Origin of the sequence: Stenotrophomonas sp., assembly GCF_032056425.1 — a bacterium.
GTDB lineage: Bacteria > Pseudomonadota > Gammaproteobacteria > Xanthomonadales > Xanthomonadaceae > Stenotrophomonas.
Genome location: NZ_DAMBCN010000029.1, coordinates 1 through 57671 on the forward strand (window position 1 = coordinate 1; position 57671 = coordinate 57671).

The following is a 57671-nucleotide window of genomic DNA, read 5'->3' on the forward strand; positions in this document are numbered from 1 at the left end:
GCCAAAATCCCATCCCACAACACAGTTGCTACACGGACGTACTTGCGGCGTCCCCTGCCCAGCCCACCCGCCCGGCCAAGCGCGGCTTCTGCTCTACGCGACCAACCAACCACCCACGAGGGGCTGCGCCGTTGGCAGGACACTACGCCGAAGGCGCGGGCTTCTGCTTCAGCAGGCTGATGGCCAGACCACCGACCACCAGCACGCCCAGCCCCAGCAGCGCCCACAGCAACCATGCCTTCCAGTCGCGCTGTGGCTGCAGCGCCGCCTCTCCGGCCAGCACTTCCGGGCTGCCTTCGAAACGCGCCAACGTGGGCTGCCAGGCCGGGTCGTTGCGCTGGCGCAGCTCTTCGATCAGCACCGTGATCGGTGCTTCGGCGCGACGTGCCGTGGCGCTGCCCACGGCCAATGCATACGGCGCAGCGCCCTGGCTCAGGAACACCATCACTTCCGGCTGGTAGCCCAGGCGCAGCGTCGGCGTGCCGCCGGTCTGCGCGGGATCGGCCACCAGCTTCCAGTAGCGATCGCGCCAGGTGCCCGCCAGCGGCTGCGAGGCCGACTGCTGGCGCTGGCCTGCCGCGCCCTGCTGCAACTGGTAGGCGATCCACGGCGCGCTGCGACGTTGCCATTCGGCATCAGCATCGTTGCGGCTGTATAGCGTCCACTGCACCAGGCTGTTGCCGGTGCTGGCCACATCGGCGCGCGATACCGGGAAACGGCCATCCAGCTCAAAGGTGAATTCGCCCTTGCCCTGCGTGCGCGGCTGCAGCGGCACCCATTCCCAGGGCACCGTGGCCGGCGCCGGCGGCAGTTCGGCCAGCACGCTGCGCAACGCCGGCAGTGCCGCACTGCCCTGCGGCAGGATGCGCAGGTAGCGGGTGGTGCCATCAATCTGCAGGCGACGTTGCAACAGGCGCTTGCCGGCACGCTGCAGGTCCACCAGCGGTACGTCGCGCGCGACCGCACGCCAGTGCTGCAGATCGTCGCTGGCGTCCACCTGCACCTGTGCCTGCAGTGGCTGGTCACTGTCGGCCCAGTCCAGCACCAGCGCCGCCAGCGGCTGCTGGCCCAGCACGCTGGCGTCCACCAGCCAGCCGCCCTGCCCGCTCGCGGCCGCGCCAGCGCCCACGCGCGCTTCCACCCGACGCACGCGGCCGTCGGTATCGCGCTCGGTCAGCAGCTGCAGATCGTTGCGTTGTGCGTCTGCCAGCGGCGGCAGGGCGAACCACGGAAGTTCGCGCTGCACCGGTGCCTGCGCCAGTGGCTGGTCCGGAGCCAGCAGCGCCGACGGCAGTGCCTGCCCGGCCGCGTTGAACACCTGCAGGTCGGCCAGATCGGCCGTTCCCGCACGGCGATAGATGGCCGGCTCCAACACCACCCGGTAAGCACCGGACTGCGCGCTGGACAGGCTCAACGGCCATTGCTCGGCGTAATGCAGGCGGTAATCGCTCGCCTGTGCGGCAACGCTGCCGGTGACGGCCAGCAGCAGCGGCAACAGCACTGCGCTCCACGTTTTCATGCGTTTTTCTCCACGGATGGCGCCGCTGGCGGGGCCGGCGCCAGATAGCCCACGACCGTGCACAGCAGGCCGTAGGCAATGAACGATGCGATACCCAGCAGGTTGCCCAGGTGCTGGCGATCAACAAGCACCAGCTTGGCCAGCACCACGCCCATCAGCACCGCGCCCACCATCCACAGCACGCGCTGGCCGCGCTTGGAGCCCCACACCCAGGCAATCACGCCCAGCACGCTCCACAGCACCGTCAGACTGGTCTGGGCCAGGCTGGAATGGGCCATGCGGCTGTTCCACGACAGTCCGCCCCAGTGATGCACGCCGTGCAGCACGGTGCTGGTGAGGGTGACAAAGCCGACCACGGCCAGCAGCGGAACCCGCAGCTTCCGCAGTTCGATCGGCGCCTCGTCGGTGTAGAGCCAGTAAGCCCCCAGCAGCAGCCCCAGCCACTGCGTCAGCTCGGCCGGGTTCAGCACCGGCAGCCAGGCCAACGGTGCCGCATCGCCCGGCTGCAGCAGCGCCGCTACCCAGGCCACGCCCAGCAGCGCAAACACCAGGGTCTGCAACGGCGATCGTGCGCCTGCAAAGGCCTCGCCCAGCGGCCAGCTCAAGGCCCGCCAGCGCCACAGCGACAGCGCCGCCAGCAGCAACCACGGCAGCGCCACCAGCAGGGTGGTCCAGCCCTGCGCCAGCGCCGCAGCATCACCGCCCCACAGGGCCAGCAATGACACCAGGGTCGGCCACAGCAGCAGCCACAGGAACTGGGCGATGGACGCCACCCAGCCTTCGCCGCGGCGCAGGCACAGCAGCGAACGCACGCCGAGCACCGCGAACACGGCCCAGGCCAGCGCACCGTAACCGGCAAACGGCTGGTGATGGGCATCGCTTTGCCACAGCGCCACCGGGAAGGCCAGCGCCAGCATGCCCAGCGCGGTCAGCCCCAGCGCGCGCGCGGGACGACGGTACTGCACTTCGGCGGCCAGCCAGCCGGTCACCGCCACCAGCACCAGCAGCGCGTCAGCCTGCGACAGCAACGGCAGGAACCGGGCGATGTCATGGGCAGACCCCCCAAACCACCACAGCAGGCCCCACAGGTAATAGACCAGCGCCACGTCATGGCGGCTGCGCTGCTGGTAGCTCGATGCCGAGGCAAACCCGGCCAGCGCCAGCAGCAGCGCGCCGATTGCCGTGGGGTTGAGCAGGAAGCGGCCATCGTCGTGCCAGTAATCGGCGCCCACCACGAAGGCGAAGGCCGCGCCCAGCTGCAGCAGCGCGCCAGCCACCTGCGGCAGCCAACGCTGCTGGCGCAGCCCCAGCCACGCCAGGCCCGCCCCTTCCAGCGCGAACACCGCGCCGGTGGCACGCGCCGACAGCGCCAGCGGCACCGCCAGCGTGGCAAAGCCCACCGCCAGCACCGCATGCGACTGCGCCAGCACGGTGTAGGACGCGCGCGCCAGCAGCGCACGGGCCAGCACCGCATAGATCGCGGCCAGGCCCAACGCACACAGGGCCAGCGTCATCGGCTGGGTGTGCAGCATGCCGGCCTGCAGCGAGAACGCCACCAACGGCGTGCCGAACACCAGGCTGCCATCGACCAGATCACGCCGCGCCGCCGGCTGGCGCCGTGCGTACAGCAGCGGAATCAGCAGATAGAACGCGAAGAACAGCAGCAGGAACGGCTCGGTGCTGGCGAACTGCTCGGGCCGGTACTGCAGTACGCCCCAGAACGTGCCGATGCCGAAGGTGAAGGCGAAGCCGAGCAGGTTCAGCGCGCGCCACGGGCGGAACCAGGCAATGGCGAAGATGCCGGCATTGAGCACCGCGTAGTAGCTGAACAAGCCCACATGGTTGCCGCTGCCGGTGGACAGCCACAGCGGCGCCATGAACCCAGCCAGGATGCCCAGCACCGCCAGCGTGCGCGAGTTCTGCAGCACCGCCAGTACGCACAGCCCCGCCACCAGGGCGATGGAGCTGCCGAAGGCGAACCCGGCATTGAGCAGTTCGTAGCGCTTGAATGCCGCAAACACGGTCAGCAGCAGCACGCCGATCGCCCCGCCCTGCAGCGCCAGGGCGAACATGCGGCGGCGCTCGCGCTGCTGCCAGCCGAAGCCGAGCAGACCCAGCGCGGCCACCGTGATGCCGGCCAGGCGCAGCTCGATGGGCACCACCAGCCAGCCCTGGTCGCTGACGTACTTCAATAGCGCCGCAACGCCCGCCAGCAGCACCAGCATGCCGATCTTCACCGGCACGTTGCCTTCGGTGAACCAGCGTTTGACGGCGGCGGCCGCGCGTTCGATGACGTTGGGCAGTACCGGCTCGGCCGGCAGTGGCGGCAGCGCGGGCTCAGGCGGTAGCGGCGGCGGCGGTGCGGGTCTGCGCGGCGGCACCGCAGGCTGTGCGGGCGCGGCGGGCGCGACGGCGACAGGCGCTGGCGCTTCGGCCATGGCGGACGCAGCCGGACGCGGCACGGGCTTGGCCACTGGCGGTTCCGTAGTCGACACCGCAGGCTTGGTGGCAGCAGCCTGTTCCAGCGCGGCCACGCGGCGGCGCAGCCCGGCAATCATCACCAGGGCCACCACCAGCAGCAGCGGGATGGCCAGCAGTGCCAGTACCGCCAGAACGATCAAGGCTTCCATTGCGTGTCTTTCCTCCGCACCCGCGCCCCAACGGCAGCGGTCGACCCCGCCATGCTACGGCATGCCCGGCCCGCATAAACGACGAACCCCGGCCAGGCCGGGGTTCGTTCGGCGATCTTCGCGGGCCTTACTTGGCCGCGACGACCTTGGCCATTTCCAGGCACTTGTTGGAATAGCCCCACTCGTTGTCGTACCACGACACGAGCTTGACGAAGGTGCCGTCCAGGGCGATGCCGGCGTCGGCATCGAACACCGAGGTGTGGGTTTCACCGACGAAATCGGTGGCCACCACCTTGTCTTCGGTGTAGCCCAGGATGCCCTTCAGCGCGCCTTCGCTCTGTGCCTTCACTTCGGCGCAGATCTCGGCGTAGGTGGCTTCCTTTTCCAGCTCGACGGTCAGATCGACCACCGACACGTCCGAGGTAGGCACGCGGAAGCTCATGCCGGTCAGCTTCTTGTTCAGTTCCGGGATGACCACGCCCACGGCCTTGGCCGCACCGGTGGACGAGGGAATGATGTTTTCCAGGATGCCACGGCCGCCGCGCCAGTCCTTGTTGGACGGGCCGTCAACGGTCTTCTGGGTGGCGGTGGCCGCGTGCACGGTGGTCATCAGGCCGCGCTTGATGCCCCACTTGTCGTTGATGACCTTGGCCAGCGGGGCCAGGCAGTTGGTGGTGCACGAGGCGTTGGAGATGATCGCCTGGCCAGCGTAGGTCTTGTCGTTCACGCCGAACACAAACATCGGCGTGTCGTCCTTCGACGGGGCCGACAGGATGACCTTCTTGGCGCCTGCATCGATGTGCTTCTGCGCGGTTTCCTTGGTCAGGAACAGGCCGGTGGCTTCCAGCACCACGTCGGCGCCGACTTCGTCCCACTTCAGGTTGGCCGGATCGCGTTCCTGGGTCAGGCGGATCTTCTTGCCGTTCACCAGCAGGTCGTTGCCCTGCACGGCCACGTCGGCCTTGAAGCGGCCGTGCACGGAGTCGTACTTGAGCATGTACGCCAGGTAGTCCGGCTCCAGCAGATCGTTGATGGCCACGATTTCGATGTCGTCGCCGAAGTTCAGCACCGCCGAGCGCAGGACGTTACGCCCGATGCGACCGAAACCGTTGATACCAACCTTGATTGCCATGTTCTCAAGCTCCTGCGGCCGCGACAGGTGCGGCGGGATGGATAGGGCCCACAAGTCTAGCAAAACGGGCCTGACCACCGTGGGCCAGACGCCCTGCTGGCGGGCGTCGCCGCGGGGATTTGATCCGGATCAAAGCGTTAGCGCGGCGTGAGGCCGACACTGGCCCCATCAACCCCGCAACGAGAACACCCCCATGCGCACGCACTCCCCCCTGATCCTGGCCAGCCTGGCCGCCGCCCTGTCACTGGCTGCCGCCCCGGCCATGGCCCAGTCCAAGGGCGACTGGACGGTTTCGGCCGGCGTCCACCAGGTCGCACCGAAGTCCAACAACGGCTCGCTGGCCGGCGGCACCCTCAAGGTGGACGTGGACAATGACGTGAAACCGACCATTACCGGCGAGTACTTCATTGCCGACAACCTGGGCATTGAAGTGCTGGCCGCGCTGCCGTTCAAGCACGACATCAACATCAACGGCCTGGGCCGGGTCGGCAGCACCAAGCAGCTGCCGCCGGTAGTGACCCTGCAGTACCACTTCAACAGCAAGGGCAAGGTCTCGCCGTTCGTGGGTGCGGGCCTGAACTACACCACCTTCTTCAGTGAAGACACCACCGGCGCGCTGGCCGGCAGCAAGCTGAAGCTCGAAGACTCCTGGGGCCTGGCCGCGCATGCCGGCGTGGACTTCGCCATTGGCGAAAAGGGTGCCCTGCGCGTGGACATGCGCTGGATCGACATCGACAGCAAGGTGAAGCTGGACGGCGAGAAGATCGGCACCGTGAACATCGACCCGCTGGTGTACGGCGTGTCGTACGTCTTCAAGTTCTAAAGCGGTGTGTTGAGTGCGGGGGCTTCGCCCCCGCTCCCCCGCTACACGCAAAACCCTCGCAGCATGTTGCCCCGGTGATTGCCGGGGCTTTTTTGTTCCTTGGACTGAAGTGGTTCCGGAGCTGGGGCAAGGCGGGGAGCGGAGCCCATTCCCATCACCGCGCGCGTGCCAGCTCAAGCAAGAGCAGGAGCAACGCCCGGTCATTCGAAGCGCAATGGCGCTGCAGCCAGCACCCAGCAGACAGGAACGCGCCGCTCTTCAATCCACCTACCCCGCTAGAATGGGCGGATGAAAGCCCTGCACTCCCTGCTCCTCGCCGCCGCGCTTGCCCCGGCCCTGCTGACCCTGTCCGCGCCCGCCCATGCCTGGGGCGCACAAGGCCACCGTCTGGTGGCTGAAGTGGCCGACACCCGGCTGAACCCTACGGCCCGTGCCGAAGTGGACCGCCTGTTGGCCCTCGAGCCCGGCGCCACCCTGGCCAGCATCGCCCCCTGGGCCGACCAGTTGCGCGCCAAGGACCCCGGCCTGGGTCGTCGCTCCGCTGGATGGCACTACGTCAACATCGCCGAGGAGGGCTGCCAGTACGCGCCGGCCACGCACTGCAAAAACGGCAACTGCATCGTCGAGGCACTGAAAGCGCAGAGCGCGATCCTCGGCGACCACAGCCTGACCGACGGCGAGCGCCTGCAGGCACTGAAGTTCGTCGTACACATGGTCGGCGACGTGCACCAGCCGATGCATGCCGGCTATGGCCACGACAAGGGCGGCAACGACTTCCAGCTGCAGTTCGGCAACCGCGGTACCAACCTGCATTCGCTGTGGGACAGCGGCATGCTCAACATCCGCAAGCTGGATGACGCCGGCTACCTGCCGGTGCTGCGTGCGTTGCCGGCACCGAAGCTGGCGCGCCAGTCCAATCCGCAGCGCGACCCGCAGCGCTGGGCCGAAGCCAGTTGTCGCATCTCTACGCAACCGGGCGTTTACCCGGCTTCGCACAAGATCGGCGATGAATACACCGCGCGTTACCGTCCGGTGGCCGAGGCGCAGCTCCGGCTTGCCGGTGAGAACCTGGCCCAGCTGCTGAACCGCGTGCTGGGCACCCGCTGAGGAGGCGCCATGTCGGTCCAGGTCCAATCCTTCTTCCACCGCGACAGCAACACCTTCAGCTATCTGGTCAGCGATCCGGCCAGTGGCGAGGCGGCGTTGATCGATCCGGTCCTGGACTACGACCCGGACACCGACGCCAGCAGCGACGCGCCCGTGCGCCCACTCCTGCAGGCCCTTGAACAACAGGGCCTGCAGCTGCGCTGGTTGCTGGAAACCCACGCCCACGCCGACCACGTGTCGGCCGGGCGGCGGCTGAAGGCACGCTTCCCGCAGGCCACACTGGCCATCGGCGAAGGCATCCGCGCGGTGCAGGCCACCTTTGCCCCACGCTACGGTCTGGACATGCCCGCGCAGGGCGCGCACTTCGACCACCTCTTTGCCGATGGTGAAACGTTTGCGCTGGGCACCGTGCAGGGCCGCATCATTGCCGTGCCGGGCCACACCAGCGACAGCATCGCCTACCTGATTGGCGATGCGCTGTTCACCGGCGACTCGCTGTTCATGCCCGATGGCGGCACCGCACGCTGCGATTTCCCGGGTGGCGATGCGGCGCAGCTGTACCGTTCGATCCAGCGCCTGCTGGCGCTGCCCGACGCAACCCGCGTGTTCGTCTGCCACGACTACGGCCCGGGTGGGCGCGCGATCGCCAACGAAACCACGATCGGCGCGCAACGGGCACACAACATCCACGTACACGACGGCGTGGATGAAGCCGGCTTCGTGAGCGTGCGTGAAGCCCGCGATGCCACCCTGGCCGAACCGAAGCTGATGCAGCCGGCGGTGAAGGCCAACATCCAGGGCGGGGCCTGAGGGCGGCGGTCAGGGTCCGCCGGGCATGGCCCGGCGCTACCTGCCCTGCGTACGCACCCTGTGCTGGCCTTTGACGATTTCAAAGGTGAAGGCGTACTGCAGGGTAACGGCAACCGGTTCGATGCTGTCGGCACCCTGGCAGTCACCGCGGTTTGCCGGCACCTTGCCTGCAGCAAACTGGCAGACCGCCGCCGGGGAATACTTCCACTGCGCGACCGCCTCCTGTGCCGCCTGCAGCAGAGGGGCATTCTCGGTGGCCGAACCTGCGCTGCACTCACGGCGGTCGGTCAGCGGCATGCTGCGTTCAACCAGGCCCTGCGCATCCACCACCACCTGCAGGCAGACCGTGGTCGGTGGCAATGCGGTGCGTGGGTCGCGCTCGCCCACCACCGGGTCCGGTGCGGCATACAGCTGCGGCATCCGGTAGCCTTCGCTGGCGCCCAGCGTGTAGGCCTGTATCTGTCCCGCAGTGCCGGCTGCAGCAGGCTGCAGGCGCTGGTGGCCGACATTCTCGTTGCGCGTGTCGACCGTGGTCAGGTGCTGCTGGCTGGCACAGCCGGCCAGCAGCGCCGCCAGCAACAGCGGGGCACGCCTCATCGGCGGCCACCGCCGGCGTCATGCTCGTCCATGGCGAAGGTGATCGGCACCTTCGCCGCAGCGGCCACCGGCACGCCATTCTTCAGCGCCGGCCGGTAGGTCCAGCTGCGCGCGGCGGCCAGGGATACCGCATCGAACACACCCGGGTTGGTCGCGCTGAGCACCCGTGCATGGGTCAGCTGGCCTTGCGCGTCCACCTCCACCCGAAGGGTGACCACGCCGGTCTGGTTGTTTTCGAACGCCGAGCGCGGATAGCTGGGCGGCGGCATCTTGTCGATCTGGATATCGCGATCCATCGCAGCGGCTGACGTGCCGCGCTCAACGCCGCCGCCCCCCTGCTGCGCCCAGGCCAACGCCGCAACGCCCATGCACAGGCCCGCCAGCAACACCTGGCCGGACACCCACGGCAATGCCTTCCGCTTTGACTGCTTCAACATGGCAATACGCTCCTTCAACACGGGTTGGCTACGCCAATGGCAGGCCATCGGTGCAACCGGGTGGACCAGCTGCGCCTTCAGCAGCGTGCTGGCGTAAAGACGGCGCTGCGCGGGCTGCGCGGCGACGGTGCGCGCATCGCAGGCCAGTTCCTGGTCGCGCAGGAAGCGGCGCGCGGCCCAGGGCAGCAATGGGTGGAACCAGAAGACTGCGCGCGCCAGCAGCAGGCCACCATTGGCCCAGTGATCACCGTTGCGACGATGGCTGCGTTCGTGCAGCAGGATCAGGGCCTGCTCTTCGGCGTCGAACTGCTGGTCGAACGCCGGGCCGACCACGATGCGCGGCCGCAACAGCCCCACCAGCGCGGGCAGACCCGGGTCGGCATTGGCCTGCCAGCTGCCATCCGCCCGCGCCTGCAGCCTGCCCAGGCCCCGCTCGAAGCGCCGCTGCGCACGCAGCGCGCGCAGCAGGCACATGCCGGCGCCCAGCCCCCAGGCCAGGGCCAGCAGCCACGACCACGACGCTGGCTGCGCGGCGGGCCCTTGCACGGTGCCCGGCACTACCTGGAACGGAAGCGTGGGCACGTGCTGCAGCACCGGCAACGCCGGCAAGGGCAGCAGCACGGCCACCAGCAGCAGCGGCAACAACCACCAGCTGCGATACGCCAGTTCCGGACCGCCCAGCGTCACCAGCACCGGTCGCGCGGCTGCCAGCAGAGCGGCGCCCAGTGCCAACCACAGGCTGGCCTGCCACAGTCCATCAAGCAGCTCATTCATCATCCATCTCCTGGATCAGCTTCTTCAGATCAGCGATGTCCTGTGCCGTCAGCTGTCCGCGCTCGCTGAAATGGGCGACCAAGGGCGCCACCCGTCCATCGAACACACGCCCGATGAACGCCTCGCTTTGTGCTTCCACCCACGCCTGACGCTGCAGCAGCGGCAGGTACAGGTAGCGACGGCCATCGCGCTCGGCGGCAATCACGCCCTTGGTCAGCAGGCGGTTGAGCAGGGTCTTGATGGTCGGCTCGGCCCAGTTGCGGTGAGCCAGCGCGGCGACGACGTCCTCCGCACTGCGCGGCGACTGCTGCCACAGCACCTCCATCACAACGGCTTCGGCTTCACTGATCGCGCTCATGGTTTACATCCGTAATCGACGATTCGATTACGCGCGTAATCGATCCCCTTGTCAAGCCCCTCGACATACGGTTCATACCCGGGGAGACAGCATCGACCCCACCGTCCACGGAGCCCGCATGAAGCCACTGCGCAAGAAGGACTTCCCCGTCGAGGCCGCGCGCCGGTTTCTGGAGCCGGGCCCGATCGTGCTGGTCAGTACCGCGGCACAGGGCCAGCGCAACCTGATGACAATGGGCTGGCACATGGTGATGGGCTTCTCGCCTTCGCTGGTGGCCACCTATCTGTGGAGCGGGAACCACAGCTTCGCCCTGGCGCGGGACAGCGGCGAATGCGTGATCAACCTACCGGGTGTGGAGCTGCTGGATACGGTGGTGGACATTGGCAACTGCAGCGGCCGTGACCTCGACAAGTTCGCCCACTTCGGGCTGGACGCACTGCCAGCGCGGGACGTGGCCGCGCCGCTGGTAGGCCAGTGCCATTCCTGCTTCGAATGCCGCCTGTACGATGACAGCCAGGTCGCGTCGAACCATCTTTTCATCTGGCAGATCGTGCGTGCGCACGTGGCACCGCGGCCGAAGCTGCCGCGTACCTTCCACTACCGCGGCGATGGCCAGTTCATGCTGTCCGGGGCCGAAGTCTCGCGTCGACGGCGGTTCAAGCCCGACATGCTGTAATGCCCGCACTCCCCAGCCCGCAGGATCTTGCCGCATGACCGAACACCTGACCGACCTGGACGCCGCCATTGATTGGCTCTTCGCGCGCGTGGACGGGCCGTTGCGGGTGGGTGCGCCACTGGCGCTGGGCAAGCCACACCGCCTGCTCAACGCCCTCTACGCGCGCGTGGCCAGCGATCCATCGCGACCGCTGGAACTGTACACGGCGCTGTCGCTGAACCCGCCCAAGGCGCGTGGCGATGGCCTGGAAGCGCGCTTCATGGCGCCGTTTGCGCAGCGTCATTTCGGTGAAGACTTCCCGCGCCTGGCCTATGCCGATGCCATCGCCCGCGATGCATTGCCGCCACATGTGCAGGTGGAAGAGTTCTACATGCAGTCCGGCGCGCTGCTGGGTTCGCGCCAGGCGCAGTCCAGCTACACCAGCTTGAATTACACGCACGCCGCCGATGCCGTGGCGCAGCGCGCGCCGCAGGTGATCGTGCAGAAAGTCGCGATGCGCCCGGATGATCGCCGGCTGTCGTTGTCCTGCAACAACGACATCACCCAGGACACGCTGGATGCCATTGCCGCACGCGGCCTGCCGCGCCCGTTGCTGATTGCCGAGATCGATCCGCAGCTGCCCTACCTGGGCGGTTCGGCCACGGTGGATGTGTCCTTCTTCGATCTGGTCATCACCCCACCACCGCCCTACCCCGCGCTGTTCGGCCTGCCGCGGCAACCGGTGGCCGACGCTGACTATGCCATCGGCCTGTACGCCAGCACCCTGGTGCGCGATGGCGGCACGTTGCAGATCGGCATCGGCACCCTGGCCGATGCACTCAGCCACGCGCTGGTGCTGCGCCACACCGACAACGCGCGTTACCGCCGCGTGCTGCACGCGCTGGACCCGCAGCTGGCCAGCCACCCGCTGGTACAGGAAATCGGTGGCCTGGAGCCGTTCGAGGTCGGCCTGTATGGCTGCAGCGAGATGCTCAATGAAGGCTTCCGCCGGCTGGTGCAGACCGGGGTGATCAAGCGCAAGGTGCACGACGATCTGGCGCTGATGCAGCGCATCGAAAACGGCAGCACGCTGTCGATCGACCACGCCACGCTGGCGGCTGAGGGGGAATTCCTGCACGGCGCGTTCTACCTGGGGTCACCGGAATTCTACGAATGGCTGCGCACGCTGCCGGAAGACGAGTGCCGCGCCATCGGCATGCGCCGCATCAGCGAGATCAACCAGCTGTACGGCGGCAACGAGACGCTGGAGCGCCTGCAGCGCCGCCACGCGCGCTTCTTCAATTCCTGCATGATGGCCACTGCACTGGGCGCCGCGGTGTCCGACGCACTGGACGATGGGCGTGTGGTCTCCGGCGTGGGCGGCCAGTACAACTTCGTGGCCATGGCCCACGCGTTGCCGGAAGCGCGCAGCGTGTTGATGTTCCGCGCCGCGCGCGACGACAAGGGCCAGCGCGCCTCGAACGTGCGCTGGAACTACGGGCACACCACCATTCCACGGCACCTGCGCGATATCTATCTGAATGAGTATGGCATTGCCGATCTGCGCGGATTGACCGATGCGGACTGCGTGCAGGCCATGACCGCCATCACCGAGGCACCGTTCCAGGCCGGGCTGCTGCAGCAGGCACACGCCGCGCGCAAGCTGCGTGCAACACAGCCACCGGACCCGCAGCGCCTGCAGCGCAACACGCCGGCGGCGCTGGCAGCGGCATTGGCGCCGTTCCGCGCCGATGGCACCCTGCCCGACTACCCGCTGGGCAGCGACTTCAACGAGATCGAACAGGTGCTGGTGAAGGCACTGGGGTGGTTGAAGGCCAACACGCAGACACGCAGCGCGACCCTGCGCACGGTGTGGGCGGCGCTGCGCCAGCCCGCCGGTGACGGCGACGCGGTGTACCTGCAGCGCATGGGTCTGCAGGCACCGAAGGATTTTGGCGAGCGATTGAACGCGCGGCTGCTGCGCCTGGCATTGGCGCGCACCGCCTAGTCGCGGCGACGGTAGCGCCGGGCCATGCCCGGCGGAACAGCTTCAGTGCCAACCCAGGTTGGCACCTGCCAGAGCACGACGGCAGGCACCCAGCAGAGCGGCGCAGCGTGGCGGCACGCTATGCTGTGGCGATGAACGACGATTCCCGATACCTGCACGACCTGCAGCAGCGCCAGGCCGCAGGCGAAGACCTGCGCTACCTGTGTTTCTGGGGCCACCAGCCGCCGCGCAGCGGTGTGTCTGCGTCCTGCTTCAGCCAGTGGTACGACGCCGGCTTCGACATCGATGGCGTGCACTACCGCACCGCCGAGCATTACATGATGGCCGGCAAGGCGCGGCTGTTCGGCGCCAGCGCGCTGCTCGACCGGATCATTGCCAGTGCCACGCCGGACAAGGCCAAGGCGCTGGGCCGCCAGATCGAAGGCTTCGATGAAACGCGCTGGATACAGGCGCGCTACGACCTGGTGGTGGCCGGCAACCGTGCCAAGTTCAACCAGAACCCGGAACTGGGCGCCTTCCTGCGTGCCACTGCCGGCTGGGTGCTGGTGGAAGCCAGCCCGGTGGACTTCATCTGGGGCATTGGCCTGGCCAAGGACCACGCCGACGCGCACAACCCGGCGCAGTGGCGCGGACTGAACCTGCTGGGGTTTGCGCTGATGGATGTGCGCGAGGCGATGTAGCGTTTATCCACGCATGGCGTGGATCTACTGCTGGCGGTTCAGGGCATCGGGGAAATCGAGACGCGCGATCGTAGGATGTTCCCGATGCTCTGCCTGCCAGAGGTCGTAGGCCGCCTGCATCGCCAACCACATCCGGGCATTTCCCAGACCGGCCAGTTCCAAGCGGTACGCCAGCTCCGCAGAAATGCCTGCATGCCCGTTGATGATCGTCGACAGTTGCCCACGTGAGTACCCGAGGTGTTGCGCGAGCGCACTGATGGACATCCGGATCATTGGCAGGATGTCTTCGCGTAGCGCGTCCCCAGGATGGGGCGGGTCATGCAGCGGCATCGGATAGCGTCCTAGTGATAATCAAGGTAGTCGACCAGTTCAACATCGAGGCCGCGGAAGCGAAAAATCAGTCTCCAATGGGCTGACACGCTTACCGACCAGTAACCCTTGTAGCTGCCGCGCAAGGGGTGCAGGCGATTGCCTGGCAGCCCCATGTCTCCAGGCGTATGTGCCTGGTCCAACTGGTGAAGCAAGCGCCGCAAGCGAGCAACATGATCGGCGCGAACCCCCCGATGCGTCCCCTCGCTCATAAAGTGCCCTCAGTCCTTTGTGCTGGAAGCTGACGATCACCCCAGCACACTGTAAGGCATCACCTTACACCCTGCAATTACACAGCCGTCCTGCACAGGCGCCTCCAGACCCAGAAACGGGCGGCTCCTTCCGCGGCCACCCGAGGATTCTGTTGTCGCAGGGAATGCAGTACCGGCGGAAGAGGCCATCGCGTCATCATCATCGACACGTTGGTCAGTGCCGGTCGCAGAACGAGAAAGGCCGGCTTGCGCCGGCCTTTCCCTCTCTGCTTCGCGACGCGAATTACAGCGCCTTGGCCGCTTCCACCACGTGCGTGGCGGTGATGCCGAAGTGCTGGTACAGCTTGTCGGCCGGGGCCGAGGCACCGAAGGTGTCAATGCCGATCACCGCACCGTCCAGGCCGACGAACTGGCGCCAGAAGCCGGTCACGCCGGCTTCCACCGCCACGCGCTTGCGCACGGCGTTGGGCAGCACCGATTCACGGTAGGCCGCATCCTGGCGCAGGAACACGTCGGTGGACGGCATGGAAACCACGCGGGTCTTCAGGCCGGCGGCATCCAGCTGGGCCTTGGCTTCGGTGGCCAGCGACACTTCCGAACCGGTGGCGATCAGGATCACGTCCGGGGTACCGGCGGCATCGGCCAGCACGTAGCCGCCACGTTCGATCTGTGCGATCTGCTCGGCGTCGCGCGGCTGGTGCGGCAGGTTCTGGCGGCTGAACACCAGGCAGCTCGGACCGTCCTGACGGGTGATCGCGGCCTTCCAGCTCACCGCCGATTCCACCGCATCGCACGGGCGCCACACATCGTTGTTCGGGATGTAGCGCAGCGAGGCCAGGTGTTCCACCGGCTGGTGGGTCGGGCCGTCTTCGCCCAGGCCGATCGAGTCGTGGGTGTAGACGTGGATGGCATGGGCCGGGATCAGCGCGCTCATGCGCACGCCGTTGCGGGCGTAATCGCTGAACACCAGGAAGGTCGCATCGAACGGAATGAAGCCACCGTGCAGGGCCAAGCCATTGGCAATGGCGGTCATGCCGAACTCGCGCACACCGTAATACACGTAGTTGGCGCTGGCGTCGTCGCTGGCGACCGACGTGCTGCCCTTCCACAGGGTCAGGTTGGAGTGCGCCAGGTCAGCCGAGCCGCCGACGATTTCCGGCAACAGCGGGGCGAAGGCTTCGATGGCCAGCTGCGAGGCCTTGCGCGAAGCGATCGTCGGGCCTTCCGCGGCCACCTGGGCGATGTACGCATCGGCCTTGGCGACGAAGTCGGCCGGCAGTTCGCCGTGCGAGCGACGGGTCAGTTCGGCGGCTTCGGCCGGGAACTGCGCGGCGTACTTGTCGAACTGCTGTTCCCATTCGGCCTGGCGCAGGGTGCCGGTACCGCCAGCACGCCAGCCGGCGTAGATCTCTTCGGGAATCTCGAACGGGCCGTAGTTCCAGCCCAGCTGCTTGCGGGTGGCCTCCAGTTCGTCCTTGCCCAGCGGTGCGCCGTGGCTGGATTCCTTGCCCGCCTTGTTCGGCGAACCAAAACCAATGGTGGTGCGGCAGCAGATCAGGGTCGGCTTGTCGTCCTGCGACAGGGCCGCTTCGATGCCGGCCTTGATGCTTTCCGGATCGTGGCCATCGACATCGCGCACCACGTTCCAGCCGTAGGCCTCGAAACGCTCGGGGGTGTTGTCGGTGAACCAGCCTTCGACGTTGCCGTCGATGGAGATGTGGTTGTTGTCCCAGAAGCAGACCAGCTTGTGCAGGCCCCAGGTGCCGGCCAGCGAAGCGGCTTCATGCGAGACGCCTTCCATCAGGCAGCCGTCACCCATGAACACCCAGGTACGGTGGTCGACGATTTCCAGCTCCGGGCGGTTGAAGCGCTGTGCCAGCAGCTTCTCGGCCAGGGCGAAGCCCACGGCGTTGGCGAAACCCTGGCCCAGCGGGCCGGTGGTGGTTTCCACGCCCGGGGTCTCGTGGCGCTCCGGGTGGCCGGCGGTGTGGCTGCCCAGCTGGCGGAACTGCTTGAGCTGTTCGATCGGCAGGTCGTACCCGCTCAGGTGCAGCAGGGCGTACTGCAGCATCGAGCCGTGGCCGTTGGACAGCACGAAGCGGTCACGGTTGAACCACTGCGGGTTGTTCGGGTTGTGCCGGAGATAGTCGTTCCAGAGGACTTCGGCGATGTCGGCCATGCCCATGGGCATGCCGGGGTGGCCGGACTTTGCGGTTTCAACCGCATCGGCGGCAAGGAAGCGGATGGCGTTGGCCAACTGGCGACGGGTAGGCTGCGTCATGGTTCTGTCGGAATCGGGAGGCGGCCGCGGAACTGCGGGCGCGTCATTGTCCCACAGACGCCCGGTAGGGTCAGGTCAACCCTGTCCCGAAACAGAACGGGGCCGGAGCCCTTTCCTGGCGGAAAGGCATCCGGCCCCGTTCAGGTCATGCTGGTATCAGTTGTCCAGGCGGGCAGCCGCGGCAGCCGCCTCGGCCGGCGTATCGGCCGCTTCGCCCTTGGCCACCAGGGTGGTCAGGGCCAGGTCGCCGGTCACGTTCAGCGCGGTACGGCACATGTCCAGGAAGTGGTTCACGCCCAGGATCAGGCCGATGCCCAGCGGGTTCACGCCCACCATGGCACAGATCATGGCCACCACCGGCAGCGAGCCCGACGGCACGCCCGCCGTACCAATACCGCCCAGGATGCACACGGCCATGACCATGATCTGTTGGCCGATGCTCAGGTCCACGCCGAAGAACTGGGCCAGGAAGATCACGGTCACGCCTTCGAACAGCGCAGTGCCGTTCTGGTTGGCGGTGGCCCCCACGGTCAGCACGAAGCGCGACACGCGCTGCGGCAGGCCCATCTGGTCGGCCACGCGCAGGGCAGTGGGCAGGGTCGCGTTGCTGGAAGCGGTGGAGAACGCCATCACCGTCGCTTCCTGGGTGTCGCGGAAGAACGCCAGCGGCGAACGCCCCGACAGCCACACCGCCGCGCCATAGGTCACCACCATGTGCAGGCCCAGGGCCAGCACCACCACGCCCACGTAGGCGCCCAGGCGGATGATCAGCTCGAAGCCGAACAGCGCGGCCAGGTTGAACATGAAGCAGGCCACCGCGTACGGGGCCAGGCGGATGACCAGGTTGATCAGGGTCATCGAGATTTCGAACACACCTTCGATGGCGCGGCGCAGCGGCGCGACCTTCTCATCGTCGGTCAGCACCATGCCGATGCCGAACATCAGCGCGAAGAACATCAGCGACAGGATGGCACCGTTGTCCGATGCGGCCTGCAGGACGTTGCTGGGCACGATCGACAGCAGCATGTCCATGCCCTTGGGCGTGCCATGGATGCCGGCGACGATCTCCTTGCTGCGCTCGGCATTCTCCGACAGCATCAGCGCGGCGGTCTGCGGATCCACGCCGGCGCCGGGCTTGAGCACGTTCACCAGCACCAGGCCGATGCCCACGGCAATACCGGACAGCAGCACGGTATAAGCCAGGGTCTTCCAGCCGATGCGGCCGAGGGCGCGGATGTCGCCCATTTCCGACACGCCCATGATCAGTGCCGAGAAGATCAACGGCACGATCAGCATGAAGATCAGGTTGAGGAACAGGCCCGAAGCGGGCGTGGTGATGTAGTCCATCACCCACTTGGCGCCGGTCTGCAGGCCTTCCACGCTGCCACCCAGGGCGTGCACGATCAGTCCCAGGACCAGGCCGATCGCGAAGCCGATGCCCATCTTCCAGTGCAGGGGCAACTTCTTCTTGCCGGCAGCAGCTGCTGTCATATGCGGGTTCCTCGAAAAATGAATCTACTCTAACAAAGCGCGCAGGCCGCGCTGGTTCAGGGTCGCCGCGTGGGGTACAGCGGCGCCAGACCAGTGTCGTCGTTGGCCGGGGTGGCCGACCAGTGCGGTCCGTCACGGAAGGCCACCCGCAGTCGTGCCCGCAGCGCCGTCAGTTCACCCTGGCCACCCCAGCGCGCCTGCTGCAGGTCGAGCAGCACCTGGCGCTGTTCGGCATCGGCCAGGCGTTCGATCACCTGTTCCAGCCGATCGACCCCAGCCATGGCACACAGCTGTGCCTGCACCTGGTCGAAGCCATCGGCGTCCAAGGCACGGCGCAGGTCGGCCGTGCTGCCCCCACCGAGGCGTGGCGTGGAGGCCACCTGGCCCTGCACCTGCCCGGCAGGCACCGGGCGGCCACGGCGCCAGCCCCACAGCAGGGTCAGCAGCCACAGCAGCACCAGCCCCCCCACTGCGGCCATCCACGGCCAGGCGGGCATCGCGCGCGCGGTGGCGGCCAGGGCCGTCGGTGCCGCCGGGGCCGCGTCCTGGCCCGGCAGGGCCGACTGCGTATCAATCGGCTGTGCAGCGGGCACTCCGCCCCGCCCGGCGGTGACCGCCAGGCGCAGTTCGGGCAGGCGGGCCTGCTGCGCACTGCCGCTGTCCACGTTCCACCAGGCCAATGTGGGCCCGGGCACCACCAGCTCGCCCGGCGTGCGCGGCACGATCGAATAGCGGCGGGTGACCTTCAACCGCGGCGTGCTGCCGGTGAAGGTTTCATCGTACTGCGCCGGTTCGGCGAACACCTGCGCCGCATCGCCCAGGTCGGGCACTGGCAGATCGGTGAACTGCGCCCGCGTGGCACCGTTGGCCACGGCTTCGACCACCACCGTGGCGGCTTCACCGGTACGCGCCGTGGCAGGCGCGCTGGTATAGCGCAGCTGCAGGCCATGCAGCGGCAGCCACGGCTGCGGTGCCTGCGCCGGTTGTTCGCGCACCTGCAGGGTACGTTCGGGCGCAGCGGCATTCATGCGGCCATCACCGCCATTGCCGAAGAAGTCGTCGAAGAACCCGCCGGCACTGCGGCCGCTGAAGCGCGCGCCGGGCAGGCGCAGGGCACCACTGCGCTCGGGAATGAGCAGGAAGCGCCGTTCCACCACGTTGTAACGGCGGCCATTGATCTGGCGCACGTCGGTGCGGTCCTCGCCTACCCGCTGCAGCGATGCACCCTGCGGGGTATCGAGCACCAGTTCGCCCGAGGCCAGCTGCGAAGCGAAGTACAGCCGCACGACCACGCCCACGCTCTGCTGCACGTAAGGCGTATCGTCGTCCACCTCGGTTTCGACAAAGGCCGCGGCGTTGCTCTGCGCGGTGGCAACGGCGGCGGCATTCACCTGCAGGGTGAGCGGCGCCGTGCGCGCGGCGCCCACCTGCAGCGCCGGCACCTGTACTACACCGGCACGGCGCGGAGTGAGCAGGACCGTGTACACATCGCGCCGCTGCATGCCGCCGTTGCTCCACTGCACCTGGCGGCTGCTGCTCTGCGCGCCCAGCGCGAAGTCGACGTTCAGGGGGGTGTAATCGGGCGCACCCTGGTCGGTTTCCACATTCAGCGTGACCGAGTCGCCGGCGGCGATGGTGTCCGGTTCCAGCCACGCGCGGGTCTGTGCCATCGCGGCCAGCGGCAGCCACAACAGCCACAGGGCCAGCGCCGGCAACGCCCACCGTTCATGCCTGCGCTTCATCGCCCTTCCCTCTTTCTGCGTTCGTTTTCAAGCTGGAACTTGGTGCGCAGCAATGCCCCGGGATCATCGGGAACGCGGCGCATCCAGGCCTCGACCGCCTGTTGTTCCTCGCGCTGCTGCGGGGTGCGGCCATCGCTGCGGGCGGCGACCTTGCCTTCTTCGCCGGCGCGCTGCGCCTGCTGCAGGGATTGCTGCATGCGCTGGCGCTGCTGTGCATCGGCCTGCGCCTGCGCCTTGGCGTCGGCGGACTGGGGTTGCTGAGGTGCCTGCTGCGAATCGCCTGCGCTGGAACTGCCCTGCTTCTGGTCGGGTTTGCCGTCCTGTGCGGGCTGCTGTCCTTGCTGTCCTTGCTGTCCTTGCTGTCCTTGCTGGCCCTGCGATGGCTTGGAGGGCTGCGACGGGTTCTGCGGCTTGGGCGGCTGCTTGCCCTGCCCGTCCTTGCTGCCCTGCCCGTCCTTGCTGCCCGGCGGCGGCTTGCGCTTGCGCGCGGCATCCACCACCGCGCGATTGGCGACCGCATCGGCCATGCCCGGGTGCTTGGCCAGTGCCCGGTCATAGGCGGCAATGGCACCGTCGTAGTCACCCTGACGGGCCAGTGCATTGCCCAGGTTGTACCAGCCCGCATCGCTGTCGATGCCTTCGAATTTCTGCTGGGCCTCGGCGAATTCACCGTTGCGGTACGCCTGCACGCCCTCGGCCAGCCGCGCATGCGCGCGCTGGTCGCTGCGTTTCCAGAGCGTGCCGTGCTCTGCAGGGGCGGGCCCGGTCCGCGGCGCGGCCTGCACCTGCCCGGTCAGCGGCAACAGCCCGACGGCCAGCACGGCGGCCAGCAATGCGCGGCGACGGAACGCGAGCAGTGCCAGCAGCAGGACCGGCGGCAACAGCCAGTAGCCTTCGTCCTGCCACTGCCGGGTCTGGCCTGGACGGCTCTGCGCCTGGCCGTCGCTGCCATCCAGTACATCCAGCGCCTGCAGGTCGCGATCGTCGGCGGCAATGCGCTGGTAGCGGCCGCCGCCGGCGGTGGCAACGGCACGCAAGCCAGCTTCATCCAGGGCGGCCTGTGCGATCTGGCCGCTGCCATCGCGGTACGCCGCACCGCCCGGTGTGCCCAGCCCCAGCACCGACACCCGCAGACCGAGTGCACGGGCCTGCGCGGCCGCCAGCGCAGCTTCGCCATTGGCCTGGTCGCTGATCAGCAGGATGCCGCCGCGCAGCGCGCCGGTCTGCCGCAGCAGCTGGGTGGCCCAGTCAATGCCACGGTCCGCACGCTGGCCGTCGCGCGGCATCACGTCCGGGGCCAATGCATCCAGGTACAGCGCGACGTTGGCCACGTCATCGGTGAGCGGTGCCACCGTATAGGCATCCTCGGCGTACACCACCAGCCCCACCTGGCCGCCCTGTCGTTCGCGCAGCAGCGCGCCGATCTTGGCCCGTGCCTGCAGCAGGCGCGACGGTGGCAGATCGGTCGCGGTGATGCGGCTGGACAGATCCAGCACCACCACCAGCGGTGCGCTGGACTGGAACACCGGTTGCGCCTGTTGCCGCCAGCTGGGCCCGGCGAAGGCCAGTACCGCCAGCGTCCAGCCCAGCGCGATGGCCCAGGGCAATTGCGGGCGCCTGCGCCCTTCGGCGGCCATCAGGTGCGACAGCAGATGCGCGTCCACGGCCTGCCGCCAGCCCTCGCTGCGGCGCTGCCGCCAGAGTGAAATCGCGATGATCAGCGGCAGTGCCAGCAGCGCCCACAGCCCGTCAGGCCGCAGGAAATGCAGTGCGTTCCAGTCCAGCACGGGCAGTGACAACGCCATCATCGGCGGCGCTCCGGCCACAGCCAGGCCAGCGCGCCCAGCAGCAGGGCCAGCGCCAGCGGCCAGGCATAGCGCTCATCGCGCGGGCGGGTGCTGGGTCCCTTGCCGGCAACCGGTTCAAGACGGTCCAGTTCGGCATAGATGCCCACCAGTTCGTCGGTGTCGCGCGCACGGAAGAAGCGGCCACCGGTCTGCTCGGCAATCCGCCGCAGCGTCGCCTCGTCCACCGGGTCGCGATCGGCGGCGATGGGCAGGCCGAACAGGCGCACGCTGCCGTCGCCGCCAAAGGCCACGGTGTGCACCCGCACGCCTTCGGCCTTTGCCAGCTCGGCGGCGCGCAGCGGCTCCAGCACGCCGGCATTGCTCACACCATCGGTCAGCAGGATCAGCACGCGCTGGCCTTCCGGCTGCGCCCGCAGGCGTTTGACGGCCAGTGCGATGGCATCGCCGATGGCCGTTTCGCGTCCGGCCAGGCCCACCACGCTGTCGCGCAACTGATCACGCACGCTGGCCAGGTCGGCGGTGATCGGCGTGAGTGTGTAGGCGCGGTCGCCGAACACCAGCAGACCAACGCGATCGCCGGCACGGCGGTCAAGGAAATCGGCCAGCACGGCCTTGGCCGCAGTGAGTCGCTCGACCGCCTGCGGGCCCAGCACCATGTCCGGTTCGCTCATGCTGCCGGACACGTCCATGGCCAGCATCATCTGTCGGCCCTGCTGCGGTGGCGTGATCGCTTCGCCCAGTTGCTGCGGCCGCGCCATGGCCACGCACAGCGCGGCCCAACCCAACCACAGCAGCGCGGTGCGCAGCCACGACGCATCCACGCGCCCACCGCCGGCCAGGGCCTGCAGTTCGGCGGCGGCATAGGGCACGCGCAGCGCGGCACCAGGCAACGCGCGGCGTGGCCAGAAGTGCATCAGCAGCGGCAACGGCAGTGCCAGCAGCGCCATCGGCCACGCCAGTTGCAGATCGGGCCAGGGCCAATAGGCGGCCAGCAGGTTCATCGGCGCCGCTCCAGCAGCAACTGCAGATAGCGTTGCCGCGCCCAGTGGCGCACGGCGTCCAGTGCTGCCGTCTCGACCTCCCGCCGATACGGGCCCTCGCTCAGCAAGGTGCGCTGCGCGTCGGGCAAGGCGTTCTGTGGGTCAATGCGCGCCCACCAGGCCGCGTCGTGCAGCGCCTCGCTGCCGGGCTGCGCCTGGCGTGCGGCACGGCGCAGCAGGCTGGCCATCAGCCCCAGTTCGGCGGGCCCACTGCCCGCACCCCGCAACGTCTGGTCGAAATAGCGCAACCAGCGCTGGCGTCGACGGCGGCGCAGGACCACGAGTACGCCGAAACCGACCAGCACCAGCAGGACCACCGCCATCACCATCAGCCACCCCGGTGCCGGCGGCCACCAGGCCGGTGCAGGCGGCAGCGCGACGTCGCGCAGCGGCAACGCGGCGCTCATGCCGGCACCTCGGTAACCGCCGGTGCCAACCAGGCATCGCTGGCGGCATCTGTAGAGAGCAGTTGCACATCAATGCGCCTTGCGGCCAGTTGTCGCCGCAGGGCGTCCACGGGTTCAACGAAATGCGCGCGCCAGTGCTCCTGCACTTCCTTGCGGCGCAGGTCCAGGCTGACCCGCTGCTGTGCCGCCAGGAACTGCAGCGCGGCTGACGGCGGCTGCGATTCCAGCGGATCCACCAGCAGCAGCAATGTCACGTCATGATGCTGGGCCAGCGCACCCCAGCGTGCGGGCGCAATGCGCAGTGCCTGCTGCGGATCGGCCAGCACCAGCAGGCGCGCCCCCGGACGCAGCACGCGGCTGGCGTGATCGAGCGCGCGCTCCAGGCCCAGATCGTCGGCAGGCGGCTGCGTGTACCAGCGCGTGAGTGCGTCCAGTACCCGCAGTACACCGCGCGGCCCACCTGCCGGTGCCACAGGTGCCTCGCGGTCGCTGCCGCGCAACGCGCCGATGCGGTCGCCGCGGCGCTGGGCCGACCACGCCGCAATGGCGCCAGCGCGCGCGGCCTGCACCGACTTGAAGCGCACCCGGGTGCCGAAGTACAGCGCGGGAGCCGTATCGGCCACGATCAGGGTGACCCGTTCGCGCTCGGCCTGGAACAGTTTGGTATGCGCACGACCGCTGCGCGCAGTCACACGCCAGTCGATGTGGCGCGCGTCATCCCCGGCCACGTACTCGCGGGATTCTGCGTATTCCATGCCACGGCCACGCAGCGGCGACGGCGCCTGCCCGGCAAGACCGGTGCGGCCGCGGCGTGGGGCGGGCGGGCGCTGTGCCAGACCGCGCAGGGCCACCAGTTCGGCCAACTGCGGTCGCAGGCCGTCACCGGCACTGGGCGTGGAAGGATCGGCCATGCGCAGGCTCAGGGCGCCGGCACGCGAGCCAGCAGTTCCTGCACAAGGCGCTCGCCATCCCAGCCTTCGGCCGTGGCTTCATAGCTGGGCAGCACGCGATGGCGCAGCACATCGGCAGCCACCGCGCGCACGTCGTCGGGGGTGACGAAATCGCGGCCCGCCAGCCAGGCGCGTGCGCGTGCACAGCGTTCCAGGGCAATGGAGCCACGCGGACTGGCGCCCCAGGCGATGCGACGGCCCAGTGCCGGGTCGTAGCGGCCTGGATCGCGCGAGGCCAGCACCAGTTCCACCAGGTAGCGCTCCAGCGCCGGCGCCATATGCAGATCAAGCACCTGCCGCCGTGCATCGAACACATCCTGCATCGGCAGCTTGTCTGGCGCCGGCGGCGCTTCACCCAGCGCACCGCGCGCACGTTCGCGCGCCAGCCGCAGGATCTCCGCTTCGGCGGCCTGGTCGGGGTAACCGATGCGCACGTGCATCAGGAACCGATCCAGCTGCGCTTCCGGCAGCGGGAAGGTGCCTTCCTGCTCGATCGGGTTCTGCGTGGCCATCACCAGGAACAGCGAGGGCAGCGCATAGGTATGGCGGCCCACGGTCACCTGGCGCTCACCCATGGCTTCCAGCAGCGCCGACTGCACCTTGGCCGGGGCACGGTTGATCTCGTCGGCCAGCAGGATGGGATGGAAGATCGGGCCGGGCACGAACTCGAAACGGCCTTCCTGCGGGCGCCAGATCTCGGTGCCGGTCAGGTCGGCGGGCAGCAGATCGGGAGTGAACTGCACGCGGGCGAATTCGGTTTCCAGGCGCGCGGCCAACGCACGGATGGCCGTGGTCTTGGCCAGGCCCGGCGCACCTTCCACCAGCAGGTGGCCATCGGCCAGCAGCGCGATCAGCAGGCGCTCGACCAGCGCAGCCTGGCCAACGATCTCGGCTGACAAGGCATCGCGCAGGGTGGTGAAGGCTGCATGCAGCCGCGAGGTGGCCGGCGCAGGCGGCGGAGACAGGGTTTCGGGCATCGGCGGTGGCAGGTTCATGGGGGCCTTTGACCGGCGCAGGACGGCACGGGTTCCCCACATCATCGCAGGCGGGTCCAGGGATTGGATCAAGGATGGATGAATGGCCTCCACGCAGGGGGTGGATCTACAAGGGGAAGGGGCCGCGCGTGGCGGCCCCTTCCCGTACAGCGTGTGCGGCAGGCTCAGCTCTTCTTGGCCACGCGCAGGACCTTCGGGGTCACGAACACCAGCAGTTCGGCCTTGTCCTTGTTGCGGCCGCGCTTCTTGAACAGATTGCCCAGGAACGGCACGTCGCCCAGGAACGGCACCTTGCTGACGCTGTTGCGGTCGGTGAATTCGTACACGCCACCGATCACCACGGTCTGGCCATCTTCCACCAGCACGGCGGTGTTGACCTCGCGACGGTTGATGTTCGGCACCTGGCCGTAGCCTTCCAGCACGATGTAGCTTTCGACTTCGTCCTTCTTCACCGCCATGTTCAGGAACACGCGGTTGTCGTCGGTGATGGTCGGGGTGACCTTCAGTTCCAACACCACTTCCTTGAACTGCACGTTCGGCGTGGCCGCGGCACCGACGCCGCCGCCACTGATGGTGACGTAGCCGATTTCCTTACCCTGCTTGATCAGGGCTTCGCGCTGGTTGGTGGTGACCACGCGGGGGTTGGAAATCACCTCACCGCGCGATTCTTCCTGCATGGCCGACAGCTCCACGTCCAGCAGGTAGCCGGCGTTGAGGATCGACAGGGCCAGCGAACCCGGGTTGCTGGTGGACGCCACCGGCAGGTTCCAGTTCAGGCCGCGGGTGATGGCCGAGGCCAGCGGCACCGGGGCCGGGCCGACACGGCCACCGGCGATCCAGTCGCGCTCGGCCTTGTCATTGGTGGCCTGGGTGTCGACCTGCGACTTGCGGGTTGCCGCGTTGGAAGCCAGATCACCACTGAAGTACACGTTGTCGCGGCTGCCACTGATGCCGAACTTTGCACCCAGTTCACGGGCAAAGGTATCGGTGGCGATCACGATGCGGCTTTCGATCAGCACCTGGTCGACCGGGCGGTCGATCACTCCGATCAGTTCACGCATGCGCGCGATCTTCTTGGGAATGTCGCTGATCATCAGCGTGTTGGTACGCTCGTCGGCCACGATGCGGCCGCGCGAGGACAGGAAACCGCTCTCTTCCTGCGCTGCCGAGCCATTGCCGTTGCCCTGGCCGCCGCCACTGTTGCCGCCGATGCCCTTGGCTTCGGTCAGCGCTTTGAAGATCTGCGTGGCGCTGTGGTAGTTGATCTGCACGTAATCGGTCACCAGGTCTTCGCGGTTCTCGATGGCAATACGCGCGTCTTCCTTTTCCTGCTCGAACTTGGCCAGTTCAGCCTGCGGTGCCACCCAGATCACGCTGCCGTCGCGGCGCTTGTCCAGGCCCTTGGCACGCAGCACGATGTCCAGCGCCTGGTCCCACGGCACGTTGACCAGGCGCAGGGTTACATTGCCCTGCACCGAATCGGACGCCACGATATTCAGGTTCGACTCGTCGCCGATCAGCTGCAGGACGGTGCGCACCGGAATGTCCTGGAAGTTGAAGGTGACCGGCTTGCCGCTGTAACCACGCTGGGGCACGCCCTTGGCGGCCTGGCTGACACTGCCGGCAGTGACCGCACCCACTGCGGCCGGGGCCTTGCGCGGGGTGATCTCGACCACGTATTCGTTGCCGCTCTGATAGGCCAGCGACTCGACCGCACCGCCGGTGCTGAGCACCAGCTGGGTGCCGGCGCCGGACGGCCTGGCGTCAATGCGCTGCACCGGCGTGGCGAAGTCGGTCACGTTCATCGGCTTCTGCAGGTTCGCCGGCAGGCGCGCATTGCCCACATCCACAACCACGCTGTTGTCCTGCGTGCGCAGATCCGGGATGGCGCCCTGGCCGTCGAACTGGACGATCAGCCGGCCGCTGCCGTCATCGCCGCGCTTGAAGTCGATGCGCGACACCGCCAGGCTGGCTGGCGCGGTGGCCGACGCAGCCACGGTGGTGCTGGCCGGCTTTTCAGCCGGTGCGGCAGCCAGCGCAGGCGCGCAGGCCAGCAGCAACGCGACTCCCAGCGCGTTGATGCGGTTCAAGGTAGAGCGCCGGATGGGTCGCAGCCCCTTGGCTTGGTGAAAAGTCATCGTGCTATCCCCAGTAAACGATCATTGATCTTCCAGCGCGAGCGTGGCCGGACGTTCCAGCCAGCCACCCGCGCCATCCGGCACCAGTTCGATCAGCTCCACGCGGTCTTCGAAGACCGCGGTGACCCGCCCGTCGCTCTGCCCCAGGTAGCCCCCCGGGCGCACCCGGTAGGTCACCTTGTCCGGCCCCATCACCAGCGCGACGGCCCCGCCGCCAGCGCCGATGGTGCCGACCATGTCCAGTGCATCCAACGGGAACCCTTCCAGCGGTTCCTTGCGCCGGTTCGGGTCGGGGCGCAATCCGCCAGTCCCCTGCTGCGGATTGGTCCAGGCATCGGTGAACGGATCGCGCATGCCCTGCGCGGAATATTCGAAGGTCTCGAACTGCTGCATGACGGGCAGCGGCTCCAGCGGCTGCGCCGGTCGTGCGCGTTCGCTCTCGACCCACTTTTCAAGGTTGGGCGCGTCGCCCGGCGTGCTGGTCACACCACGACCGCACGCGGCCAGCAGCAGTACCGCCATCGCCATGCCACCGCGTGCAATGAAGGAACGGATCACTTCTGCGCCTCCTTGCCTGCTTCAGCCTTCTGCTGTTCCGCCACCTCGTTTTCATCCAGGTAACGGTAGGTCTTGACCGTACCGGACAGCACCAGCGCACCGGCGCGGATGTTGCCATTGGTCTTGTCGGCTGGCTTCAGGTTGATGTCGTGCATGGTCAGGATGACCACCCGCGGCAGCGAAGCCACGCCGCTGACGAATGCACCGAACTGGTGGTAGCTGCCCACCATGCTCAGCTTGATCGGCTTTTCGGCGTAGAACTCCTTGACCTGTTCTTCTTCCGGCTCGAACAGCTGGTTGGCCAGGCCGCTGGACAGCGCGGTCTGCGAGATGTCGATGATCAGGTCGGGCATCTCGGTCTTGCTGGGCAACTGGCGCAGCATCTGCTGCAGCACCTGTTCCATCTGTGCCAGCTGCTGCTTCAGCGGCTCCAGATTGACCGCACGTTCCTGCTCCTTGGTGAACTCCTGGCGCAGGGTCGTTTCCTGGTTCTCCAGGCTTTGCAGCTCGTCGCGCTTGCCGCTGATCAGCAGCATCCACAGCACGAAGATGATGACCAGGGCGATCAGCGAGCAGAAGACAATCTTGGCGTTGCGCGGCCAGTTGCCGATGTCGTTGAAATCCAGGTTCTTCAGTTCGACTTTCTTGCTCATGCGCGGTCCCCCTGCGGCAGGGCATGGAAGGCCTGCGGCGGCTGGGCCAGGCGGCTACCCTCGTTCTTCGGCGCGGCGGCCGGCGGTGCCGGTTGCGCTGCGGGGGCGGCCGGGGCGGCCGGCGCCTGCGGTGCAGGTGCCGGTGCACTGCCCGGAGCCGGAGCAGGAGCCGGCGCCGCACCTGGAGCAGCCGGAGCGGCCGGAGCGGCCGGAGCGGCCGGTGCCGCAGCATCCGGACCTGCACTCAGCGGCGCCACGGTCGGCGCAGCCGGTGCGTCCGTTGCCACGCTGCCATCGGCGTTCAGGCCCGGAGTGGTCGTCTCCTCGCTCTGCGCCGGCAGCTTCACCGTCACCTTGAACACGTACGGCAGGGCCTTGATGTCAGCCACCGGACCCACCGGTGCGGCATCCTTGTCCTTGTCCGGCTCGCTGGCCTTGATGATCGACAGTTCCGGATTGGTCATCCAGCCGGACACTTCCAGATTGCGCATGTAGGCGGACACGCGCGCGTTGGATTGCGTGCGGCCTTCCAGGGTGAGGGTGTCGCCATCCTGCTGCAGGGCGGTCAGCACCACGCCATCGGGAATGGTGCGGACCAGGGCGTCGAACAGGTGAACCATCTGCGAGCGCTTGGCCTGCAGTTGTTCGATCACGGCCTTGCGGGCCAGCAGGCGGTTCTTCTGCTCGTCCAGGCGGTCGATCTCGGCGTTCTGCGCCTTCACCTTGGTGATCTCGGCCTGCAGGTACGCGTTGCGGTCCATCTGACCGCTCACCTGCATGTCGTAGTAGAACCAGACCAGCAGCGAAAGCAGCACGCCGCCGAGTGCGGCCATGCCCAGCATGACCCCGAACTCGCGCTGGCGCTGCTTGCGCCGCTCGGCGCGCCAGGGCAATAGATTGATGCGTGCCATCAGTCGAAGCTCCTCAGTGCCAGACCGGTGGCGATCATCAGCGCCGGGGCATCCTGGGCCAGCGCCTGGGCCTGCACCTTCGGGCCCAGGGTCATCTGTGCCAGCGGGTTTGCGACCACGGTCGGCACGCCCAGCTGTTCTTCGACCATTTCCGGCAGGCCTGCCAGCGCAGCGCAGCCACCGGCCAGCACAATGTGATCAACCCGGTTGAATTCGCTGCCTGCGTAGAAGAACTGCAGCAGGCGGCTGATCTGCTGCACCGTGGCTTCCTTGAACGGCTCCAGCACTTCCATCTCGTAGCTTTCCGGCAGCCCCCCCTGGCGCTTGGCCAGGCCGGCTTCCTCGTAGCTCAGGCCGTAGCGGCGCATGATCTCGTCGGTCAACTGCTTGCCGCCGAACACCTGTTCGCGGCTGTAAAGGCTACGGCCACCGCGCAGCACGTTCAGGGTGGTCATGGTGGCGCCGATGTCGACCAGGGCGACCACGCCCTCGCTGGACACCGGCAGTTCGCTGGCCACCAGAGCGAAGGCGTTTTCGACCGCGAAGGCCTCTACGTCCATCACCTTGGCCTGCAGCCCACCCAGCTCCAGCGCCGACTGGCGCAGCTCCACGTTTTCCGAGCGCGACGCGGCCAGCAGCACCTGGACCATTTCCGGGTTGTTCGGGATCGCCCCGATCACCTCGAAGTCCAGGTTCACTTCCTCGATCGGGTACGGAATGTAGTTGACCGCTTCCAGCTCGATCTGGGCTTCCATATCGTTTTCGTCCAGATCTGCCGGCATCGGGATCACCTTGGTGATCACCGCCGAGCCGGCCACGGCGGCCGCGGCCAGCTTGGCCTTGCTGCCGGAGCGGTTCATCGCGCGGCGGATGGCCTCACCTACAGCCTCCACTTCCACGATGTTCTTCTCCACCACCGCATTCGGTGGAAGAGGTTCCACAGCGTAATGTTCCACGCGGAAACGGCTACCGCTGCGGGAAAGCTGCAAGAGCTTCACCGCAGTCGAACTGATGTCGACGCCGATGAGTGGCGACTGACTTTTTGGGATAAGCCCCACGGTTTCTCCCCTGCCGACGGGCACTTGGACACAAGAGCTGTGTCCGCGCATTAATAACGTATTCTTAGCAAATGGCAACCACCCTGCTGTGAAGTCCCTCACAGGTTCACGATGCAGCCCCTGGCGTTTGTCGTTGCGTCCCCTGGTAGCGACCCCAGCCGCCACCGTGCGTAATCTATACTCTGCGACCACGAAATTCGCAATCGGAATCTGAACCCGATGACTCGACTCCGCCGCTGGCTGCGCTGGATCTTCCTTGTTGTACTGGTCCTGGCGCTGGTCGGAGCGGCCGCCGTGGGCGGCCTGTACTACGCCGTGTCCTCCAAGCTTCCCGACGTGCAGACCCTGCGCGACGTGGAAATGCAGGAGCCCATGTACGTCTACGCTGCCGACGGCAAGCTGATGGCGGTGTTCGGCGAGACCCGGCGCACCCCCATCACCATGAAGGACGTGCCGGACAAGCTGAAGAAGGCGTTCCTGGCCACCGAAGACGCCCGCTTCTATGAACACGGGGGCGTGGACTACAAGGGCATCGGCCGCGCGGTGTGGCTGCTGGCCACCACCAACGACAAGCGCGTGCCCGGTGGTTCCACCATCACCCAGCAGGTGGCGCGCCAGTTCTTCCTCAGTTCCGAATACAGCTACACCCGCAAGCTGGCCGAGATCCTGCTGGCCCGCAAGATCGAGTCGGAACTGAGCAAGGACGAGATCTTCGAGCTGTACCTGAACAAGAGCTTCTTCGGCAACCGTGCCTACGGTGTGGCCGCGGCGGCCGAGTTCTACTACGGCAAGAAGCTGAACGAGCTGGACCTGGATGAAATGGCCTCGCTGGCCGGCATTCCCAAGTTCCCCTCCTCGGGCAACCCGATCTCCAACCCGGAACGGGCCCGCCAGCGCCGCGACAATTATGTACTGCAGCGCATGGCCGACCTGAAGTTCGTCACCCAGGCCGAGGCTGACGCGGCCAAGGCGGTGCCGATGCACGCCAGCGCGCACGAGCCGCCGGTACAGGTGGAAGCACCGTACGTGGCCGAACTGGTGCGCCAGGAGATGATCGCCCGCTTCGGCGGTGATGTGGTCAACAAGGGCTATCACGTCACCACCACCATCGACGGCACGCTGCAGACCGCGGCCAATCTGGCCGTGCGCGATGGCCTGCTGCTGTACGACCACCGCCACGGCTGGCACGGGGTGGAAAAGCAGGTGACCCTGGGCGCCGGTGACGATGCGGCCGCCCTGGCCGAACACCTGCGCGGCATGTATGGCCAGGCCGGGCTGCTGCCGGCCATCGTGGCCAGCACCGGCGCCGACGGCAGCGCCACGGTGGTGCTGGCCAACCGCAGCGAGATCGTGCTGCCGGCCGGCGCCGCCAAGTGGACCAACAAGACCCCCGCCAAGCTGGTGCAGCGCGGTGACATCGTGCGCGTGCGCGCCGGTGCCAAGGACGGCGAATGGCTGCTGGACCAGATCCCGCGCGGCCAGTCCGCCCTGGTCTCGCTGGACGCCCACAGCGGCGCACTGAAGGCGCTGGTGGGTGGCTTCAGCTTCTCGGGCAACAAGTTCAACCGCGCCACCCAGGCCCGTCGCCAGCCCGGTTCGAGCTTCAAGCCGTTCGTCTATGCCGCCGCCTTCGACAAGGGCTACAACCCGGCCTCGATCGTGCTGGACGCCCCGGTGGTGTTCCGCGACCGCCGCGGCAAGACCTGGGCGCCGCAGAACGACGGCGGCGGTTTCCGCGGCCCGATGCGCCTGCGTGAAGCGCTGGTGCAGTCGCGCAACCTGGTGTCGGTGCGCCTGCTGGACGGCATGGGCGTGGACTACGCACGCAAGTACATCAGCGAGTTTGGTTTCGCCGAATCGGAACTGCCGCCGAACCTGTCGATGTCGCTGGGTACCGCCTCGCTGACCCCGCTGTCGGTGGCCCGCGGCTATGCGGTGTTCGCCAATGGCGGTTCGCGCGTGGACACCTGGCTGATCGACCAGGTGAACGACCGCGACGGCAACCTGGTGTTCAAGGAGAACCCCGCGCTGGCCTGCCGCGAGTGCGCCGGCAGCAGCGACCAGCCGGTGAACCAGGTGGTGGACGGCTTCAACTTCGGTGCCCCGGCGCCGAAGGTGGACCCGGCTGCTGCCGCCAAGCCGGTTGCCGAGACGCCCGCCGCGACGGCCAACCCGGATGCCCGCACCGCCCCGCGCGCCATCGATGCCCGCACCGCCTACCAGCTGGTGTCGATGATGCGCGACGTTGTGCAGCGCGGTACCGGCACTGCCGCCAAGGTACTGGGCCGTGAGGACGTGGGTGGCAAGACCGGTTCCACCAACGACCACCGCGACGCCTGGTTCTCCGGCTTCGGCGGCCCCTACGCCACCACCGTCTGGGTGGGCCGCGACGACTTCCGTTCGCTGGGCTACCGCGAGTACGGCGGCAAGGCCGCCCTGCCGATCTGGATCGACTACATGCGCGTTGCGCTGAAGGACACCCCGATCGCGCAGAACGAACCGCCGGCCGGCATGGTGCAGACCACGTTGAACGGCGCGACCGAGTGGGTGAAGGTGGAAGACATGGACCGCCTGACCGACTACGACCTGGACCTGCAGAGCACCCCGCAGGCCGACGCGGCCGCGTTCGACATCTTCTAAGGGAAGGTTCGCCGGGCTGCGGGCCGCTACCGGTAGCGGCCCGCAGCCCGGTAGCGGGCCAACCTTGGTTGGCCCTTCGTGCCGACCAAGGTCGGCACCTGCCAGAGCACGCGCATGTCACATCCCTGCGCTACTCTGTAGCCAGGTCGCAACAGGAGTCATCGCATGCATCGCGCACGCCAGCATGCTGCCAGCCAGACCCGCGAGCGCCGCCATCGCCTCGCCCACGAAGCCGCCCGGCTGATGGCCGAAGGCGGTATCCGCGACTACCACCAGGCGAAATTGAAGGCCGCCAGCCGGCTCGGCATCCACGACGATGCCTCTCTGCCCCGCAATTCCGAGATCGAAGACGCGCTGCGCGAACACCAGCGGCTGTTCGCCGGCCCCCAGCACAGCAGCCAGCTGCAGCGCCGCCGCGAAGCGGCGGTCAACGCGCTGGATTTCCTGCACGGCTTCGCCCCGCGCCTGGTCGGCCCCGTGCTGGACGGCACCGCCGATGCCAACAGCCCCGTGCAGCTGCACCTGCACAGCGATGATGCCGAGGCCGTGCACCGCTTTCTGGACGAACACCGCATTCCCGCCGAATCGCGCACGCGCCGCCTGCGGCTGGACCGCGAGCGCAACCTCGACGTCCCGGTATGGGTGTTCAGTGCTGAAGACCTGACCTTCGACCTGGCCGTGCTGCCCTACGATGCGCTGCGCCAGGCGCCCCTTTCGCCGGTGGATGAGAAGCCGATGCGCCGTGCGTCGGCTGCGCAGGTGCGGCAGTTGCTGGCCGAAGACGAAATCAGCGCGTATATCGGCCGCTGAAACGGCGCCGGACACCTCCGGCGCCGTCCCCCACCCTATCCTCCGGTGGGGACCTGCTGGTCCCGCAGCAGCAGGCGCGCCAGCAGCGGCCACTGCTCCCGGTAGCTGGACTGGTGCATCATGTCGGCGTGCATGCGCTGCAGGTCCTGCAGCATCCACAGGTGTGAATGCACATCGTTGAAGTCGTCCGCCCAGCCGTGGGCCAGGCGGCGAAGCTCGCCATCCAGCGCCGGCACAACGTGTTCGGGCACCTCCAGCACCGGCTGCAGCGCCTGATGCACCTGCAGGCTGCGTTCACCCGCTTCATGCAGCGACTGGATGTACTCGCTTACCACCTCACAAGGATAGGGCGCACACACCCCCGCCATGCCGATGTAGTCGGCAATGTCGGCCAGCATGTCCGACTGCAGCTGCAGGGCCACCGGGGCCCGCAGCGTCTGCCGTACACGGATCGCCCGCTGTGCACCGGCCACGATGCGCGCATGGGTGGCGAACGGAACAAGGCCGCGGCCATCGGCATACCGCACCGCACCCATCCGCCGGTGGACCTCGTAGGACAGCATCTCCATGCGGATCTCCGCCGCCTGCGGATGGATGCGCGGCACCATCGGGTTCAGCGCACGCCACTGCACCCAGCACATGGTGGCCAGGCAAAGCCCGATGAAAGCCACCAGGAGCGTGCCCTTGTTGACGTAGCGCCGGTAGTAGCGCGCTTTCGCGCGCCACAGGTAGTAACGCCGGTAGCTGATGAAGTGGCGCAGATAGCGATAGCTGCGCATTTCTTCTTCCAGCAGACTGGAGCGCCGCCCCGGCCCGGGGGTATGCGGGTCAGTGGCCATGGCTTACCAGCCGATGCCCACACCCACGCCCATGCTGCGTTCACCACTGTTGGTGAAGGCACCATTGAGGCTGAAGGTGGCCGAGCCCTTGTCGTTCAACACGCGCTGGTAGCCCACGGCCATGGCCGATTCACCCTCGCTGTAGCCCACGCCCGCCCCGAGGCGGTTGTAGGTGTTCAGGCCGGCGGTGTTCATGGCCATGGCACTCTGCGCGCTGCTCATCGCGGCCATGCGGTTGAAGCGCTTGTCCATCTTGTCCAGGCGGCGGTCGACCTCGCGGCTGATGCCATCGCTGTACTCGTTGGCACGGGCCAGCATCTTCTCCAGCTCGGCGGTGTCCACCTGCGGGGTGGGTGCTTCCGGCTTCGGTGCATCGGCCTGCGGGGTGGGCGGCGGCGGCGTGCCGTTGTCGGCCACCTTGTTGTCGGCGGCAGACGGCGGCGGCGTGGCGGGGGTCTCCGGCTCGGGCGATGCAGCAGGTACGGCGGCCGGCGCACCCGCATCGGCAGATGCAATGGTGAGCGCACGCGACTGCGGTGCCTGCGGCTGGCCGTCCAGACGCTGTTCCAGGCCATCCACGCGGCCATTGAGCTGCTGCTGCAACGAGTACAGCTGGCCGCCGTTGACCGCATCGCGGCTGCCGGCACCGACGTAGCCGTTGGCCACGTTGGACAGGACCATGCCGTTGGCACCGGCCAGGTTGAGCTGGCTCAGGCCATCGGAACGGACCGACGGGCCCTCCTGGAACACCGAGCGCAGCTGCGATTCCACCCGGTCCACGCGCTGGGTGCCGATGATGACGGCCGAATCGAGCGTGGCCAGGGCATCGTTGAGCGTGGACCGCTGGCCACCCTGCACGTTGAAGGTGGGGTTGATGATGTTGCCGTTGGCGTCGATGTCGCCGCCGAGGGAGGCGAGCGCACCGCGGAGCTGGCCGACGGTGGCGGCGTCTGTGGCGTTGCGGCCGTTGGCGACGTTGACTAGGCGGCGTTTGAGGTTCGCGTGTCCGAAGGAAACAATTCCCGCCTCGTTGGCTACTGATGTGGCTCCCAGGGCCAAACTGCCTGAAGCGCCCTGCTCCACACGCGAGTAAGCACCTATCGCGATCCCATCTTTCGCGTAGACATTGGACCCAACCAGCGCTGCAAGTCCTTGCTCCCCCCTGCCATCGACATTCGCCCCCCTGCCCAAAGCTACAGAGTCTCTGGCTTGTGCAGAGCTGTAGCTACCTAGAGCAGTTCCCCCTTCAGCACCATCAGCAGTGAACGCTCCATCACCGATGGCCACTCCCATTAATCCAGCTCGAGCGGCGACGCTATCTTGATCCGACCAAACTGCCAGGTACCGGGAGCCCTTCTCAAGATCATCAATTCGAGCATCACGTGAGTACAGTTGCGAGCCTGTGACTGCATCTTGGCTGTCAGAAGACACCACTCCATCAGCCACGCCAGTCAAACGCGAGCCACCAAAATCAATCGCCGCACCAACTTGTGACGAAAGTAGCCTGCGCGAAGACACTCTACCGTGATCCGCACGTAGGTCTTCAAGGCCCAAGCGATTCCTCTCAATGTCCTGCTTGACTTCAAAGAGCTGATTGCCGGTGACCGCATCACGGCTGCCCGCTGCAACGCGGCCATCAGCCAAGTTAGACAGCACCATGCCGTTGGCACCAAAGAGGTTCAACTGACCCAAACCATCAGCGCGGACAGATGGCCCTTCCTGGAACACCGAGCGAAGCTGATTCTCCACACGGCCCACACGTGCATCTCCGGCAACAACAGCGCTATCCAATGCGACCAATGCATCACCAACGGTTTTCTGCGTCGCGCCTTGGATGTCGTAGGTTGGCGAAACCACGTCACCATTGACGTCCACGCGCGCGCCTCCGCCGAGGGCTGCAAGTGTTTCATTCAACTGTGCGACCGTCGTTGCATCAGTAGCGCCGATTCCACGGGAAACGTTCGCCAGCCTACGCCGTAGGCTGTCATTTCCGAATGAGACTGTATTTGCCTCTTTGACAACTGAAGTTGCACCGATCGCGACTGAATTTTCGGCAGCTGCAGTCACCTGCGAAGCAGCGCCGATCGCCACGCCGTAACGAGCCGCGACCTCGGAACTACTTCCAAGTGAGAACCCTGAATCAGCATTTGCCAAAACTCTGGACCCCCTGCCAACTGAGACCGAGTTAGTCGCCCATGCTTCAGAATAGCTACCTATCGCCGTCGCACCAATCCCAAGGGCCTTGGAATCACTGCCAATTGCAATAGCGAGAGATGAAGACTGTGCGGCAGAACTATCCGCATCCCAGTCAACGGAAATGAACTCTGACGCTTTCTCCACTTGCCCCACTCGCTCGTTCGTCAAGAACAACTGCCCCCCATTAACCCCGTCAGTGCTTCCTGCAAAGCTGATATCCCCTGCGGCAACACCCTTTACCTTTCCGCCGGCGACATCCACATGGCCATCGGCATCAAACTTAACCACGCCGTCCAGATCCGGATCGAAGTTTTCGAACTCGCCACGCAGCTTCTGCAACTCACTGCGGTTGTCAGCAATGCGCCCGTCATGTGCGGTCAGCGTTTCGCCCTGCACACGCACGAGCTCGTTCGTGGCGAACAGCTGGCTACCCGTCACCGCATCCGTGCTGCCACGCGAGACCACGCCGTCGGCGATGTTGTAGACCCTACGCTTGCCGCCGTTCTTGTTGGCCACATCCACGACATTGCCCGTGTTCTCGCCACCGAGGCGCACGTTGCCGCTGCCAGACACCTCGCTCACCAACCCATTCAGCGCATCGGCCTTGGCCAACGCGGAATCTGCCGTGGTCTGTGCCGTGCCCGCCGCGCGCTGTGCCGCCGTAGCGGTGTTCTGCGCCGTGGTCACGTTGTTATTGGTGGCAAACAGCTGCTGGCCGGTGACCGCATCGCTGCTGGTTGCGCTCAACGTGCCGTTGCGCACACCGTTGAGGTAGCGCGTGTCGCCGTCCTTGTTGCTGACCGTCAACACAGCACCGGCGTTCTCCGCCCCCAGGTGCACTGCGCCGGTAGGCGATACCTGCTTGACCAACCCGCCCAGTGCATCGGCCTTGGCGACGGCGGAGTTGGCCGTGTTCTGCGCCGTGGTCACGTTGCTATTGGTGGCAAACAGCTGCTGGCCGGTGACGGCGTCGCTGCTGGTTGCACTCAGCGTACCGTTGCGCACACCGTTCAGGAAGCGCTTCTCGCCGTCCTTATTGCTGACGGTCAGAATGAGCCCGGTGTTCTCCGCCCCGAGGTGCACTACGCCGGTAGGCGATACCTGCTTGATCAACCTCCCCAGTGCATCGGCCTTGGCGACGGCCGAATTGGCCGTGTTCTGCGCCGTGGTCACATTGCTGTTGGTGGCAAACAGCTGGCGACCGGTCACCGCATCGGTACTGCTGGCACTGAGCGATCCATCACCCACATTGATGATCCTACGCTGAGTCGAGGCGTTGCCCACCGATATCTGGTTGTTGCCCGTCGTCACCGAACCATTCCCCAAAGCCACGCTGCCACTGTGGCTGGCATTGGCGCCGTGGCCCAAGGCAACAGCGTTCTGTGCGGAGGCCTTTGACAGGTTACCGACGGAGACCGAGTACGTCCCGGACGCATCAGCGCCACGGCCAAATGCAGAGGCCTGGCCACTGCTGGCACTTGCTTGGAAGCCTACAGCCGTGGCATGGACGGAATCAGCCTTTGCATCATTGCCCATCGCCACAGCACGGTCGCCCACGGCGGACGCGCGCAGACCGGCAGCCACGGCACCATTGCCACTGCGGCTGCCTGCCCCCAGTGCTACCGCCCCGGTGACAGCGGCTTTTTCTCCGGCAGCGTCCACGCCTGCCCGCGCATCGGCGCCCATGGCGATGCTGTTGGTGTTGTACGCCTTGGCACCCTGGCCAATTGCTGCGGCGGCTGCACCATCTGCGCGTGCCAGTTCACCCAGCGCCAGCGCCTGATTGCCAGAGGCAACGGCCTTGGTGCTGTTGGTGATGGCTGAGCCGGTGGCGACGGCGTAGCTGTTGGTGTTGGCCTTGGCCAGCGCTTGGTCAGCCGTGACTTTTGCGGTATTGGCCGTGCTACGTACCGTGTTGATGCTGGTGTTCAGGACGTCTTTCTCACGCTGCAGCGTGCGGCCATTTACAGCATCGAAGCTGGTGCTGCTGACAGCGCCGTCTGCGACGTTGACGATCCTGCGCTTGTTCGTTGCGTTGCCGACAGAGACTGTATTGGCCTGGTTTGCCAGCGAGTCGCGACCAATTGCTATCGAGTCGTTCTGCTGCGCTCTCGCCCCTTTGCCCAGCGCAACTGCACCAGCGGCCTGCGCATTGGCCTGGAAGCCAAGCGAGACGCCATCGTAGTTGGACCGTGCATTGCCGCCGATCGAAATGGCGCCCGTGTAGCCGCTGCTTCCAGCATAGGCATCGCCACCGATGGCAATGCGATCCGTTCCTCCTCCGAACGCAGTCTGGGCACCGCTGCCGAATGCGATGCTGTTCTGGCCACGCGCCCAAGCATTATTACCGAAGGCACTGGCACCCACATCTTCAGCCAGCGACATTGCTCCGAATGCCGAAGAGTAGCCATGGGTACTCTTCGCTCTATAGCCGAACACTGATGAGTTGTCGCCGTTGGCTCTGCTGTCGATGCCGATCGCTGTCGACATGTTTCCATCCGCCCAGGCGCCCGCCCCCATGGACATGAAATTACTGGCGAAGGCGTTCCCGGACGCGTAGTTCCGCGCAGCACTGGCCGAGGATGCGAACGGTATGCAGCGGACAGTGCCGCCACCGGTGTTGGCATCGCAGCCCATGTATGCCGTTGCCGCCGATACCTCCAGCGAAGCGCTGCCCAGCAACAGGCTGAGTGCCATGCCAGCAGGCACACCCAGGCGAACGGCCGGGGACGCCTTGCCCCGTGCGGTGGTCAGTTCACTGGCCACCACCCAGCACTGCCGGGCAGTGCACCAGACTTTGCGGTAGATCTTGTTCATTGCAACTCTCCTTAACACGGAAGGGAAAGACAACCCGCCGGCAGGCCAGTGCGCGGCGGGGCGTGGGGATCAGGGGGTGAGGGTCTGCACGTGCTCGCGGTACCCATCGCGGCTGAGCCGATAGCGCAGCTGCACGCTGCGGCCGGGCAACACCTCAAACGGCAGGGTCAGTTCGCTGCCGGGGTACAGGCTTCGCGACACGGCATGGGCGGTGCAGCGCGTGCCTTCGCAGTCGGCAATGCTGGTGATGCCCAGGCGCAGGGTGCCTTCGTTGCGCAGGGTGCGGCCCCGTACGCGTGGCTGCACGGTGCCATCAGCAGGCAGCACGTTGACCAGCGCGCCCCAGACCAGGTTGACACCGACGTTGGCCTGCGCGCTTTCGGCGGAATCCATGCCGGTTTCGTCCGGGCCACGCACGCCTTCGAAGTACACGCGGTAGGCGGTTTCCTGCTGCACCGGCTGCAGCGGTATCACCCGGATCAGCCGGTTTCCACCGCCCGCCAGCGCGAACTTGCCCGGCGTGATGGCGATGGCAGCCTCGCTAGGTTCCACGTCCACTTCGTGCTCGCCGGGGTCGGCCGCATCGTCAATGCGCTTCAGCGAGGCCTGGATGTACTGCGGGCGTGTGGATTGCGAGTAGATACGGATCTGCGTGCCGCGCTTGGCATCCACCGATGAGCGCATCGGATGCACGGTCAGGTTGGCCTGTGCAGGCAGCGCCAGCAGCAGCGAGAGCGGCAACAGCAGAAGGGCAAGAGCTTTCATGGAATCTCCTTGGGTTCAGGGCACGCCGGCAGGCACGCGGAGTTCGAGCTGCAGGTCACCCCAATAGATGCCCGAGCGTTTGGAGGTCGATGGCACACGCGGCATGTCCAGCGTCATCGGCGTGTTCACGCAGAACACCGGCTGGGTCATGCCGGGGAGCAGCACCAGCCGCAGCTGCGAACTGTCGATGCCGGTCAACTGTTCTTCGATACCGTTGTTGAGCGGTACGCGTGCGCCGTTGTGATCCAGCGTGACGGTGTAATCCAGGCGTTGGCTGGCATCACTGCCGCTGCTGTCATGCCAGAGCGAGAACCCGCTGTTTCCTGCCGAGCGCGGGCTGATGTCGCGCGCGGTCACGGCCAGGTAGGAGGCCTGCGAGCCGAGTCCGTCGTAAAGGCACATATCCACGACCGTGCGGCCACCCACGGTTTGTTGGATGGGGTCGTAACGGGCGTCGAGGTTGACGAGCGGGGTGGTGCTTTCGAACTGCGGGAAGTAGATGGAGACCGCATTGTGGTCGGTGATGGTGACATCAAAGGCGAACTCGTAGGTAGCGACAGTGCCGCCCGCAAGATCCCGCAGCTCCATGATCAGTTGAGCCGTCCACTGGCCGGCAACTAGGCGTTCCAGCTCGGTGCCAGAGACTTCGCTGGAAACCGCAGTCCCACTTGATGGGGTTGCGCATGGAGCAGCAAAGCTTGTCCAGGCAGGACGCAAAAATGGCTGCCAATAGTCATTGCACGCCCTTCCTGACTCGGCTCTCTCAAGCCAAATTGCAACGGCCAGATCGGTCGCTAGCCCGCTCCGTAGTTCGGTGAAGCGGAGCGACACCGTTCCCTTTCCGACACCATTTTCATTGGTATCTTCCGTAGGGCATCGCCCATTTTTCGAGTCCGATGACGACCGACAGACAAAGTGCAGGCGCCCGTAGCCGAGGGAGGAGTCTGTGCTGTAGGCAATGAGACTGCGCGGAGCCATGAGCACGATTTCGAGTGGCAGCGTCGAGCGGTCCCACTGAGCTTTGATGCTTTCCCGGAGCAACCCTCTCTCAGGATCTTTATCAGGCGGCCTCTGCCCCCAAGCCTTCGGCACGCACACCAGCACCATCAGCGCGCTCATCACCATCACCACCCACACTCCACGCCGGTTCATGGCGTACCTCCTGCTGCTGCGGTCTGCGGCGTGGCGGCCAGCAGCGCCTGTTCCTGCAGCAACCGGGTCACGCGGGCCTGCTGGCGGATCTCCGCCGGCAGCTGGGCCACGGCCAGCGGTTCGCAGTGCACGGCGCCGACCAGCATCACCACGCTGCGGCGCTCGCGCACCTGCAGCGGGCAATGCAGCAGGCGGTCGTCCTGCAGCAGGTAGAGCGTGCGTTCGCGACGCGGGAAATCGGCGACGAAGCCGCCGTTGGCGCCGGTGCCGGGCACCGGTGCGTTGAGGATGCGGGCGCCGCCCAGCGGCGTGCCGGCCACGTCGCGCGCGTTGCCGATGAAGGTGTAGGTCACCTCGATCGGCACCGGCAGGCGCAGCAGGCGGCCGGGCGCCAGGAACAGCGGGCGCGCGCCGCCCACGCCGCTCACGCGGATGGCGGCGTCGCTGCCCAGGGCGCTGGCGTCCTGCACTTCGGCGCGGTGCGATTGGTAGGCCGACAACGGCAGCAGGCGGCGCTCGCCCAGCGCCAGCTTCTGCCGGCGCATGCCGCCCACCTGCAGTTCGGCGGCCACGCCGGTCAGTTCCAGGTCGTCCACCGTGTCCACCTGCACGGCCAGGCCGGCATCGGCGCCCACGCCACCGCCCCAGTAGAAGCCGCGGCGACTCAGTGCCAGCCCGGAACTGTGCGTGGCGCTGTAGGACAGCTCATCGCGGCCGTGCTGCGCGTAGTGCGCCACCGCCATCGAGGTATGACCCAGACGGTTCTGCAGCTGCCCGCCCAGCGAAGCGCTGTAGCGTTCATTGTTGTTGCCGCGCACTTCCAGCGTGGCCTCGCGGAACTGCGTATCCACTTCCTGGCGCAGGGTCTGCGCGGCGCTGTAGTTCACTTCCGGGCGCGCGTGCTGCGGCTGGCGCATGTCCACGCTGTAGCGCCGCTGCGATGAGCCGATATCGCGGCGCTGCAGGCGGCTGAAGGACAGGCTGAGGAACACGCCGCGGTCGCGATCGCCATTGAGGCGGCCGCGGCTGTGCTGCTGCCAGACACCCATTCGCGCGGATACGCTGAATTCCTGCCAGCGCTGCATGCGGTTGTAGCTGGCCTGCCAGGTGCGGCTCTGCCGCGGCTCGCGCTGGTAGCGCGGCTGCCACGGCAGCAGCGGGTCGAGGCCGGCCATGGGGTCATCCCATTCGTCGTGCAGCAGCGCGCCACGGCTCCAGGTCTGGCGCTTGGTATAGGCCAGGTAGGCACTGCCGCCGGCCAGCGGCAACGACACCGAGGCACTGAGCGAATCGGCGCAGCCCAGGCGGTCGCGCGCTTCATCGTTGAACTGGCAGGCCTGCCCACGCAGGCGCTGGTGGTACACATTCCACGAGGCATGGCGGCGGTACGACAGCTGATGCTGCTGGCCACTGCTGCCATCGCTGCCGCGCAGGCCGCTGAAGGTGGCGCGCACATCCTGGGTATCAAACTGGTGGCGCAGGTCCAGGCGCAGCTCGCCATAGCTGAAGCCGCCGAGGTCGGCCACGCCGGCGGTCACCGCCGCATCGCGCCCCAGCGGCACGCGCAGGCCGGCCATGGCGGCCAGTTCGTCGTTGAAGCGATCATCGCGGCGCTCGTTGCGGCGGCCGCCCTGCAGGAACCACTGCACGCTGCCGTTGGCCCAGTTGCCACCCTTGTCGAAGGGCGCGTCTTCGCTGCGCACCAGCACGCCGTCTTCGTAGATGCGCAGCATCACGGTGTAGCTGCCGAACGGAAAACGGCGGGTGTCCAGTTCGTTGATGCCGGCCTGCAGGTAGAAGGTCTGCAGCAGGCGTTCGCCATCGAAGGCATCCACGCGGGCATCACGCGCCAGCAGCACGGTGAGCGGCGTGGCCTGCACCGCGCTCTCGGCGTCCACGTAGGCCTGGGTGGTACCAACGCGCAAGCCCTGGAAGCGGTCCATCGGCAGCATGGTGAAACTGAAGGTGCCGCCCTGCGGGCTGGACAGGTTGCGGCGGTCCATGCGCCCGGCCTGCAGGTAGTGCTGCTGGCCCAGGTCGTGGCGGTAGTAGGCATTGTCGAACTGGAAATCCTGGCGGCGGCGGCCACCGCGGTACTGCTGGCTGTTGAAGTTCCAATCGACCATGGCGTGGCCGCGCTGGAACAGGCCCAGCGTGCCGGCACCCTGCGCGGTGAGCGCCTGGTGGCCGCGGCCGCCGCTGAAATTGAGGGTCTGCTGGTGCAGGAAGGCGTTCTCGGCGTTGCGGCTGATCTGGTGGAAGCGGTCGTTGGCGGGCTCGCCGCGGATCCACTGCCGGGCCACGAACAGGCGCAGTGCGCCCTCGCCTTCGTCGTACAGCGCGCGCACGGCCGCCGGGTCTTCCGGCGGATCCAGATAGCCACAGCCGGCGGTGCCGCTGCCGTAGCGGCAGGCCAGGTGGCTGTTGCGCGGCAGCGGCTGCGACAGCGCGGGCAGCAGCGCGGCCTGCGCCTCGGCGGGAAGATCAAGCGCCTGCAGCACTCGCGCGGGGTCTTCCACCTGCACGTGTTCCAGGGTGACGCGCACCGGCGACAGCCCGGCGCTGCGGCCGAACAGGCGGATGTCGAGTTGCTCGGTCTGGCCTTCAACCAGATCTTCAAAACCGGCGGGAACGCCGCGTGCCGCGACCAGCGGCGTGGCCATCGACAAGGCGAGCGCCATCGCCAGCCGGGTGACGGCGGGTGCGTGGGCTTTCATGGGGAGTAGCCTGAAAAGGCCGGCCCGATGTGTGGGCCGGCACAGGGTGTTACGGGGTGCCGGCCTTCTGCACCATTGCGATGCTGACCATGCCTTCGTACTTGCCGGCCACGGTCAACGGGGCACGGGTGGTCTGGCCGATATTGAGATCCATCACAACCGAGTGGCCTTCCAGCGCACCGCTATACAGATCCGCAGCCAGGAAGTCCTGCTCGGCCACGGTGAGCGCGCGCCCCATGAGGCTGACGGTGAGCGGCACGGCCGGTGCGGCGCCGTCGGTGCGCACCAAGCTGGGCGCGGTGATCAAACGCACGCCCACGTCCATGTCTTCGTCGTTGGTGTAGATGCGCACGCGCTCGGTGTGGGGGGTCAGGCCCAGGCCCGGTACATGGGTCAGGCGCACTTCGGTGGGCAACGCGCTGCCGTCTTCCTTCAGCAGGGCCAGGGTCAGATCAACGTCGGCGTAGACCTGTATGTGGGATTCAGCGGCGTGCGCGGACAGCGAGGCGGTGACCAGCGCTGCAGCGAGCGCGGCCTTCTTCAGAATGGCGTTCATCGGGTTGTCTCTCTCGGACAGTAAATGGAGAGCTTCCCTCCCAGGAGGAGGAGGAGGGAGGGAAGCGCCGCGACGTTCGGGTGGGAAAGTCGCGACGGAGACAATGGTAGAAATCCGACCCATTCCGAATCCATTCAACGATTCCTAAAACGCGGGGTGTTAAGCGCGTTCCTCGACGCAGTTCAATGATCCAGTTCAATACAACTTTCCTCACTGCAGAATGCAAAAACATGCATTGCGCGTTTGCGAGGGATGGGTGGAGAGTGGTTGATTGCGCCAACAGCCGCCGGGCATGGCCCGGCGCTATCGGATGGGAAGCGCCATGCGTGGATGGTGTACACGGATGCCAAACGCATCAGGCCGCCATGCGGCGGCCTGATGGTCGAATCGTTCAATCGTGCGCTGTCAGAAGAAAATCGCGTACAGGATCAGCAGCGGAATCGGCACGCCCAACAGCCAGAGCAGAATCATTTTCATCTCAGGTCTCCTCGTTCAAAGGTCGCGGCGACGGCCGCCCCAGGTGGCGCTGAGGCTGGCGAAGAACGCGCCGATCAGCAGGGTGATGAACAGCCACAGTGCGGCGTACGCCGTGGCCTTGCGCGCGTCATCCGCCGCCTGCTTGGCGGTGTTCTTGGCCTTTTCCAGCGCTGCACGCATGCGCGTCTGCACGTCGGTCACGCGGGCCTGCGCTTCGGCCGGGCTCATGCCGGTCTCGCGCGCGATCAGTTGCGACAGGTACTGGGTGTCGGCCGGGTCCAGGCCCTCGCCCTGCAGGCTGTTGACGATGATGCGGTTGACTTCGGCTCGCACTTCTCGGCGGTCACCCATCGGGCCATGGCCCGGCATCGGGCGCGGCGGCGGCGGCGCCATGCGTGCATCGCGCGGGCCGGGGCTGGCGACCGGCGGCGGCGCGGCCGGGTCCATCGGAGCATTGCCCGGCGCCGCGCCCGGTGCGGGCGGCGCCGGCGGTGCACTGGCGGCATCCGGGCCCGGCTGGGTGGCATTGCGGAACAGCGAATCCACCCAGTAGTTGAGGTCGCCTTCCGGTGCGGCAGCGGCAGCACTGCCTGCGCCCGCAGCCGCTACGCCAGCCGTGGAAGCGGCAGCACCTGCAGAGGCACCGGCAACCTTGGCACCGGCGCCCAGCACGCCGCCAATGGCTGAGGTCAGCAGGCCCGCGGTGAGCAGCGTGGCCACGGCCCACGACACGAAGCCGTGCGCGGTATCGCGGAAGTAGGTTTCATCGCCGTGGATCTGCGTCCACTTCGTGCGCAGGCGACCGGCGAGGTAGCCGCCGAGGCCGGAGGCGGCCAAGGCGGTGAAGGTGAGCCAGGCGATGCTGGACCAGCCGAAGGTTTCCTTGCTGACCCCTTCGAAAGACCACGGCGAGACCGATGACAGGCCGAGGCCGACGCCGAGGATCAACAGGATGAGCGAGAGCGCGGCCGCGGCGGCGGCACCGGCGAAGATCGCGCCCCAGGAGACGGCGCTCTCGCTGGGCGGCGCGACGATGGGGGCGGTGACGACGGTGGCGACGTCGGGGCCGAGCGCGCCGCGCTCGGGTGGGTCGAATCGGGTACTCATGGGGTGGACGCTCCGTATCTACGGCTGCGGGTGCAGCGTGCGTACTGAGGCTGCGCGCGCGGTTGTGAAGCTGGCGAGACCCTTGAATCACACGGTCTTTGCACGGGTGGATCCGCGACATGCGTGGACCGGGCAAAAGCCGCCGGGCATGGCCCGGCGCTACCGGGGACGGTGCCGGCGCCGAGGGCATGCACGACGCAAAAAAAACGCCCCGCAGTGCGGGGCGTTCTTCTCACAACTTACCGCAGGCGATCAGCCCTGGTAGTCGCGCACGTCGCTGCCGGTGTAGACCTGGCGCGGACGGCCGATCTTCATTTCCGGATCGACCTGCTGTTCCAGCCAATGCGAGACCCAGCCGGAGGTACGGCCCAGGGCGAACATGACGGTGAACATCTCGGTCGGGATCTGCAGCGCCTTGTAGATGATGCCGCTGTAGAAATCGACGTTCGGGTACAGCTTGCGGGCGACGAAGTATTCGTCCTGCAGCGCGGCCTGTTCCAGCTTCACGGCCACGTCCAGCAGCGGATCCTGTACGCCCAGCTGCTTGAGCACCTTGCTGGTCATCTCACCGATGACCTTGGCGCGCGGGTCGAAGTTCTTGTACACGCGGTGACCGAAGCCCATCAGGCGGAAGCCCGAGGTCTTGTCCTTGGCCTTCACCACGGCCGATTCGACGTTGTCGGCCGAACCGATTTCTTCCAGCATCTTCAGCACGGCTTCGTTGGCGCCGCCGTGGGCCGGACCCCACAGCGCGGTGACGCCAGCGGCGACCGACGCGTACGGGTTGGCACCGGTCGAACCGACCAGGCGCACGGTCGAGGTCGAGGCGTTCTGCTCGTGGTCGGCGTGCAGGATGAACAGCAGGTCCAGCGCCTTCACCACGTCCGGGTTCAGATCGTACTGGCCGTCGGCCGACTCGAAGGTCTGCTTCAGGAAGCGGCTGACGTAGTCCAGCGAGGTGTCCGGCTTGTTGGCCGGCAGGCCCTTGCCGTGGCGGTAGATCAGGGCCGACAGGGTCGGCACCTTGGCGATCAGGCGCACGGCAGCCTGGCGCCGCTGTTCGGCGTCGGACAGATCCAGCGAGTCGTGGTAGATGGCCGACAGCTGCGCGATGGCGGCAGCCAGGATGGCCATCGGGTGGGCATCCTTGGCGAAGCTGGCGATCAGCGCGTTGACCGAATCGTCGACGTTGGCTTCGGCGGTCAGCTCATCGGTGAAGGCCTTCAGCTGCTCGGCGCTCGGGCGCTCGCCGTTGATCAGCAGGTAGGCCACTTCGACGTAGCTCGACTTTTCCGACAGCTGTTCAATCGGGTAGCCGCGGTACAGCAGCACGCCCTTGTCGCCATCGATGTAGGTGATGGCCGACTTGCAGCTGGCGGTGGCAGTGAAGCCGGAATCGTAGGTGAAGAACCCCGTTTCCTTGGTCAGCTTCGCAATGTCGACGCAGTCGTTGCCAAGGGTGGGTTTGATGACGGGCAGAACGACCGACTTGTCGCCGGCGTTGAGCGTGACCTGATCAAGATCGGACACTGTGTGCGCTCCTTCATGGGAAGGCGCCTGCCCAAGCGCATTGGTCAGGCACGTGAATGACGTCCTCGGCCTGTGCCGGGGATCAGGTCATTATCGCACAGCAGCATTTGTCGGGTGCTAGACGGAAGTCGTAGACGACGGGCACGCGCAGCCCTGCCGGCAAGCGGCCTTGATGGGCAAAGAGGTCATCCCCTGAACGATCTGTTCCGCCATTCCAAACGCCTGTTGGGCAGGCGCCGGACAAAAACAAACGGCCGCGCAATGCGCGGCCGTCGGTTCCAAGCAGTAACGACGTATCAGCGCGCGTAGCGCTTCTGGAACTTGTCGATACGGCCCGAGGTGTCGATGACCTTGTGCTTGCCCGTGTAGAACGGGTGCGAAGCCGAGGAAATTTCGACCTTGACCAGCGGGTATTCGTTACCGTCGGTCCAGGTGGTGGTTTCCTTGGTCGCCATGGTCGAGCGGGTCAGGATCTTGAAATCGGAAGTGACGTCTTCGAAGACGACGTCGCGGTAGTTCGGATGGATATCGGCCTTCATGGGCTCACACCGTAAATGGGCTGGTGGTCAAGAGCGGCATTATAAGCACCGGTTGCCGCGCGGGGCAACCGGTGCGTGGGCATTGGCCTCAGACCGCGCCCAGGGCCTGGCGTACCAGCGCCTCGAAACGGCCCTGGTCGTAGGCCATCAGCAGGTCGCAGTTGTCGGGCTGGCCGGTCTGGCGGTTCCAGTCGACGATGGTGGCGCCGCGGCTGAACGTCCCGTTCAGTTCCACGTTCAGCGGCCGCGATTCCACCTGCAGCTGGCCTTCCGGGTTCAGCGCCCAGGCCATTGCCACCGCATCGGCGGTGTACCAGCGGCCACCCTTGGCGTCTTCGGACAGCGCGCGGGTCTTGCGCGAGATCAGCTCATAGAAGCGTGCGCGGTCGGAATCGGCCTGCAGCCACTGCTCGGCCTGCTGCAGCGGCAGACCGTGGGCGACGGTGGCTTCCCAGTCCGACACCAGCAGGTGCTTGAACGAGGTGAACACCACATGCGCCGCTTCCGGGTCGAAGGCGATGTTGAATTCGGCGGCCGGGGTGATGTTGCCGTGGCAGGTGACGGCACCGCCCATCACCACGATGCGCTTGATGCGCTGGGGCAGGGTCGGATCCAGCTTCAGCGCCAGCGCGAGGTTGGTCAGCGGGCCAAGCATCACCAGCATCAGCTCACCGGCGTACTGGTGCGACAGGCGCAGGATGGCCAGCGCGGCGTGTTCGGTTTCGGCCTGGCGGCTGGGCGGCGGCAGATCCACGTCGCCGTAGCCGTCGCGGCCGTGCACGTGGGCCGCGTCCACCGAAGGGTGCAGCAGCGGATCTGGGCTGCCGGCGAACACCGGCACGTCGGTGCGGCCGACGATGTCGCAGAGCTTGAGAGCGTTGCGGACGGTGTATTCAAGGCCGACATTGCCGGCGGCGATGGTCAGGGCCACCACGTCGTGCCGTTCATCGGCGAAGGCCATCAGCAGGGCCAGGGCGTCGTCCACACCGGGGTCGGTGTCGATCAACAGCGGGATCTTGTGGGTCATCGTTGCCGTCTTCAGATCGGCAACGAAGTGTGGACCGGGTTGATGACCGTTGCAAGTACGGGGGCTGGGGTTCGGCAGGGCTGCGCCCTGCACCCGCTGAGGCAGGAGCAACAGCAACGTCAAAAGCTGGTTTGCTGGGGGATGGCGGGGTGGGTCCGGTTGCGGGGGACGCTGCAAGTACGTCCATGCAAGCTCGGTTGCCGCATCCATGCGGCTCACTCCCCCGCAACCGGACCCACCCCGCCTTCGACAGTTTCCCGGTGGCCAGTAGATCCACGCCATGCGTGGATGAACAAAATGATCGGGAAGGCTGTCTGTAGAGTCGAGCCATGCTCGACTCACGCGCGCAGCGCGAAGTAGATCCACGCCATGCGTGGATGAGCGTTCCGGGAATGGGGTCAGAGCCCTTTGCTGCGCAAAGGTATCTGACCCCTTCGGCAGTTACGCCGAGGCGTAGCGCACGGCGGTGCCGATCCAGCGCTGCACCACGCGGTCGGCCAGCGCGGGCTGCTGGGCCAGCAGGCGTTCGGCCAGGTCGTGCACGCCCGGCAGCAGGCCGGCGTCGCGGGCCAGGTCGGCAATGCGGAACCCGGCCAGGCCGGTCTGGCGGGTGCCCAGCAGTTCGCCGGGGCCGCGCAGTTCCAGATCCTTTTCGGCAATGACGAAGCCATCGTTGGTTTCGCGCATGGTCTGCAGGCGCTCGCGCGCCATCTGCGAAAGCGGTGCCTGGTACAGCAGCACGCAGCGCGACACGGCCGAACCACGGCCGACGCGGCCGCGCAGCTGGTGCAGCTGGGCCAGGCCCAAGCGCTCGGCGTTCTCGATCACCATCAACGAGGCATTGGGCACGTCCACGCCCACTTCGATCACGGTGGTGGCCACCAGCAGATCAATCTCGCCGGCCTTGAACGCGACCATGGTGGCCAGCTTTTCCGCCGCCTTCAGGCGGCCATGCACCAGGCCCACGCGCACGCCCGGCAACAGCGCCTGCAGCGATTCGTAGGTCGCCTGCGCCGGCGTGGCATCCAGCTCTTCGCTTTCCTCGATGAGGGTGCACACCCAGTACACCTGGCGCCCTTCCTGGCAGGCCAGGGCGATGCGTTCGATCAGTTCGGGGCGGCGGTCGTTGTTCAGCGCCACGGTCTGCACCGGCGTGCGGCCAGGCGGCAGTTCGTCGATGGCCGAGACATCCAGATCGGCGTATTCGGACATCGCCAGCGTGCGCGGAATGGGCGTGGCGGTCATCACCAGCTGGTGCGGCACGCTGTGCGCGCCCGCGCCCTTGTCACGCAGGGCCAGCCGCTGGTGCACGCCGAAGCGGTGCTGCTCATCGACGATGGCCAGAGCCAAGTCCTGGAACACCACCGCATCCTGCATCAACGCATGGGTGCCGACCACGACCTGGGCTTCGCCGCTGGCCACCTGCTCGATTACCTTGGCGCGCGCCTTGCCGGTGACCTTGCCGGCCAGCCAGCTCACACGCACGCCCAGCGGCTCCAGCCAGCCGCGCAGATTGTTGAGGTGCTGCTCGGCCAGCAGTTCGGTCGGCGCGGCCAGCGCGACCTGCTTGCCCTGCTCCACCGCCAGCATGGCGGCCAGCGCGGCCACCACGGTCTTTCCGGAGCCGACGTCGCCCTGCACCAGCCGCAGCATCGGGCTGGGCCGTGCCAGGTCTTCGCGGATCTGCTTGAACACGCGCGCCTGCGCGCCGGTCAGTGCGAACGGCAGCTGTTTCAGCAGGGCCTTGGCCAGCTTGCCCGGGCCCGCCAGCGGCGGTGCGTGGTGCGCCTGCAGGGCAATGCGCTGGCGGCGCAGGCTGAGGTGGTGGGCCAGCAGTTCTTCCATCGCCAGGCGCCGCTGCGCCGGATGGGTGCCTGCGGCCAGTGCGGCCAGATCGGCATCCGGCGGCGGCCGGTGTACGGTCAGCAGCGCGCTGCGCAGCGAGGGCAGGCCCAGGCCATCGAGCCAGCCATTGGGCAGCAGCTCCAGCGTGTCTTCTTCGGGAAGGCGGTCCAGGGCCTGGCCGATCAGCTTGCGCATCGTCATCGGCCCCACGCCTTCCACCGTGGGATAGACCGGGTCCAGGCGATCACCCAGGTCGGGATCGTCGTTGCGGCCCAGCACCTGGTAGCTGGGGTGGACGATTTCCAGCCCCAGATGGCCTGGCTTGGGCGTGCCGAAGCAGCGCAGCCGGTTGCCCACCGCGAACTGGCCCACCTGCTGCTGGCGGAAGTGGAAGAAGCGCAGCACCAGGGTGCCGCGGCCTTCGTCCTCCACCGCCACCTTCAGCATGGGCCGATGGCGCATGCCACGTTCGACCGCCACCACGCGCACATCCACCTGCGCCGGCACGCCGTTGCGCAGGTCTTCGATCAGAGTCAGGCGGGTACGGTCTTCATAGCGCAGTGGCAGGTGCAGCCACAGATCCTGCAGGGTGGCCAGGCCACGCGCCTGCAGTTTGGCGGCCACGGCCGGGCCCACGCCGGCCAGCATCGCCAGGGATGCTTCGCCGGACGGTGACAGTGCCGGGGTGACCGCCGCCTTGCGTGCCACGTGGCGGTCAGTCGATGACCATCACCGCGTCGACCTCGAAGTTGGCGCCCTTGGGCAGGCCCGAGACTTCGATGGTGGAACGGGCCGGGAACGGGGCCTGGAAGTAGTCCTGCATGACCGCATTGACCTTGGCGAATTCGGCCAGGTCGGTCAGGTACAGGCCCAGGCGCACGACCTTGTCCAGCGAACCCCCGGCCGCTTCGGCCACGGCCTTGAGGTTGTCGAAGGCGCGGCGGGCCTGCGCTTCGACATCGCCGGCGCCGACGATGTCACCGGTGGCCGGGTCCAGCGGAATCTGGCCGGAGAAGTACACGGTGTTGCCGGCGCGCACGGCCTGCGAGTACGGGCCGATGGCGGCGGGTGCCTTTTCGGTGTTGATGATCTGGCGGGACATGGTCGCTCCGGTGCATTGGGAAAACAGAGCGGTGATTGTACCGGGTGGGCGCGATGTCGGCTGGGGTCGGATCCGTTTCCCTACGGGAAACGGCTCTGACCCCGTGCGTGTGATTCAGTCCCGCGATGGGGTCAGAGCCCTCTCCGTTGGAGAGGGATCCGACCCCGGACCCGAAGCGGGGTTATTGCCGGCGTACCGACTGGACGACCGACAGGCGGCGCAGGCGGCGCATCACTTCGGCCAGGTGGTTGCGGTCGCGCACCTGGATGTTGAACGCCAGCACGGCGGCGTTGAAGTCGCGGTCCAGATAATCCACGCGCTCGATGTTGGAGTGGCTCTGCGCGATGGCTGCGGCCAACTGCGCCAGCACGCCGGTGCCGTTCTCCACTTCCACCACCAGGGCAGTGTCGTAATCGCCGGACACGGTGGTATCCCAACCGATCGGCACCCAGCGTTCGGGCGATTTACGCAGCTCGGCCAGGTTCGGGCAATCCATGCGGTGCACCACGATGCCCTTGCCGGCGGTGTGGTAGCCCATGATCTCGTCGCCGGGAATCGGCTGGCAGCAACCGGCGAAGGTGACCACGCCGCGCTCGCTGCCGTTGATCAGGATCTTTTCCTGCGAATGGTGGCGCGGGCCACCACGCAGTTCCGCATACGACATCAGCGCCTGTGCGGCCTGGGTCGGCATCCAGTTGCCCAGCGCCACTTCGGCCAGCAGCGCTTCCAGGCGCGGGTAGCGGTGCTCGGCCAGGAAGGCGTCCAGGCGGCCCTTGGGCAGGCGCTCCAGCGACGAATCCATCGCTTCCAGCGCGCGGTCCAGCATGCGGTGGCCCAGCTGCACGGCGTCTTCGTGTTCCAGCTGCTTCAACTGGTGGCGGATGGCGGTGCGCGCCTTGCTGGTCACCACGAATTCCAGCCACTGCGGCTTGGGCGTGGCCGAACGCGCAGTGATGATTTCCACCGACTGCCCCGACACCAGCTTGGTGCGCAGCGGCACCAGCTTCTTGTCCACGCGCGAGGCCACGGCCATGTTGCCCACGTCGGTGTGCACGGCGTAGGCGAAATCCAGCGCGGTTGCGTTGCGCGGCAGGGCCAGGATCTTGCCCTTCGGGGTGAACAGGTAGACCTCGTCCGGGAACAGGTCGACCTTCACGTTGTCGAGGAATTCCAGCGACGAACCGGCCGCACGCTGCGAATCGATCAGTTCGACGATCCAGGCATGGGCCCGGCTCTGCGCGCTGTTGGGGGTGTCGCCGCCGAATTTGTAGGTCCAGTGCGCGGCCACGCCGCGTTCGGCGATCAGGTCCATTTCCTCGGTGCGGATCTGCACTTCGATGGGCGAACCGTACGGCCCGAACAGCACCGTGTGCAGCGACTGGTAGCCGTTGGCCTTGGGAATGGCGATGAAATCGCGGAAGCGACCGTCCAGCGGTTTGAACGTGGCGTGCACCGCGCCCAGCGAGTGGTAGCAGCTGGGCACACTGCGCACGACCAGGCGGAAGCCGAACACGTCCATCACCTGATCGAACGATTTGTTCTCGTCGCGCATCTTGTTGTAGATGCTCCACGGGGTTTTGATGCGGCTGACCAGACGGTGTTCCAGGCCTTCTTTGGCCAACCGCTGCGACAGCTGCACTTCCACCTGCGCCATGGCCTCGCGGCGCACCACCGGCTGGCTGCGGATGTGCTTTTCGATGATCGCGTGGCGCCACGGGTACAGCGCCTTGAAGCCCAGGTTCTGCAGTTCGCTCTTGACCAGGCTCATGCCCAGGCGTTGGGCGATGGGCGCATAGATCTCCAGCGTCTCGCGGGCGATGCGGCCGCGCGCTTCGCGGCTCTGCGCGCCCAGCGTGCGCATGTTGTGCAGGCGGTCGGCCAGCTTGATCATGATCACGCGCAGGTCGCGCGACATCGCCAGCAGCATCTTGCGGAAGCTTTCGGCGGCCGCTTCCTGGCGGTCGCGGAACTTCAGCTTGTCCAGCTTGGTCACGCCGTCGACCAGCTCGGCCACGGCTTCGCCGAACTCGGCGGCCAGTTCCTCGCGGGTCAGCGGGGTGTCTTCGATGGTGTCGTGCAGGATCGCAGCGATCAGCGCTTCGACATCCAGGCCCAGCTCGGCCAGCACCTGGGCCACGGCCACCGGATGGGTGATGTAGGGTTCGCCCGACTTGCGCGTCTGCCCAGCATGTGCCGACGCACCGACTTCCCAGGCCCGGCGCAGCAGCGGCAGCTGCTCGGGGGGCAGGTAGTGGGCGGCGCGTTCAAGCTGGAGGACGTAATCAGGTACGGCCGCGGCGGTGGGCGCGGCTACCTTGGCAGTGGGGCCTGGGTTCATGCCCGAAGCCTATTCCAGCGCGACGTTTACGGCAAACCCTGAATGCGAAACAGCCCGCACGGGGCGGGCTGTTCGGCTGTCCAGCAATGACCTTGATCGATGCGATCAATCGTCGTTCTTGGACATGTCTTCGTCGGCAACCACTTCCGCGGCGGCCCATTCCAGCGCTTCGCGCTCGGCACGCTCGCGCTCGGCCTTCTCGACTTCGTCGATCAGCGCGTTGTCGATCTTGCGGGCGGCGATTTCGCGCAGCGCCAGCACGGTCGGCTTGTCTTCGGTTTCGCTGTTGTCCAGCGTGGCCTGCACGCCATTGGCGAGCTGGCGGGCGCGCTTGGAGGCCATCATGACCAGGTCGAAACGGTTGTTAACGACTTCCAGGCAATCTTCTACGGTAATGCGGGCCATACGGGCTCCCGGCGACCGGTCGGCCGCTCAGTCGAATGAGGGAAAGGGGACGGAGTGTACGGCCAGGGGCTGGACAAAATCAAGCCAACCCCTGGCGGAGCCTTTTGGAATCAGTCAGTTGCGCCCGAATCCGGGGTCAGCAGGGCCTGGATAAGGCCGGCGTGGCGGACCTTCTGGGCTTCCCGGCGCAGGCGGCTGGCGGTGAAGATGGCGCACAGCTCGTTTACGGCGGTGTCGAAGACTTCGTTCACGATCACGTAGTCGAAGTCGTTGAAGTGCAGCATTTCCTCGCGCGCCGCACCCAGCCGCTGGGCGATCACCGCCTCGCTGTCCTGGCCGCGCTTGCGCATGCGGTCCTGCAGGGCCTGCTTGGACGGCGGCAGAATGAACACCGTCACCGTGCCCGGCACCAGCTGGCGCACCTGCTGCGCACCCTGCCAGTCGATTTCCAGCAGCACGTCCTGGCCGGCGGCCAGCTGCGGTTCCACCGACTGCCGAGCGGTGCCCTTCCAGTCGCCGTGCACCCAGGCATGTTCGAAGAAATCGCCGGCGGCGATCATTTCCTCGAACTTCTCGGCGGTGACGAAGTGGTAGTGCTCGCCGTTCACTTCGCCCGGGCGCATGGCGCGCGAGGTGAAGGAGATCGACAGCGCGATCTGCGGGTCGCGCGCCAGGGTGGCGTTGACGATGCTGCTTTTGCCGGCGCCGGACGGCGCGGCCACGATGTACAGGGTGCCGCGCGCGGGCGCACCGATCGGGGTGGGCTGGCTGCTCATTCGATGTTCTGCACCTGTTCGCGGATCTGGTCGATCAGCACCTTCAGTTCCACCGCCGCGTTGGAGGTGCGGCTGTCCACCGACTTGGAACCCAGGGTGTTGGCTTCGCGATTGAATTCCTGCAGCAGGAAATCGAGGCGGCGGCCGACCGGTTCGCGCTGCTTCAGCACGCGGCGGATTTCCGCGATGTGGCTGCCCAGGCGGTCCAGCTCTTCATCCACGTCCAGCTTCTGCAGCCACATGACCAGTTCCTGCTCGGCGCGGCCGGGGTCGACCGGGTGCGGCAGGTCGGCCAGGCGGGCGGCCAGCTTGGCGCGCTGGCCGTCGCGAATGGCCGGAATGAGCGTGCGTACGTCGGCAGCGATGCGCTCGATCGCATCCACGCGTTCGGCAATGGCGGTGGCCAGCTTGTCGCCTTCACGCTCACGCGCGGCCACGAAGCCGTCCAGCACCTGCTCCAGCAGGGCCAGCGCTTCCACCTGCAGGGCGGCGGCATCGGTGGCCTCGCCTTGGGTGACGCCCGGCAGCTGCAGCAGATCGGTGAAGCTGACCTGCAGGTTGGGGAAATCCGAGGTGAGGCGGTGCGCCAACTGGCCCAGCTGGCCCAGCAGCGCTTCGTTCACCTGCAGGCTGGCGGCGGCTTCCGGGGCGCGCAGGCGCATCACCAGGTCCAGCTTGCCGCGGCTCAGGCGCGCGGCGATGCGTTCGCGCAGCTGCGGTTCCAGCGCACGCAGTTCCTCGGGCAGGCGGGTGCCCACTTCCAGGAAGCGGTGGTTGACCGACCGCAGCTCGCAGCCCAGCGTGCCCCAGGCCGTGGCGCGCTCGCCACCGGCATAGGCCGTCATGCTTCGAATCATCAGCGTTTCCGATGCTCTCAAAGGGGGAATGGTACCCTAGCGGCCCTATTCGAGCCTCCCTGCCTGCCCCTGACGGGTGCGGGCATGGCGGCGTACCTGCCCGTCTTACCCTTCAGGGAATTCGCACCATGTCCGATGCCCGCCCCAGTGGCCGCCAGCCCGACCAGCTCCGTCCGGTCGTCATCCAACGCGGTTTCACCCGCCACGCCGAAGGCTCGGTGCTGGTCTGCTTCGGTGAAACCCGCGTGCTGTGCACCGCCAGCGTGGAAAACCGCGTGCCGGGCTTCCTGCGCGGCAAGGGCGAAGGCTGGGTGACCGCCGAGTACGGCATGCTGCCGCGCGCCACCCACACCCGCAGCGACCGTGAAGCGGCGCGTGGCAAGCAGGGCGGCCGCACCCTGGAAATCCAGCGCCTGATCGGCCGCAGCCTGCGCGCCTGCGTGGACCGCAATGCGCTGGGCGAACGCACCATCACCCTGGACTGCGACGTGCTGCAGGCCGACGGCGGCACCCGCACCGCCGCCATCACCGGTGCGTACGTGGCCCTGGTCGATGCGGTGAACGTGCTGATGAAGCGCGGTGACATCAAGCGCAACCCGATCCTGGGCGCGGTGGCCGCCGTGTCGGTGGGCGTGTACCGCGGCACCCCGGTGCTGGACCTGGACTACGCCGAAGACAGCGACTGCGACACCGACATGAACGTGGTCATGAACGATGGCGGCGGCTTCATCGAACTGCAGGGCACGGCCGAAGGCCACGCCTTCCGCCGCGATGAACTGGATGCGCTGCTGGGCCTGGCCGAAAAGGGCGTGGGCGAACTGCTGGCCGCGCAGCAGGCGGCGCTGTCGGCATGAGCCGTCGCATTGCCCTGACCACCCTGGTGGTGGCCGACTACGACGAAGCCATTGCCTGGTACACCGGCAAGCTGGGCTTTGCCCTGCTTGAGGACATCGACCAGGGCAGCAAGCGCTGGGTGGTGGTCGGGCCGACCGACGGCAGCGCCGCCGCCCTGCTGCTGGCCCGCGCCAGCAAC

Annotated in this window: 47 protein-coding genes (1 of these 47 running past the window's edge); 10 read left to right on the forward strand and 37 right to left on the reverse strand. The window is 67.0% G+C overall.

All coding sequences use genetic code 11. From position 1 onward, the window contains the following. Positions 1-142: 142 nt before the first annotated feature. The 3 genes from RTY46_RS16700 to gap form a co-directional block, all read right to left on the reverse strand. Positions 143-1519, reverse strand: a complete 1377-nt coding sequence (locus RTY46_RS16700) for a DUF3999 domain-containing protein (protein ID WP_312709790.1) — start codon at positions 1517-1519, stop codon at positions 143-145. After that, positions 1516-4149 carry a DUF2339 domain-containing protein gene (locus tag RTY46_RS16705; RefSeq protein ID WP_312709792.1) on the reverse strand — a complete coding sequence of 878 codons (2634 nt, stop codon included), beginning with the start codon at positions 4147-4149 and terminating at the stop codon, positions 1516-1518. Before RTY46_RS16705 ends, RTY46_RS16700 begins: the two co-directional genes overlap by 4 nt. A gap of 127 nt (positions 4150-4276) precedes the next feature. Then, positions 4277-5281: a type I glyceraldehyde-3-phosphate dehydrogenase gene (gene gap / locus RTY46_RS16710; protein WP_079222994.1), complete on the reverse strand. Its 1005-nt coding sequence runs from the start codon at positions 5279-5281 to the stop codon at positions 4277-4279. Positions 5282-5474: 193 nt separating this feature from the next. Here gap and RTY46_RS16715 point away from each other — a divergent pair, with 193 nt between their 5' ends. From RTY46_RS16715 to RTY46_RS16725, 3 genes are all read left to right on the forward strand, one after another. Next, positions 5475-6104: an OmpW family outer membrane protein gene (locus RTY46_RS16715; RefSeq protein ID WP_312709794.1), complete on the forward strand. Its 630-nt coding sequence runs from the start codon at positions 5475-5477 to the stop codon at positions 6102-6104. 288 nt (positions 6105-6392) lie between these two features. Continuing rightward, complete coding sequence (locus tag RTY46_RS16720) at positions 6393-7211, forward strand: S1/P1 nuclease (RefSeq protein ID WP_312709796.1); 819 nt, start codon at positions 6393-6395, stop codon at positions 7209-7211. A gap of 9 nt (positions 7212-7220) precedes the next feature. Then, positions 7221-8021: an MBL fold metallo-hydrolase gene (locus RTY46_RS16725; protein ID WP_312709797.1), complete on the forward strand. Its 801-nt coding sequence runs from the start codon at positions 7221-7223 to the stop codon at positions 8019-8021. A gap of 36 nt (positions 8022-8057) precedes the next feature. On the opposite strand, the gene RTY46_RS16730 is transcribed toward RTY46_RS16725, so the two are convergent. The 3 genes from RTY46_RS16730 to RTY46_RS16740 are packed head-to-tail and all read right to left on the reverse strand — an operon-like array spanning position 8058 to position 10187. After that, positions 8058-8618 (reverse strand): hypothetical protein, encoded by a 561-nt coding sequence (locus RTY46_RS16730; RefSeq protein ID WP_312709798.1) that lies wholly within the window; start codon positions 8616-8618, stop codon positions 8058-8060. Then, on the reverse strand, positions 8615-9829 hold the full coding sequence (locus RTY46_RS16735; protein ID WP_312709799.1) for a TonB family protein: 1215 nt from the start codon (positions 9827-9829) through the stop codon (positions 8615-8617). The genes RTY46_RS16730 and RTY46_RS16735 overlap by 4 nt, the downstream gene beginning before the upstream one ends. After that, on the reverse strand, positions 9822-10187 hold the full coding sequence (locus RTY46_RS16740; RefSeq protein WP_312709800.1) for a BlaI/MecI/CopY family transcriptional regulator: 366 nt from the start codon (positions 10185-10187) through the stop codon (positions 9822-9824). Before RTY46_RS16740 ends, RTY46_RS16735 begins: the two co-directional genes overlap by 8 nt. Before the next feature lie 118 nt (positions 10188-10305). On the opposite strand from RTY46_RS16740, the gene RTY46_RS16745 reads away from it, so the two are divergent. The 3 genes from RTY46_RS16745 (at position 10306) to RTY46_RS16755 (ending at position 13530) form a co-directional block, all read left to right on the forward strand. Then, positions 10306-10863, forward strand: a complete 558-nt coding sequence (locus tag RTY46_RS16745; RefSeq protein WP_312709801.1) for a flavin reductase family protein — start codon at positions 10306-10308, stop codon at positions 10861-10863. 34 nt (positions 10864-10897) lie between these two features. Beyond that, positions 10898-12850 (forward strand): acetyl-CoA hydrolase/transferase C-terminal domain-containing protein, encoded by a 1953-nt coding sequence (locus RTY46_RS16750; protein ID WP_312709803.1) that lies wholly within the window; start codon positions 10898-10900, stop codon positions 12848-12850. A gap of 131 nt (positions 12851-12981) precedes the next feature. After that, complete coding sequence (locus RTY46_RS16755; RefSeq protein ID WP_312709804.1) at positions 12982-13530, forward strand: NADAR family protein; 549 nt, start codon at positions 12982-12984, stop codon at positions 13528-13530. Between the two features lie 24 nt (positions 13531-13554). Here RTY46_RS16755 and RTY46_RS16760 read toward each other — a convergent pair whose 3' ends face one another. The 15 genes from RTY46_RS16760 to RTY46_RS16830 all read right to left on the reverse strand — a co-directional run bounded on the left by RTY46_RS16760 (position 13555) and on the right by RTY46_RS16830 (position 30143). Continuing rightward, a complete protein-coding gene (locus RTY46_RS16760; protein ID WP_312709806.1) occupies positions 13555-13860 on the reverse strand; it encodes a HigA family addiction module antitoxin in 306 nt (101 codons plus the stop codon). Positions 13861-13871: 11 nt separating this feature from the next. Next, the gene (locus RTY46_RS16765; RefSeq protein ID WP_312709807.1) at positions 13872-14111 is read right to left on the reverse strand and encodes a type II toxin-antitoxin system RelE/ParE family toxin; all 240 of its coding nucleotides are present in this window, start codon (positions 14109-14111) and stop codon (positions 13872-13874) included. 283 nt (positions 14112-14394) lie between these two features. Further along, the gene (tkt, locus tag RTY46_RS16770; protein ID WP_312709808.1) at positions 14395-16392 is read right to left on the reverse strand and encodes a transketolase; all 1998 of its coding nucleotides are present in this window, start codon (positions 16390-16392) and stop codon (positions 14395-14397) included. Between the two features lie 156 nt (positions 16393-16548). After that, positions 16549-17883 (reverse strand): dicarboxylate/amino acid:cation symporter, encoded by a 1335-nt coding sequence (locus tag RTY46_RS16775; protein ID WP_312709810.1) that lies wholly within the window; start codon positions 17881-17883, stop codon positions 16549-16551. A gap of 56 nt (positions 17884-17939) precedes the next feature. Further along, positions 17940-19625, reverse strand: coding sequence for a BatD family protein (locus tag RTY46_RS16780; protein ID WP_312709811.1), 1686 nt, complete (start codon positions 19623-19625; stop codon positions 17940-17942). Next, on the reverse strand, positions 19622-21433 hold the full coding sequence (locus RTY46_RS16785) for a tetratricopeptide repeat protein (protein WP_312709812.1): 1812 nt from the start codon (positions 21431-21433) through the stop codon (positions 19622-19624). The genes RTY46_RS16780 and RTY46_RS16785 overlap by 4 nt, the downstream gene beginning before the upstream one ends. After that, positions 21430-22434, reverse strand: a complete 1005-nt coding sequence (locus tag RTY46_RS16790) for a VWA domain-containing protein (RefSeq protein ID WP_312709813.1) — start codon at positions 22432-22434, stop codon at positions 21430-21432. The genes RTY46_RS16785 and RTY46_RS16790 overlap by 4 nt, the downstream gene beginning before the upstream one ends. Then, positions 22431-22880, reverse strand: a complete 450-nt coding sequence (locus RTY46_RS16795) for a DUF4381 family protein (protein ID WP_312709814.1) — start codon at positions 22878-22880, stop codon at positions 22431-22433. Before RTY46_RS16795 ends, RTY46_RS16790 begins: the two co-directional genes overlap by 4 nt. Further along, entirely contained in the window at positions 22877-23791 is a 915-nt protein-coding gene (locus RTY46_RS16800) for a DUF58 domain-containing protein (protein WP_312709815.1), read from the reverse strand. The genes RTY46_RS16795 and RTY46_RS16800 overlap by 4 nt, the downstream gene beginning before the upstream one ends. An 8-nt stretch (positions 23792-23799) precedes the next feature. Then, a complete protein-coding gene (locus RTY46_RS16805) occupies positions 23800-24825 on the reverse strand; it encodes a MoxR family ATPase (RefSeq protein ID WP_312709816.1) in 1026 nt (341 codons plus the stop codon). A gap of 164 nt (positions 24826-24989) precedes the next feature. Further along, positions 24990-26963 (reverse strand): type IV pilus secretin PilQ family protein, encoded by a 1974-nt coding sequence (locus RTY46_RS16810; RefSeq protein WP_312709817.1) that lies wholly within the window; start codon positions 26961-26963, stop codon positions 24990-24992. A gap of 21 nt (positions 26964-26984) precedes the next feature. Next, positions 26985-27521: a pilus assembly protein PilP gene (locus tag RTY46_RS16815; RefSeq protein WP_312709818.1), complete on the reverse strand. Its 537-nt coding sequence runs from the start codon at positions 27519-27521 to the stop codon at positions 26985-26987. Then, on the reverse strand, positions 27518-28174 hold the full coding sequence (gene pilO / locus RTY46_RS16820; RefSeq protein ID WP_312709819.1) for a type 4a pilus biogenesis protein PilO: 657 nt from the start codon (positions 28172-28174) through the stop codon (positions 27518-27520). Before pilO ends, RTY46_RS16815 begins: the two co-directional genes overlap by 4 nt. Then, positions 28171-29085 carry a PilN domain-containing protein gene (locus RTY46_RS16825; protein ID WP_312709821.1) on the reverse strand — a complete coding sequence of 305 codons (915 nt, stop codon included), beginning with the start codon at positions 29083-29085 and terminating at the stop codon, positions 28171-28173. The genes pilO and RTY46_RS16825 overlap by 4 nt, the downstream gene beginning before the upstream one ends. Beyond that, on the reverse strand, positions 29085-30143 hold the full coding sequence (locus tag RTY46_RS16830) for a pilus assembly protein PilM (RefSeq protein WP_345785128.1): 1059 nt from the start codon (positions 30141-30143) through the stop codon (positions 29085-29087). Before RTY46_RS16830 ends, RTY46_RS16825 begins: the two co-directional genes overlap by 1 nt. A gap of 219 nt (positions 30144-30362) precedes the next feature. On the opposite strand from RTY46_RS16830, the gene RTY46_RS16835 reads away from it, so the two are divergent. Both RTY46_RS16835 and RTY46_RS16840 read left to right on the forward strand, forming a co-directional pair. Continuing rightward, positions 30363-32783, forward strand: a complete 2421-nt coding sequence (locus tag RTY46_RS16835) for a penicillin-binding protein 1A (RefSeq protein WP_312709823.1) — start codon at positions 30363-30365, stop codon at positions 32781-32783. Positions 32784-32948: 165 nt separating this feature from the next. Next, positions 32949-33593, forward strand: coding sequence for a hypothetical protein (locus RTY46_RS16840; protein ID WP_312709825.1), 645 nt, complete (start codon positions 32949-32951; stop codon positions 33591-33593). A gap of 35 nt (positions 33594-33628) precedes the next feature. Here the strand turns inward: RTY46_RS16840 and RTY46_RS16845 are convergent, their stop codons facing one another. The 16 genes from RTY46_RS16845 to RTY46_RS16920 form a co-directional block, all read right to left on the reverse strand. Further along, positions 33629-34432 carry a hypothetical protein gene (locus RTY46_RS16845; protein WP_312709826.1) on the reverse strand — a complete coding sequence of 268 codons (804 nt, stop codon included), beginning with the start codon at positions 34430-34432 and terminating at the stop codon, positions 33629-33631. Between the two features lie 3 nt (positions 34433-34435). Continuing rightward, positions 34436-39445, reverse strand: a complete 5010-nt coding sequence (locus tag RTY46_RS16850; RefSeq protein WP_312709828.1) for an ESPR-type extended signal peptide-containing protein — start codon at positions 39443-39445, stop codon at positions 34436-34438. Positions 39446-39514: 69 nt separating this feature from the next. Beyond that, positions 39515-40210, reverse strand: a complete 696-nt coding sequence (locus RTY46_RS16855; protein WP_312709830.1) for a pilus assembly protein — start codon at positions 40208-40210, stop codon at positions 39515-39517. Between the two features lie 15 nt (positions 40211-40225). Beyond that, positions 40226-41362, reverse strand: coding sequence for a CfaE/CblD family pilus tip adhesin (locus RTY46_RS16860; RefSeq protein ID WP_312709832.1), 1137 nt, complete (start codon positions 41360-41362; stop codon positions 40226-40228). Further along, positions 41359-44079: a TcfC E-set like domain-containing protein gene (locus RTY46_RS16865; protein WP_312709834.1), complete on the reverse strand. Its 2721-nt coding sequence runs from the start codon at positions 44077-44079 to the stop codon at positions 41359-41361. The genes RTY46_RS16860 and RTY46_RS16865 overlap by 4 nt, the downstream gene beginning before the upstream one ends. A gap of 49 nt (positions 44080-44128) precedes the next feature. Further along, positions 44129-44635 (reverse strand): CS1 type fimbrial major subunit, encoded by a 507-nt coding sequence (locus RTY46_RS16870; protein WP_295572584.1) that lies wholly within the window; start codon positions 44633-44635, stop codon positions 44129-44131. 492 nt (positions 44636-45127) lie between these two features. Continuing rightward, the gene (locus RTY46_RS16875; RefSeq protein ID WP_312709836.1) at positions 45128-46219 is read right to left on the reverse strand and encodes a hypothetical protein; all 1092 of its coding nucleotides are present in this window, start codon (positions 46217-46219) and stop codon (positions 45128-45130) included. A gap of 252 nt (positions 46220-46471) precedes the next feature. Further along, positions 46472-47749 carry a citrate synthase gene (locus tag RTY46_RS16880; protein ID WP_312709837.1) on the reverse strand — a complete coding sequence of 426 codons (1278 nt, stop codon included), beginning with the start codon at positions 47747-47749 and terminating at the stop codon, positions 46472-46474. A gap of 296 nt (positions 47750-48045) precedes the next feature. Continuing rightward, positions 48046-48288 (reverse strand): type B 50S ribosomal protein L31, encoded by a 243-nt coding sequence (locus tag RTY46_RS16885; RefSeq protein ID WP_079223041.1) that lies wholly within the window; start codon positions 48286-48288, stop codon positions 48046-48048. Positions 48289-48376: 88 nt separating this feature from the next. After that, complete coding sequence (locus RTY46_RS16890; protein WP_312709838.1) at positions 48377-49315, reverse strand: nucleoside hydrolase; 939 nt, start codon at positions 49313-49315, stop codon at positions 48377-48379. Positions 49316-49756: 441 nt separating this feature from the next. Then, the gene (recG, locus tag RTY46_RS16895) at positions 49757-51868 is read right to left on the reverse strand and encodes an ATP-dependent DNA helicase RecG (protein WP_312709839.1); all 2112 of its coding nucleotides are present in this window, start codon (positions 51866-51868) and stop codon (positions 49757-49759) included. Positions 51869-51875: 7 nt separating this feature from the next. After that, positions 51876-52262: a RidA family protein gene (locus RTY46_RS16900; protein WP_046987316.1), complete on the reverse strand. Its 387-nt coding sequence runs from the start codon at positions 52260-52262 to the stop codon at positions 51876-51878. Positions 52263-52443: 181 nt separating this feature from the next. Further along, positions 52444-54600, reverse strand: a complete 2157-nt coding sequence (locus RTY46_RS16905) for a bifunctional (p)ppGpp synthetase/guanosine-3',5'-bis(diphosphate) 3'-pyrophosphohydrolase (RefSeq protein ID WP_108750975.1) — start codon at positions 54598-54600, stop codon at positions 52444-52446. A 105-nt stretch (positions 54601-54705) separates the two neighbouring features. Beyond that, positions 54706-55005, reverse strand: a complete 300-nt coding sequence (gene rpoZ, locus RTY46_RS16910) for a DNA-directed RNA polymerase subunit omega (RefSeq protein ID WP_108750976.1) — start codon at positions 55003-55005, stop codon at positions 54706-54708. A 110-nt stretch (positions 55006-55115) separates the two neighbouring features. Beyond that, entirely contained in the window at positions 55116-55781 is a 666-nt protein-coding gene (gmk, locus tag RTY46_RS16915) for a guanylate kinase (RefSeq protein ID WP_312709840.1), read from the reverse strand. Further along, positions 55778-56638, reverse strand: coding sequence for a YicC/YloC family endoribonuclease (locus tag RTY46_RS16920; protein WP_312709843.1), 861 nt, complete (start codon positions 56636-56638; stop codon positions 55778-55780). Before RTY46_RS16920 ends, gmk begins: the two co-directional genes overlap by 4 nt. Before the next feature lie 128 nt (positions 56639-56766). Between RTY46_RS16920 and rph the strand changes: the two genes are divergently transcribed. Both rph and RTY46_RS16930 read left to right on the forward strand, forming a co-directional pair. Beyond that, positions 56767-57492 (forward strand): ribonuclease PH, encoded by a 726-nt coding sequence (rph, locus tag RTY46_RS16925; protein ID WP_108750979.1) that lies wholly within the window; start codon positions 56767-56769, stop codon positions 57490-57492. Beyond that, positions 57489-57671, forward strand: part of the annotated coding region (locus tag RTY46_RS16930; protein WP_312709844.1) for a VOC family protein (this coding region is incomplete at its 3' end). The annotated region continues 193 nt past the right edge of the window; 183 of its 376 annotated nt are in view. The genes rph and RTY46_RS16930, both read left to right, overlap by 4 nt.

Bases quoted from the DNA above. Each gene is read 5' to 3' on its own strand.
- RTY46_RS16700 (WP_312709790.1), bottom strand. From the start codon at position 1,519: ATGAAAACGTGGAGCGCAGTGCTGTTGCCGCTGCTGCTGGCCGTCACC.
- RTY46_RS16705 (WP_312709792.1), bottom strand. From the start codon at position 4,149: ATGGAAGCCTTGATCGTTCTGGCGGTACTGGCACTGCTGGCCATCCCG.
- gap (WP_079222994.1), bottom strand. From the start codon at position 5,281: ATGGCAATCAAGGTTGGTATCAACGGTTTCGGTCGCATCGGGCGTAAC.
- RTY46_RS16715 (WP_312709794.1), top strand. From the start codon at position 5,475: ATGCGCACGCACTCCCCCCTGATCCTGGCCAGCCTGGCCGCCGCCCTG.
- RTY46_RS16720 (WP_312709796.1), top strand. From the start codon at position 6,393: ATGAAAGCCCTGCACTCCCTGCTCCTCGCCGCCGCGCTTGCCCCGGCC.
- RTY46_RS16725 (WP_312709797.1), top strand. From the start codon at position 7,221: ATGTCGGTCCAGGTCCAATCCTTCTTCCACCGCGACAGCAACACCTTC.
- RTY46_RS16730 (WP_312709798.1), bottom strand. From the start codon at position 8,618: ATGAGGCGTGCCCCGCTGTTGCTGGCGGCGCTGCTGGCCGGCTGTGCC.
- RTY46_RS16735 (WP_312709799.1), bottom strand. From the start codon at position 9,829: ATGAATGAGCTGCTTGATGGACTGTGGCAGGCCAGCCTGTGGTTGGCA.
- RTY46_RS16740 (WP_312709800.1), bottom strand. From the start codon at position 10,187: ATGAGCGCGATCAGTGAAGCCGAAGCCGTTGTGATGGAGGTGCTGTGG.
- RTY46_RS16745 (WP_312709801.1), top strand. From the start codon at position 10,306: ATGAAGCCACTGCGCAAGAAGGACTTCCCCGTCGAGGCCGCGCGCCGG.
- RTY46_RS16750 (WP_312709803.1), top strand. From the start codon at position 10,898: ATGACCGAACACCTGACCGACCTGGACGCCGCCATTGATTGGCTCTTC.
- RTY46_RS16755 (WP_312709804.1), top strand. From the start codon at position 12,982: ATGAACGACGATTCCCGATACCTGCACGACCTGCAGCAGCGCCAGGCC.
- RTY46_RS16760 (WP_312709806.1), bottom strand. From the start codon at position 13,860: ATGCCGCTGCATGACCCGCCCCATCCTGGGGACGCGCTACGCGAAGAC.
- RTY46_RS16765 (WP_312709807.1), bottom strand. From the start codon at position 14,111: ATGAGCGAGGGGACGCATCGGGGGGTTCGCGCCGATCATGTTGCTCGC.
- tkt (WP_312709808.1), bottom strand. From the start codon at position 16,392: ATGACGCAGCCTACCCGTCGCCAGTTGGCCAACGCCATCCGCTTCCTT.
- RTY46_RS16775 (WP_312709810.1), bottom strand. From the start codon at position 17,883: ATGACAGCAGCTGCTGCCGGCAAGAAGAAGTTGCCCCTGCACTGGAAG.
- RTY46_RS16780 (WP_312709811.1), bottom strand. From the start codon at position 19,625: ATGAAGCGCAGGCATGAACGGTGGGCGTTGCCGGCGCTGGCCCTGTGG.
- RTY46_RS16785 (WP_312709812.1), bottom strand. From the start codon at position 21,433: ATGATGGCGTTGTCACTGCCCGTGCTGGACTGGAACGCACTGCATTTC.
- RTY46_RS16790 (WP_312709813.1), bottom strand. From the start codon at position 22,434: ATGAACCTGCTGGCCGCCTATTGGCCCTGGCCCGATCTGCAACTGGCG.
- RTY46_RS16795 (WP_312709814.1), bottom strand. From the start codon at position 22,880: ATGAGCGCCGCGTTGCCGCTGCGCGACGTCGCGCTGCCGCCTGCACCG.
- RTY46_RS16800 (WP_312709815.1), bottom strand. From the start codon at position 23,791: ATGGCCGATCCTTCCACGCCCAGTGCCGGTGACGGCCTGCGACCGCAG.
- RTY46_RS16805 (WP_312709816.1), bottom strand. From the start codon at position 24,825: ATGAACCTGCCACCGCCGATGCCCGAAACCCTGTCTCCGCCGCCTGCG.
- RTY46_RS16810 (WP_312709817.1), bottom strand. From the start codon at position 26,963: ATGACTTTTCACCAAGCCAAGGGGCTGCGACCCATCCGGCGCTCTACC.
- pilO (WP_312709819.1), bottom strand. From the start codon at position 28,174: ATGAGCAAGAAAGTCGAACTGAAGAACCTGGATTTCAACGACATCGGC.
- RTY46_RS16825 (WP_312709821.1), bottom strand. From the start codon at position 29,085: ATGGCACGCATCAATCTATTGCCCTGGCGCGCCGAGCGGCGCAAGCAG.
- RTY46_RS16835 (WP_312709823.1), top strand. From the start codon at position 30,363: ATGACTCGACTCCGCCGCTGGCTGCGCTGGATCTTCCTTGTTGTACTG.
- RTY46_RS16840 (WP_312709825.1), top strand. From the start codon at position 32,949: ATGCATCGCGCACGCCAGCATGCTGCCAGCCAGACCCGCGAGCGCCGC.
- RTY46_RS16845 (WP_312709826.1), bottom strand. From the start codon at position 34,432: ATGGCCACTGACCCGCATACCCCCGGGCCGGGGCGGCGCTCCAGTCTG.
- RTY46_RS16850 (WP_312709828.1), bottom strand. From the start codon at position 39,445: ATGAACAAGATCTACCGCAAAGTCTGGTGCACTGCCCGGCAGTGCTGG.
- RTY46_RS16855 (WP_312709830.1), bottom strand. From the start codon at position 40,210: ATGAAAGCTCTTGCCCTTCTGCTGTTGCCGCTCTCGCTGCTGCTGGCG.
- RTY46_RS16860 (WP_312709832.1), bottom strand. From the start codon at position 41,362: ATGAACCGGCGTGGAGTGTGGGTGGTGATGGTGATGAGCGCGCTGATG.
- RTY46_RS16865 (WP_312709834.1), bottom strand. From the start codon at position 44,079: ATGAAAGCCCACGCACCCGCCGTCACCCGGCTGGCGATGGCGCTCGCC.
- RTY46_RS16870 (WP_295572584.1), bottom strand. From the start codon at position 44,635: ATGAACGCCATTCTGAAGAAGGCCGCGCTCGCTGCAGCGCTGGTCACC.
- RTY46_RS16875 (WP_312709836.1), bottom strand. From the start codon at position 46,219: ATGAGTACCCGATTCGACCCACCCGAGCGCGGCGCGCTCGGCCCCGAC.
- RTY46_RS16885 (WP_079223041.1), bottom strand. From the start codon at position 48,288: ATGAAGGCCGATATCCATCCGAACTACCGCGACGTCGTCTTCGAAGAC.
- RTY46_RS16890 (WP_312709838.1), bottom strand. From the start codon at position 49,315: ATGACCCACAAGATCCCGCTGTTGATCGACACCGACCCCGGTGTGGAC.
- RTY46_RS16900 (WP_046987316.1), bottom strand. From the start codon at position 52,262: ATGTCCCGCCAGATCATCAACACCGAAAAGGCACCCGCCGCCATCGGC.
- RTY46_RS16905 (WP_108750975.1), bottom strand. From the start codon at position 54,600: ATGAACCCAGGCCCCACTGCCAAGGTAGCCGCGCCCACCGCCGCGGCC.
- rpoZ (WP_108750976.1), bottom strand. From the start codon at position 55,005: ATGGCCCGCATTACCGTAGAAGATTGCCTGGAAGTCGTTAACAACCGT.
- gmk (WP_312709840.1), bottom strand. From the start codon at position 55,781: ATGAGCAGCCAGCCCACCCCGATCGGTGCGCCCGCGCGCGGCACCCTG.
- RTY46_RS16920 (WP_312709843.1), bottom strand. From the start codon at position 56,638: ATGATTCGAAGCATGACGGCCTATGCCGGTGGCGAGCGCGCCACGGCC.
- rph (WP_108750979.1), top strand. From the start codon at position 56,767: ATGTCCGATGCCCGCCCCAGTGGCCGCCAGCCCGACCAGCTCCGTCCG.